Source organism: Gryllotalpicola kribbensis (assembly GCF_039538245.1).
Taxonomy (GTDB): domain Bacteria; phylum Actinomycetota; class Actinomycetes; order Actinomycetales; family Microbacteriaceae; genus Gryllotalpicola; species Gryllotalpicola kribbensis.
In genome coordinates this window covers 1-56,112 of the sequence record NZ_BAABBX010000003.1, presented here as the reverse complement: position 1 = coordinate 56,112, position 56,112 = coordinate 1, and the positions used below count along the sequence as shown (strand labels likewise).

Annotated in this window: 49 protein-coding genes, 1 tRNA gene and 1 pseudogene (1 of these 51 only partly in view); 24 read left to right on the top strand and 27 right to left on the bottom strand. The window is 70.5% G+C overall.

From position 1 onward, the window contains the following. The 3 genes and pseudogenes from ABD716_RS02375 to ABD716_RS02365 form a co-directional block, all read left to right on the top strand. Positions 1–125 carry the 3' end of a CGNR zinc finger domain-containing protein gene (locus ABD716_RS02375; RefSeq protein ID WP_344773410.1) on the top strand. 604 nt of this gene lie to the left of the window's left edge, so only the last 125 of its 729 coding nucleotides appear in the window; its start codon lies beyond the left edge, outside the window; its stop codon occupies positions 123–125. Positions 126–264: 139 nt separating this feature from the next. Beyond that, on the top strand, positions 265–1,968 hold the full coding sequence (locus ABD716_RS02370) for an asparaginase domain-containing protein (protein ID WP_344773408.1): 1,704 nt from the start codon (positions 265–267) through the stop codon (positions 1,966–1,968). A 15-nt stretch (positions 1,969–1,983) separates the two neighbouring features. Next, a pseudogene (locus ABD716_RS02365) lies at positions 1,984–3,228 on the top strand (DHA2 family efflux MFS transporter permease subunit); the annotation flags it as partial. A gap of 182 nt (positions 3,229–3,410) precedes the next feature. Here ABD716_RS02365 and malQ read toward each other — a convergent pair. Beyond that, on the bottom strand, positions 3,411–5,549 hold the full coding sequence (gene malQ / locus ABD716_RS02360; RefSeq protein ID WP_344773406.1) for a 4-alpha-glucanotransferase: 2,139 nt from the start codon (positions 5,547–5,549) through the stop codon (positions 3,411–3,413). Beyond that, positions 5,546–7,867, bottom strand: a complete 2,322-nt coding sequence (gene metE / locus ABD716_RS02355; RefSeq protein ID WP_344773404.1) for a 5-methyltetrahydropteroyltriglutamate--homocysteine S-methyltransferase — start codon at positions 7,865–7,867, stop codon at positions 5,546–5,548. The genes malQ and metE overlap by 4 nt, the downstream gene beginning before the upstream one ends. A gap of 72 nt (positions 7,868–7,939) precedes the next feature. Here metE and ABD716_RS02350 point away from each other — a divergent pair, with 72 nt between their 5' ends. From ABD716_RS02350 to ABD716_RS02340, 3 genes are all read left to right on the top strand, one after another. Further along, positions 7,940–10,018, top strand: coding sequence for a 5-methyltetrahydropteroyltriglutamate--homocysteine S-methyltransferase (locus tag ABD716_RS02350; protein WP_344773402.1), 2,079 nt, complete (start codon positions 7,940–7,942; stop codon positions 10,016–10,018). A 72-nt stretch (positions 10,019–10,090) separates the two neighbouring features. Beyond that, positions 10,091–10,786: an endonuclease/exonuclease/phosphatase family protein gene (locus tag ABD716_RS02345; RefSeq protein ID WP_344773400.1), complete on the top strand. Its 696-nt coding sequence runs from the start codon at positions 10,091–10,093 to the stop codon at positions 10,784–10,786. 53 nt (positions 10,787–10,839) lie between these two features. Continuing rightward, on the top strand, positions 10,840–11,916 hold the full coding sequence (locus ABD716_RS02340) for an AI-2E family transporter (RefSeq protein ID WP_344773398.1): 1,077 nt from the start codon (positions 10,840–10,842) through the stop codon (positions 11,914–11,916). A gap of 19 nt (positions 11,917–11,935) precedes the next feature. On the opposite strand, the gene ABD716_RS02335 is transcribed toward ABD716_RS02340, so the two are convergent. From ABD716_RS02335 to ABD716_RS02325, 3 genes are all read right to left on the bottom strand, one after another. Next, positions 11,936–12,502, bottom strand: coding sequence for a Dps family protein (locus ABD716_RS02335; protein WP_344773396.1), 567 nt, complete (start codon positions 12,500–12,502; stop codon positions 11,936–11,938). An 84-nt stretch (positions 12,503–12,586) separates the two neighbouring features. Further along, positions 12,587–12,874, bottom strand: a complete 288-nt coding sequence (locus ABD716_RS02330; protein WP_344773394.1) for a hypothetical protein — start codon at positions 12,872–12,874, stop codon at positions 12,587–12,589. Between the two features lie 116 nt (positions 12,875–12,990). After that, positions 12,991–13,066 (bottom strand) — tRNA-Lys (locus tag ABD716_RS02325). 103 nt (positions 13,067–13,169) lie between these two features. Between ABD716_RS02325 and ABD716_RS02320 the strand changes: the two genes are divergently transcribed. The 3 genes from ABD716_RS02320 to ABD716_RS02310 are packed head-to-tail and all read left to right on the top strand — an operon-like array spanning position 13,170 to position 16,409. Next, entirely contained in the window at positions 13,170–13,955 is a 786-nt protein-coding gene (locus tag ABD716_RS02320) for a DUF72 domain-containing protein (RefSeq protein ID WP_344773392.1), read from the top strand. Beyond that, a complete protein-coding gene (locus tag ABD716_RS02315; protein WP_344773390.1) occupies positions 13,952–14,728 on the top strand; it encodes an inositol monophosphatase family protein in 777 nt (258 codons plus the stop codon). Before ABD716_RS02320 ends, ABD716_RS02315 begins: the two co-directional genes overlap by 4 nt. A gap of 46 nt (positions 14,729–14,774) precedes the next feature. Beyond that, entirely contained in the window at positions 14,775–16,409 is a 1,635-nt protein-coding gene (locus ABD716_RS02310; protein WP_344773388.1) for an APC family permease, read from the top strand. Here the strand turns inward: ABD716_RS02310 and ABD716_RS02305 are convergent, their stop codons facing one another. Genes ABD716_RS02305 through ABD716_RS02290 form a run of 4 tightly spaced genes read right to left on the bottom strand, consistent with a single transcriptional unit; the run spans position 16,410 to position 20,498 of the window. Beyond that, a complete protein-coding gene (locus ABD716_RS02305) occupies positions 16,410–17,240 on the bottom strand; it encodes an ABC transporter permease (RefSeq protein ID WP_344773386.1) in 831 nt (276 codons plus the stop codon). Further along, the gene (locus tag ABD716_RS02300) at positions 17,237–18,115 is read right to left on the bottom strand and encodes an ABC transporter permease (RefSeq protein ID WP_344773383.1); all 879 of its coding nucleotides are present in this window, start codon (positions 18,113–18,115) and stop codon (positions 17,237–17,239) included. Before ABD716_RS02300 ends, ABD716_RS02305 begins: the two co-directional genes overlap by 4 nt. Continuing rightward, the gene (locus ABD716_RS02295) at positions 18,112–19,365 is read right to left on the bottom strand and encodes a polyamine ABC transporter substrate-binding protein (protein ID WP_344773381.1); all 1,254 of its coding nucleotides are present in this window, start codon (positions 19,363–19,365) and stop codon (positions 18,112–18,114) included. Before ABD716_RS02295 ends, ABD716_RS02300 begins: the two co-directional genes overlap by 4 nt. Further along, positions 19,362–20,498 (bottom strand): ABC transporter ATP-binding protein, encoded by a 1,137-nt coding sequence (locus ABD716_RS02290; protein WP_344773378.1) that lies wholly within the window; start codon positions 20,496–20,498, stop codon positions 19,362–19,364. The genes ABD716_RS02295 and ABD716_RS02290 overlap by 4 nt, the downstream gene beginning before the upstream one ends. A 90-nt stretch (positions 20,499–20,588) precedes the next feature. On the opposite strand from ABD716_RS02290, the gene ABD716_RS02285 reads away from it, so the two are divergent. Then, positions 20,589–22,016, top strand: coding sequence for an NAD(P)/FAD-dependent oxidoreductase (locus tag ABD716_RS02285; protein ID WP_344773376.1), 1,428 nt, complete (start codon positions 20,589–20,591; stop codon positions 22,014–22,016). Between the two features lie 9 nt (positions 22,017–22,025). Here the strand turns inward: ABD716_RS02285 and panD are convergent, their stop codons facing one another. Further along, the gene (gene panD / locus ABD716_RS02280) at positions 22,026–22,439 is read right to left on the bottom strand and encodes an aspartate 1-decarboxylase (RefSeq protein WP_344773374.1); all 414 of its coding nucleotides are present in this window, start codon (positions 22,437–22,439) and stop codon (positions 22,026–22,028) included. Between the two features lie 11 nt (positions 22,440–22,450). Next, positions 22,451–23,371 (bottom strand): LLM class F420-dependent oxidoreductase, encoded by a 921-nt coding sequence (locus ABD716_RS02275; RefSeq protein ID WP_344773372.1) that lies wholly within the window; start codon positions 23,369–23,371, stop codon positions 22,451–22,453. Between the two features lie 55 nt (positions 23,372–23,426). Between ABD716_RS02275 and ABD716_RS02270 the strand changes: the two genes are divergently transcribed. Next, positions 23,427–24,044: an antibiotic biosynthesis monooxygenase gene (locus ABD716_RS02270; RefSeq protein ID WP_344773370.1), complete on the top strand. Its 618-nt coding sequence runs from the start codon at positions 23,427–23,429 to the stop codon at positions 24,042–24,044. Here ABD716_RS02270 and ABD716_RS02265 read toward each other — a convergent pair. Further along, complete coding sequence (locus tag ABD716_RS02265; protein WP_344773368.1) at positions 23,996–24,535, bottom strand: cysteine hydrolase family protein; 540 nt, start codon at positions 24,533–24,535, stop codon at positions 23,996–23,998. The genes ABD716_RS02270 and ABD716_RS02265 overlap by 49 nt on opposite strands. Continuing rightward, positions 24,535–25,953 carry a purine-cytosine permease family protein gene (locus tag ABD716_RS02260; protein ID WP_344773366.1) on the bottom strand — a complete coding sequence of 473 codons (1,419 nt, stop codon included), beginning with the start codon at positions 25,951–25,953 and terminating at the stop codon, positions 24,535–24,537. The genes ABD716_RS02265 and ABD716_RS02260 overlap by 1 nt, the downstream gene beginning before the upstream one ends. Positions 25,954–25,972: 19 nt before the next feature. On the opposite strand from ABD716_RS02260, the gene ABD716_RS02255 reads away from it, so the two are divergent. Then, positions 25,973–26,461: an FBP domain-containing protein gene (locus ABD716_RS02255; protein ID WP_344773364.1), complete on the top strand. Its 489-nt coding sequence runs from the start codon at positions 25,973–25,975 to the stop codon at positions 26,459–26,461. Between the two features lie 6 nt (positions 26,462–26,467). On the opposite strand, the gene aceB is transcribed toward ABD716_RS02255, so the two are convergent. After that, the gene (aceB, locus tag ABD716_RS02250; protein ID WP_344773363.1) at positions 26,468–28,102 is read right to left on the bottom strand and encodes a malate synthase A; all 1,635 of its coding nucleotides are present in this window, start codon (positions 28,100–28,102) and stop codon (positions 26,468–26,470) included. 25 nt (positions 28,103–28,127) lie between these two features. Then, a complete protein-coding gene (aceA, locus tag ABD716_RS02245) occupies positions 28,128–29,459 on the bottom strand; it encodes an isocitrate lyase (protein ID WP_344773361.1) in 1,332 nt (443 codons plus the stop codon). 135 nt (positions 29,460–29,594) lie between these two features. Here aceA and ABD716_RS02240 point away from each other — a divergent pair, with 135 nt between their 5' ends. Further along, entirely contained in the window at positions 29,595–31,070 is a 1,476-nt protein-coding gene (locus tag ABD716_RS02240; protein WP_344773359.1) for a helix-turn-helix domain-containing protein, read from the top strand. Here the strand turns inward: ABD716_RS02240 and ABD716_RS02235 are convergent. After that, positions 31,057–31,395: a DUF7882 family protein gene (locus tag ABD716_RS02235; protein WP_344773358.1), complete on the bottom strand. Its 339-nt coding sequence runs from the start codon at positions 31,393–31,395 to the stop codon at positions 31,057–31,059. The two genes, ABD716_RS02240 and ABD716_RS02235, sit on opposite strands and share 14 nt — an antisense overlap. Positions 31,396–31,440: 45 nt before the next feature. Further along, on the bottom strand, positions 31,441–32,274 hold the full coding sequence (locus tag ABD716_RS02230) for an alpha/beta fold hydrolase (protein ID WP_344773357.1): 834 nt from the start codon (positions 32,272–32,274) through the stop codon (positions 31,441–31,443). Between the two features lie 81 nt (positions 32,275–32,355). Here ABD716_RS02230 and ABD716_RS02225 point away from each other — a divergent pair, with 81 nt between their 5' ends. Next, positions 32,356–33,468 (top strand): glycosyltransferase, encoded by a 1,113-nt coding sequence (locus ABD716_RS02225; protein ID WP_344773355.1) that lies wholly within the window; start codon positions 32,356–32,358, stop codon positions 33,466–33,468. Positions 33,469–33,477: 9 nt separating this feature from the next. Next, a complete protein-coding gene (locus ABD716_RS02220) occupies positions 33,478–35,016 on the top strand; it encodes a molybdopterin-dependent oxidoreductase (protein ID WP_344773353.1) in 1,539 nt (512 codons plus the stop codon). On the opposite strand, the gene ABD716_RS02215 is transcribed toward ABD716_RS02220, so the two are convergent. From ABD716_RS02215 to ABD716_RS02205, 3 genes are read right to left on the bottom strand one after another with little or no spacing between them, the layout of a single operon-like run. Beyond that, positions 35,003–36,181, bottom strand: coding sequence for an SLC13 family permease (locus ABD716_RS02215; RefSeq protein WP_344773351.1), 1,179 nt, complete (start codon positions 36,179–36,181; stop codon positions 35,003–35,005). The two genes, ABD716_RS02220 and ABD716_RS02215, sit on opposite strands and share 14 nt — an antisense overlap. 21 nt (positions 36,182–36,202) lie before the next feature. Beyond that, positions 36,203–38,224 carry a vWA domain-containing protein gene (locus tag ABD716_RS02210; RefSeq protein ID WP_344773349.1) on the bottom strand — a complete coding sequence of 674 codons (2,022 nt, stop codon included), beginning with the start codon at positions 38,222–38,224 and terminating at the stop codon, positions 36,203–36,205. Then, the gene (locus ABD716_RS02205; RefSeq protein ID WP_344773347.1) at positions 38,217–39,629 is read right to left on the bottom strand and encodes a magnesium chelatase ATPase subunit I; all 1,413 of its coding nucleotides are present in this window, start codon (positions 39,627–39,629) and stop codon (positions 38,217–38,219) included. The genes ABD716_RS02210 and ABD716_RS02205 overlap by 8 nt, the downstream gene beginning before the upstream one ends. A gap of 106 nt (positions 39,630–39,735) precedes the next feature. On the opposite strand from ABD716_RS02205, the gene ABD716_RS02200 reads away from it, so the two are divergent. After that, entirely contained in the window at positions 39,736–39,996 is a 261-nt protein-coding gene (locus ABD716_RS02200; RefSeq protein WP_344773345.1) for a DUF6458 family protein, read from the top strand. Between the two features lie 88 nt (positions 39,997–40,084). On the opposite strand, the gene katG is transcribed toward ABD716_RS02200, so the two are convergent. Both katG and ABD716_RS02190 read right to left on the bottom strand, forming a co-directional pair. Continuing rightward, entirely contained in the window at positions 40,085–42,349 is a 2,265-nt protein-coding gene (katG, locus tag ABD716_RS02195; protein ID WP_344773343.1) for a catalase/peroxidase HPI, read from the bottom strand. Between the two features lie 30 nt (positions 42,350–42,379). Next, complete coding sequence (locus tag ABD716_RS02190; protein WP_344773444.1) at positions 42,380–42,781, bottom strand: Fur family transcriptional regulator; 402 nt, start codon at positions 42,779–42,781, stop codon at positions 42,380–42,382. A 110-nt stretch (positions 42,782–42,891) separates the two neighbouring features. Between ABD716_RS02190 and ABD716_RS02185 the strand changes: the two genes are divergently transcribed. The 5 genes from ABD716_RS02185 to ABD716_RS02165 are packed head-to-tail and all read left to right on the top strand — an operon-like array spanning position 42,892 to position 48,789. Continuing rightward, entirely contained in the window at positions 42,892–43,806 is a 915-nt protein-coding gene (locus ABD716_RS02185; protein WP_344773341.1) for a PfkB family carbohydrate kinase, read from the top strand. Continuing rightward, a complete protein-coding gene (locus tag ABD716_RS02180; RefSeq protein WP_344773339.1) occupies positions 43,803–46,136 on the top strand; it encodes a glycoside hydrolase family 65 protein in 2,334 nt (777 codons plus the stop codon). Before ABD716_RS02185 ends, ABD716_RS02180 begins: the two co-directional genes overlap by 4 nt. 48 nt (positions 46,137–46,184) lie before the next feature. Continuing rightward, positions 46,185–47,180 carry an SDR family NAD(P)-dependent oxidoreductase gene (locus ABD716_RS02175; protein ID WP_344773337.1) on the top strand — a complete coding sequence of 332 codons (996 nt, stop codon included), beginning with the start codon at positions 46,185–46,187 and terminating at the stop codon, positions 47,178–47,180. Then, positions 47,177–48,325: a zinc-dependent alcohol dehydrogenase gene (locus ABD716_RS02170; RefSeq protein WP_344773335.1), complete on the top strand. Its 1,149-nt coding sequence runs from the start codon at positions 47,177–47,179 to the stop codon at positions 48,323–48,325. Before ABD716_RS02175 ends, ABD716_RS02170 begins: the two co-directional genes overlap by 4 nt. Before the next feature lie 8 nt (positions 48,326–48,333). Beyond that, positions 48,334–48,789, top strand: coding sequence for a hypothetical protein (locus ABD716_RS02165; RefSeq protein ID WP_344773333.1), 456 nt, complete (start codon positions 48,334–48,336; stop codon positions 48,787–48,789). On the opposite strand, the gene ABD716_RS02160 is transcribed toward ABD716_RS02165, so the two are convergent. After that, a complete protein-coding gene (locus ABD716_RS02160; RefSeq protein WP_344773331.1) occupies positions 48,761–49,282 on the bottom strand; it encodes a metallophosphoesterase family protein in 522 nt (173 codons plus the stop codon). The genes ABD716_RS02165 and ABD716_RS02160 overlap by 29 nt on opposite strands. A gap of 17 nt (positions 49,283–49,299) precedes the next feature. Next, positions 49,300–50,181: a manganese catalase gene (locus ABD716_RS02155; protein ID WP_344773329.1), complete on the bottom strand. Its 882-nt coding sequence runs from the start codon at positions 50,179–50,181 to the stop codon at positions 49,300–49,302. Between the two features lie 153 nt (positions 50,182–50,334). On the opposite strand from ABD716_RS02155, the gene ABD716_RS02150 reads away from it, so the two are divergent. The 3 genes from ABD716_RS02150 to ABD716_RS02140 all read left to right on the top strand — a co-directional run bounded on the left by ABD716_RS02150 (position 50,335) and on the right by ABD716_RS02140 (position 52,948). Continuing rightward, complete coding sequence (locus tag ABD716_RS02150) at positions 50,335–50,895, top strand: type 1 glutamine amidotransferase domain-containing protein (RefSeq protein WP_344773327.1); 561 nt, start codon at positions 50,335–50,337, stop codon at positions 50,893–50,895. 18 nt (positions 50,896–50,913) lie between these two features. Then, positions 50,914–51,309: a hypothetical protein gene (locus ABD716_RS02145; RefSeq protein WP_344773325.1), complete on the top strand. Its 396-nt coding sequence runs from the start codon at positions 50,914–50,916 to the stop codon at positions 51,307–51,309. A gap of 118 nt (positions 51,310–51,427) precedes the next feature. Then, entirely contained in the window at positions 51,428–52,948 is a 1,521-nt protein-coding gene (locus tag ABD716_RS02140; protein WP_344773323.1) for a L,D-transpeptidase family protein, read from the top strand. Positions 52,949–52,968: 20 nt separating this feature from the next. Here ABD716_RS02140 and ABD716_RS02135 read toward each other — a convergent pair whose 3' ends face one another. The 3 genes from ABD716_RS02135 to ABD716_RS02125 all read right to left on the bottom strand — a co-directional run. Next, positions 52,969–54,918: an efflux RND transporter periplasmic adaptor subunit gene (locus tag ABD716_RS02135; protein ID WP_344773321.1), complete on the bottom strand. Its 1,950-nt coding sequence runs from the start codon at positions 54,916–54,918 to the stop codon at positions 52,969–52,971. Beyond that, positions 54,911–55,801 carry a DUF5666 domain-containing protein gene (locus ABD716_RS02130; RefSeq protein ID WP_344773319.1) on the bottom strand — a complete coding sequence of 297 codons (891 nt, stop codon included), beginning with the start codon at positions 55,799–55,801 and terminating at the stop codon, positions 54,911–54,913. The genes ABD716_RS02135 and ABD716_RS02130 overlap by 8 nt, the downstream gene beginning before the upstream one ends. Before the next feature lie 31 nt (positions 55,802–55,832). Then, on the bottom strand, positions 55,833–56,112 hold a 280-nt coding region (locus ABD716_RS02125), incomplete at its 5' end, for an ABC transporter permease (RefSeq protein WP_344773317.1).

The window sequence follows — 56,112 nt, the reverse complement described above, 5'->3', positions numbered from 1 at the left end:
ACCGCGTCTTCTTCGACGACACCCGCAGCGGCACCCGGCGATTCTGCAGTCCGCGCTGTCAGAACCGAGACAAGGTGCGCGCCTACCGCCTGCGCCAGGCGATTGCGAACGCGAACGCCAATTGACGGCGCCCGCCGCGAACATGTAACCGTCAACGGCTCTGACACAAGTTACGGCCGGGCAATCGAGAAGAGATTCCGATGAAACCGGCTGCAACCAGCGTGGTCCTCGTCCACTCCAACGAGACACGCAAGGGAGCACTCCGTGACCGAATCGAAGCGCGTCAGGATCGCCCATCTGAGCGGCCCGACGGCGACCATCCAGAACACGCCGCCTCTGGTCACGTCCAACAAGGCTCGGGCACGACACGGTCTCCCTCTCCTGACGGACGAGACAGGGGTTCCACTCAAGTTCGACGCGCTCCGTGCGCAGCGGCTGGCGGCGCCGGCCACGGTCTATGTCGAGCAGTTCTCCGCCCACCCGTTGGAGAAGGATGCCGCGGAGCTCTACGGCGCCCCCGATGGGTACATCGGACCCGACGGCGTCTTCCGCGAGAGCCCGATGACCGAAGCCGATCGCGCTGTGTACGCGATCACACTCGACCCCGCAGACGGCCTCTATCCGCTGCCGTACATGGCGGTGCAGGCGGACGGGTCGCCGTGGGAGGAGGAGATGGCAGTCGCCCTCGGCCCTGCCGCCGCGGCGCGGCAGGGTTTCTTCCCTGACGGCTCCCGCAGCTTCGAGGAGATCGACCGGCTCGGTATCGGCGACGACGGGACAGCGAGCCCGATCTCCTCACGCGCCGACGTCGACTTCTATCGCGTGGCCCCGCCGGCCGGCTACACCAAGGGCCTGCCCGCACAGGAGCGCACCGACGTCGGGACGGGAGACGTCGCGCCCGAGCAGCGCGGCATCCACTTCAACGGCTACAAGCCCGCTCACCTGTCGACGGTGCCCCCGCGCCCGGCGCTCGCGAAGATCACGAACGACGCACAGGCGATCGCGTCGAGCGGCGAGTACGACGGCCTCATCTGGACGCAGGGCAGCCCGCAGATCGAGGAGACCGCCTACTGGTTCAGCCTGCTCATCGACACGACCGTGCCGATCTGCGGCAACGCCGCGCAGCGCCCGCAGGGCATGATCAGCAACGACGGGCCGAAGAACATCGTCGACTCCGTCGCGTTCATCCAGTCGCGCGCGTGGGCGGACGCCGAGGGCCGGAACCGCTGTGGCGTCGTCGTGATCGAAGAGCAGCAGTACTTCGCCGCCCGAGAGGTGTACAAGAGCGACGCGCGCCCGGGCAACTACCGCGCGACGGGCGGCCACGGCGGCATCCTGGGCCAGACGAGCCACACCGGGGCGATCTCGCTCACCTACCTGCCGGCTTACAAGCACACGTACCTCTCCGAGCTGAACACCACGCGGCTGCCGTCAGAGGTGCAGGCCGTCACGCGGACGACGGCCGGGCTCGAGCTCGTGACCGTCGCGATCAAGGACGCGGACGGGAGGATCACCGAGGATGCCATTCCGTCGGTCTCGATCGTGAAAGAGGGCGGCTACTTCGACGAGGAGTACGGAACCGGCCCCGATGAGCTGCCCATCGTGCAGGCCGTGATCGACCAGAAGCTGGGGCTCGGTCGTCTGGCCGGCATCGTGATCGAGGGTCTCGTGCCCTACGGGCGCCTCCCTTCCAAGGCCTCTGAGGCTCTGCTGCAACGTGCCGTCTTCAGCGGCATCCCTGTTGCGCGGGTCGGGCGCGGCACGCCCGAAGGATTCGCCGACGAGACTCCCTTCACCATCGCGGGCTCGAACCTGACGTCGATCAAGGCGCGCCTCCTGCTGATGGCCAGCCTCATGAAGTTCGGATCCCTGCCGGTTGCCGCGGACCCCGCTGCACCCACTGCTGATGAGAAGGCCGCGACCATCGCCGCGGTGAAGCGGTTCCAGGACGTCTTCCTCACTCACTGAGGGCCGGAGGCACTCATGAGTGAGACCGCGCCTGGCGCCCGCTATCGGCACAGCTACCTGATCCTCGGCATCTGCTGCATGAGCCTGCTCGTCGTGTCGATGGACTCGATGGCGGTGAATGTTGCCTTGCCCTCGATCCGCCGAGACTTCGGGTCTTCGGTGGCCGGGCTGCAATGGACCATCGACGCATACACCCTGGTGCTCGCCAGCTTCCTGATCCTGTCGGGCTCGACGGCCGATCGCATCGGGCGCCGCAGCACTTTCCAGCTCGGTCTCGCGATCTTCACGGCGGGCTCGTTGCTCTGCAGCGTCGCGCCCGGCGTCGGCTGGCTGATCGCCTTCCGCATCATGCAGGCGCTTGGCGGCTCCATGCTGAACCCCGTCGCGATGTCGATCATCACGGCCACCTTCACGGATCCCGCTCGACGCGCCCGCGCCGTCGGCGTCTGGTCCGCGGTCGTCGGCGTCTCCATGGCGATCGGGCCGTTGGTGGGTGGTGCGCTCACCGACTCGGTGGGGTGGCGCGGGATCTTCTGGATAAACATCCCGATCGGAGTCGCGGCGATCGTCTTGACCTTCCTGTTCGTTCCGGAGTCGCGCTCCGGTCGGCGGCGCCGACTCGATCCCCTCGGCCAGGTGCTTGTCGCCGTCATGCTCGGTGGCCTCATCGCCGGGCTCATCGAGGGTCCTCAGCTGGGCTGGACCAGCCCGGTCACGGTCGCCCTCTTCCTGCTGTTCGTCGTCGCGATCACGGGCTTCATCGTCTGGGAGCGCCGTCGCGCCGAGCCACTCATCGACCTGCGGTTCTTCCACAGCATCCCGTTCTCGTCTGCGGTGCTGACCGCGCTCGCCGGCTACGCCTCGAACGGCGCCTTCCTCTTCCTGATCACGCTCTACCTTCAGGAGGTCAGACACCTGAGTGCGTTCGAGGCCGGGCTGCACACGCTGCCGATGGCGATCGCCCAGATCGTCTGCTCGAACATCTCCGGCAGGCTGGTCGGAACGCGGGGCACGCGGCTGCCTCTCATGCTCAGCTCGAGCGCGCTCGGCCTCGCCGCGATCATGCTGACCCGCCTGTCGCCCGCGACCCCGATGCTCCTCATCCTTTCCGTCTTCCTGGTCTACGGCATCGGCCAGGGGCTGCTCAACGCGCCGATCACGACGACGGCGGTGTCGGGGATGCCCCCGTCGCAATCCGGCTCCGCCGCGGGCGTGACCTCGACGGCACGCCAGGTGGGGACATCGCTCGGAGTCGCCGTCGCAGGCACCCTGACCGGGCTCGGCGCCGGCTCGCAGATTGGATCAGACTTCACCCTTCAGACGCATCGGATGTGGTGGACGATGCTCGCGCTGATGGCCATAATCTTCGCGCTGTCGTGGTTCGCCGACTCAGCGGTCGGGCGACGCAGCAGGGAGCGGATCGCGCATCTGCTCGACGAAGGTCAGCGGCCGGCGAGCGCAGCGATCAGCGCCGCGGCACGCGGGGACGTGAACACCTTCTCGAGCGGCACGGGCTTGCCGGAGGCATCCGTCAGCGGCACGCGCCAGTTGGGGTACTCGTCGACCGAGCCGGGCTGATTCTGCGTGCGCCGGTCGCCGACGGCATCCGCCAGCGAGAGGCAGCGCAGGCGCGCCGGGGTCTGCGCCAGGAACTCGTGCAGCGCGAGCACCACGTCGTCTTCGTTCGGCGTGCCGGATTCCTGCGAGGCCAGCAGCCCACGGCCCCGCAGCGTCTCGAGCCACAGCTCGCGCTCGGCACGGCTCTCGGCGAGCTCGTCATCGACCGAGCGGGTGAGGAGCCCGAGCCTCTCGCGCAGCAGCACGTGGTCGCCGGCGAGATAGCTGAGCGACGGCGGCAGGTCGTGCGTCGTCACCGAGCCGAGGCAGAGCTCGCGCCAGCGCTCGGGGGCGAGCGGCCGCCCGTCGCCGAAGTAGTCGCGCTCGAACCACAGGATCGAGGTGCCGAGCACGCCGCGGCTCGCCAGGTAGTCCCTGGCCGACTGCTCCACGACGCCGACATCCTCGCCGACGACGACCGCGCCCGCGCGGTGGGCCTCGAGGCACAGGATGCCGACGAGCGCCTCGTGGTCGTAGTGCACATAGGTGCCCTCCGTCGCGGGCCGCCCCTCGGGCACCCACCACAGCCGGAACAGGCCGGCGACGTGGTCGATGCGCACGCCGCCCGAGTGGGCCAGCACCCCGGCGACGATCTCGCGGAACGGCTCGTAGCCGGCTTCGGCGAGCGCGTCGGGTCGCCAGGGCGGCTGCGACCAACTCTGGCCGGTCTGGCTGTAGGCATCCGGCGGCGCCCCGACGGACATCCCCCGGGCATACACGCTCTGCAGGCGCCAGGCATCGACTCCCCCCGGGTCGACGCCCACGGCGAGGTCGTGCATGACGCCGAGCGCCATGCCGTGGCGGCGCGTGGTCGCCTGCGCCCCATCCAGCTGCTCGCCGACGAGCCACTGCAGCCAGCGGTGGAAGTCGACCCGCCACTCGTGCTCGGCGGCGAAGTCGGCGACGGCCTGCCCGTCGGGGTCCTGCAGCTCGGCGGGCCACTGCCGCCAGTCGCCTCCGTGCCGCTCGGCGATGGTGCACCAGCGGGCGTAGTCTTCGAGGCTGCGCCCGCCCTGCCGCACGAACCAGCGGTACGAGGCGTCACGGCCCGGGGTCCGCTCCACCGCGTGCACGGCCTCGAGCGCGGCGCGCTTGAGACGCCAGCCCGCGTCGCGCTCGACCGTGTCGGACTTCTTCGTCGTCTTCGCGAGCTGGGCGCGTTGCTCCTCGAGCTGCTTGCGCACGCCCCGCTTGAGCCCGAGCCACTCGGGGACGCGCTCGGGGCGCAGGTAGAGGGGATTCGTGAACAGACGAGTCACCGGCAGATACGGGGACGGCGCCATCGGCTCGGTGGGCGCGACCGCGTGCAGCGGGTTCACGAGCACGAAGTCGGCGCCGTGCTCGGTCGCGGCCCACACGCTGAGGTCGGTGAGGTCGGTCAGATCGCCGGTCGCCCACGAGCCCGCCGAGTGCACGCTGTAGAGCTGCGTCGCAAGCCCCCAGCCCGGCGATGCAGCGAGGTGGCCGGGCAACTCGAGGCGCGCCGGCGCGACCGCAAGTCTCGCCTCGGCGGTGCGGTCACCCGACGCCGCCCGCAGCGCGTGGTAGCCGAGCGGCAGATCGGCGGGAAGCTCGAAGCTCGCCTCGCCGACCTGCTGCCCGTCGATCAGCTGCGGGGCGTTCCAGTTGTCGAGCTGGCGCAGCTCGCGCCGCCCGCCGCGGCCTTCGAGCTCGACCCACACCTCGACGCCCGCGCCATGCGGAACGTGCACGGCGATCTGCGCGGTGTCGCCTTCCTTCACGACGACGGCCGGCGGAAGCATCCGCCGCCACGGCGCCAGCCGCCTGGACTCGAGAGCCGCGCGCACGTCGGCGAGGTCGGCGCCGAGCGCGGTCAGGATCGCGCGCAGCGTGCCAGCCGAGACGTCGACGTGGCGCCCTTGCCAGTCGTCGTAGTCGGTGCGGACCCCGTACGCGGCGGCGAGCTCTCGAAGGTCGGTGTCGGCAGGCGCGGCGTCAGTCACACCGCGATCTTGTCAGCACCCTCCCGAACGGCGCGAGTGGCTTGAACCATGTTCCGCAAGCTCGTAACGGTCTCGTCATATCCGCGGGTCTTGAGGCCGCAATCGGGGTTCACCCACAGCTGGTGCTCGCCGGTCACGGCGGCGGCCGCCGTGCGCAGCAGCTCGGTCAGCTCCGCGACGCTCGGAACCCGCGGCGAGTGGATGTCGTAGACCCCGGGGCCCACCCCGTGATCGAAGCCGGAGCGCCGGATGTCGTGCACGACCTCCATGCGGCTGCGCGCCGCCTCGATCGAGGTCACATCGGCGTCGAGCGCCCGGATCGCGTCGATCACGACGCCGAACTCCGAGTAGCACAGGTGCGTGTGGATCTGCGTTGCGGTGTGCGCGCCGCCGGTTGCGAGGCGGAACGACGACACCGACCAGTCGAGGTAGGCGGGCTGCGCGGCGCGCTTGAGCGGCAGCAGCTCGCGCAGCGCGGGCTCGTCGACCTGCACGATGCGGATGCCCGCCTGCTCGAGGTCCGCGATCTCGTCGCGCAGGGCGAGGGCGACCTGGTTCGCGGTGTCGGCCAGCGGCTGGTCATCGCGGACGAATGACCAGGCGAGGATCGTGACCGGCCCCGTCAGCATGCCCTTCATCGGCTTGGAGGTCAGGCTCTGGGCGTAGCGCGACCACTCGACGGTCATGGGCGCCGGGCGCGAGACATCGCCCCAGAGGATCGACGGGCGCGTGCACCGGCTTCCGTAGGACTGCACCCACCCGTTGACCGTGACGGCGAACCCGTCGAGCGACTCCGCGAAGTACTGCACCATGTCGTTGCGCTCGGGTTCGCCGTGCACGAGCACGTCGAGGCCCAGTTCCTCCTGCAGCGACACGACGCGGCTGATCTCGGCGCGCATGGCACTCGTGTAGCCCGCCTCGTCGAGCTCGCCCTTGGCGAGCGCGGCGCGCGCCCTGCGGATCTCGCCGGTCTGCGGGAACGAGCCGATCGTGGTCGTCGGCAGCTCCGGCAGCCCGAGCGCCGTCTGCTGCGCCGCAAACCTCTCCTCGTAGGGCGCGCGGGCGAAGTCGGCCGGCGTCAGCGCCGCGAGGCGGTCGCGCACGGCGGGCACGCGCACGCCCGGCGCGGTGAAGCGATCGGAGAGGGCGGCGGATGCCTGTGCCAGCGCGCCGTCGATGGCGGACGCCCCCTCGACGAGTCCCTTCGCAAGGGTCGCCACCTGCCCGACCTTCTGATCGGCGAACGCGAGCCACGACGCGAGTCGGCCGTCGAGCTGCGGCTCGTCGTCGACGTCGTGGGGAACGTGCAGCAGCGAGGTCGACGTCGAGACCGCGACGCGCGGGCTCAGCTCGCGCAGCAGGCCGAGCTTCGCGAAGGCCGCCGCGAGGTCGCCGCGCCAGATGTTGTGGCCGTCGATGACGCCGCCGACGAGGGTCTTGGTCTTCAGTGCGTCCTTCGTGCAGTCGAACAGCTCGGCTCCCGCGGAACCCGGGATCGCCCCGCGCACGAGGTCGAGGCCGATCGCCTCGACGGCGGTGGCGGCGAGCGTCGCCAGCGTGCCGTCGAGCGCGGCGTAGGGCGCCGCGACGAACAGCTGGGGGCGCGCCTCGAGGCGGCCGAGCATGCCGTAGGCGGCTGCCGCGGCGGCCCGCAGCTCGTCGGCGCTCTCGGGCAGGCTCTCGCTGACGAGAGCGGGCTCATCGAGCTGGACCCACTCGGCCCCTGCCGCCGCGAGCTTCTCGAGCAGCTCGGCGTAGACGGGCAGCAGCTCGGCGAGGCGCGCGAGCGGGCGGAAGCCCTCGGGGGCCGCGTCGCTCGGCTTGGCGAGCGCGAGCAGGGTGACCGGCCCGACGATAACCGGCCGGGTGAGGAATCCCTGACTCACCGCCTCCTCGAACTGGGCGACGATGCGGGTGCTCGCCAGGCGGAACTCGGTCTCGGGGCCGATCTCGGGGACGAGGTAGTGGTAGTTCGAGTCGAACCACTTGGTCATCTCGAGCGCGGGGCGCGTCGCGTCGCCGCGCGCGGCCGCGAAGTAGTCGGTGAGGTCGGCGGCGGGCACCGCGCCGACGGCGACCGCGGCATCGAGCACGTGGTCGTAGAAGCTGAACGACTCGGGGATCGACGCGTCGGTGCGGCCGAGCCCGAGCTCGGCGAGGCGCTCGCGCGTGGCGCGGCGCAGCGCGGCGCCGCGGCTCTCGAGCTCGGGGGCGTCGATCTCGCCGCGCCAGAACGCCTCGACCGCGCGCTTCAGCTCGCGGCGCCGGCCGATGCGGGGGTAGCCGAGGATCGTCCCGGTGGGGAAGGGAGTGCTCATGGTGCCAGCCTGCGTAGACGCGACAGGCAAGACCAGACCCCAATATCTTCCGGCGACCATTAGATTGACCTAATGGAACTGGCTCAACTGCGCGCCCTGCGCGAGCTGCGCGACCGCGGCAGCATCGCGGCGGTGGCGGCCGCCTTCCGCGTCACGCCCTCCGCCGTCTCGCAGCAGCTGGCCGGGCTGCAGCGCTCGGTCGGTGTGCCGCTGACCAAGCTCGAGGGCCGGCGCACGGTGCTGACCGCCGCGGGTGCGGCGCTCGCCGACGCCGCCGTGGCTGTGGAATCCGCCCTCATCGACGCCGCCAACTCGATCACCGAGTTCCATGACGACACAGCGGCGCCGGTGTCGATCAGTGCCTTCCACTCGGCCGCGATCGCGCTCTTCCCTGGGCTCATGAACGCCTCTATCGCCGGCCGCCCCCAGCTCGTGCTGCGCGACCAGGACCTCAGGCAGGCCGAGTACCCCGCGCTCGTCGCCGACGTCGACCTCGTGATCGCGCAGCGCCTCGTGGGCAGCGAGGAGTGGCCCGCACAGCTCGCGGTGGTGCCGCTGCTCGTCGAGCCCCTCGACGTCGCCTTCCGCACGGGCCACCGCCTCGACACGGGCGACGCCGGAGGCCCCGATTCGGCTGCACCCGTCTCGGCCGCCGAGCTGCGCGGCGCCCAGTGGATCGCCGCCCACGATGACTTCCCCCTCGCCGCCGCCGTTCAGGCCATCGGCGCGGCGAGCGGCACGGAACCCGCGATCGCCCACCGGGTGGGCGACTTCGCCGTCACGGCCGCGATGCTCGCGGCATCCGACTGCATCGCCCTGCTGCCGCGCCACACGGGCGCCGCCTACCGCGGGCAGGGCCTCAGCACGCGGCCGCTCGCGGGCGGTGTGGCGGCCTCGCGCCGCATCGATGCGCTCGCCCGCCCCGACACCCTGCATCGGCGCGGCGTGCGCGCGGTGCTCGAGGCGCTGCGCACACAGGCCGCCGCGCTGGCGCCCGCCGAGCGCCCCGCGAGGCGGCGGCGCGGAAGTGCGGCCGCCGCTGCGCCGTTCCGCGCAGAGGTCGTCGGCAGCTTCCTGCGCCCGGCTTCCCTGCGCCGCGCACACGCCCGGCGCGCCGCGGGCGCCCTCGACGACGCCGGCGTGCGCGCCGCCGAGGACGCCGCCATCGTCGACGTGATCGCGAAGCAGGCGGACGCCGGGTTGAAGCTCGCGACCGACGGCGAGTTCCGCCGGGGCTCCTGGCAGTACGACTTCTTCGCCGGCCTCGACGGCGTCACGGTCACGGGGGCGGAAGGCGGCGTCGAGCTCGGCGGCGTGCGCACGACGAACCGGCAGCTCTTCGTCGACGGCCGCCTCGGCTTCCCGCGCGAACACCCCATGCTCGAGCACTTCCGCTTCCTGCGCGACCACGCCCCCGCGGGCGTGACGCCCAAGATGACGATCCCCTCCCCCGCCGTGCTGCACTTCCGGCTCGACCGCGAGGGGCTCGCCGGCGGCGCCTATGTCGATCACGACGAGCTGTTCGACGACCTTGCGCGCACCTACCGCGACGCGGTGCGCGCGTTCTATGACGCGGGATGCCGGTACCTGCAGTTCGACGACACGACGTGGACCTACCTCTGCTCGCGCGCAGAGCGCGAGAAGGCCGCGGCCAGAGGCATCCGCATCGACGGTCTCGCCGAGCGCTACGCGGCCCTCATCAACGACGCGCTCGCCGGTCGGCCGAAGGACCTCGTCGTGACGACGCACGTGTGCGGCGGCAACTTCCGCTCGGCGTGGATCTCGACCGGCGACTACGAGCCGGTGGCCGAGCAGCTGCTCGCGGGCACGGACTACGACGGCTATTTCCTCGAGTACGACAGCGAGCGCGCGGGGGGCTTCGAGCCGCTGCGGCACGTGCCTGCGGCGTCGGGGGGTCGGCCGAAGCAGGTGGTGCTCGGCCTGCTCACCTCCAAAGACGGCGCGCTCGAGAGCCCCGAGGTCGTCAAGGCGCGCATCGACGAGGCGGCGCGGCACGTGCCGCTCGATCAGCTCGCCCTCAGCACGCAGTGCGGCTTCGCGTCGACGCAGGACGGGCACGCGCTCACCGAGGCGCAGCAGTGGGCGAAGGTGCGCGAGGTCGTCCGGGTCGCCGCCGATGTGTGGCGTTAACACTCGGTGACATACGGGGCGTGCCCGGCGCAATCCCGGGCGGCTGACGGCTGGGCCACGTAATCTGGCGGCGTGCGAGTGATCAGCTACAACCTCCGTGAGAACCACGCAGCGGGCGAACTGGTGCCTCTCGTCGAGAGCCACGACCCCGACGTGCTGTGCCTGCAGGAATGCGGCAGCACGGGGCTGCCCGAGCGCATCGGCGACCTGAAGCTGGCCGGCGCGACGCTGCGCAACCGCCTGGGGCTCGCGCTCTATTACCGCGAGCACCGCTTCACGATGGTCGCGACCGAGAACTTCGCGCTGAAGAAGTCGCTGCACGATCACCTGCTGGCGCCGGCCGACGAGCGGGTGGTCGGAACCCGCCTCGAAGACACCGAAGAGGACCGCGAGGTCGTCATCGCCTCGTTCCACGCCTCGCCGCTGACGGCCGTGAACTCGCTGCGACGCGCTCAGATCGACGCCGCTCACACGAAGCTGCGCGAGCTCGGCCCCGGGCTGCCGGCGCTCATGGTCGGCGACTTCAACTACCCCTGGTTCCACAAGAACCTGCGCGCCCGCATGGTGCAGTCGGGGTACGAGCTCTCACGCAGCGACGAGACCACCTACGCCCGCTACAAGTACTTCCGCGGGCACTTCGACTTCGCCACCTCGACGGGGCTCGAGATCAGCGGCGTGAAGACGCTGCCGGCCGGCATCTCCGACCACAAGCCGATCCTCGTCTCTGCCACGTACCGCAACGAAGACCAGGACCGGCTCACGGCCTGACGGGCCATCGACATGCCGCCCCCGCCCTCATACTCTGAGCGCGGGAGGTGACGATGCCGCAGCAGCCCGGCCCGCGCACGCTCTGGGCGAACCTCAGCAACCCCTTCGCCGTGGGGTTCACGCTCACGCTCGGCGGACTCGCCGCGCTCGTGCTCGGGCTTGCGATCTCGAGCCTGTCGCAGATCCTCGCCTATATCGCGATCGCGCTGTTCGCCGCACTCGGGCTCGACCCCGTCGTGGGCAGACTCGAGCGCACGGGCCTGGCGCGCGCGTGGGGAATCGTCATCGTCTTCGCGGGCTTCGCGGTGCTGCTCGCAGCGGCCCTGTGGCTGATCGTTCCCGCGACGCTCTCGCAAGAGAACGCCTTCCTCCATGATCTTCCCGCCAGGGTCGGCGACTTCCGCCGCAGCGATGTCTACGACTGGCTGACCCAGGCGTTCGGCAGCGGGGTCGACTCGGCCCTCACCGAGGCCGAGGGCGTCTTGACCGACCCCGCCCGCCTCGCCGACCTGGGCGGGGGCCTCGTGCATCTCGCGGTGACGGTGGGCACCGCCCTCTCGGGCTTCGTCGTCGTGCTGGTGCTGAGCCTCTACTTCCTGGCATCCCTGCCGGCCATGAAGACGGCGTTCACGCGCCTCATGCCCGCGCGCACCCGCGCGACCGCCTCCGGCATGGTCGCGCAGATCGCGGATGCGATCGGCAGCTATCTCGGCGGCATGGTCGTGCTGGCGTTCTTCAACGCGGTGATCGTGTTCCTGCTGTTCCTGATCCTGCGGCTGCCGTTTCCCGTGCTGATGGCGGTCGTCGCGTTCGGCGTCACCCTGGTGCCCCTCGTCGGGTCCGTCATCTTCTGGGTGCTCGGAACGGCGGTCGGGCTCTTCGGCGGCCCCGTGCAGGCCGTGGTGTTCGCGGCCGTCTACCTCGTATATATGCAGGTCGAGGCATACGTGCTCACGCCGCGCGTGATGAGCCGCGCCGTCGCGGTTCCCGGCGCCCTCGTCGTGATCGGAGCGCTGGTCGGCGGCACCCTGCTCGGCATCCTGGGCGCGCTCGTCGCCATCCCGGTCACGGCGTCGGTGCTGCTCATCGTGAAGCAGCTCGTGATCCCGCGCCAGGATGCGAAGGTCTAGCGGATGCCGCCGACGGCGGCTACACCGACGGGGTGCGATTCTCGGCGCTGACCATCCAGGCGTACTGCTCGAGGGTCGAGATGATCTCGTGCAGGATGTCGGCCGTCGTCGGGTCCTCTTCGTCGACCTCGTCGTGCACGTCGCGCATCGTGCCGACCACGGCCTCGAGTCGCACGGTGATCAGATCGACGGTGTCACTCGTCGCCACCTCGCCATTGGGGTACGGGGGCAGCGAGGTGGTCTCGCTGACGAACGCGCTGCGCCCGTCGACCGCCGCGTGCAGCGCGCGCAGGCGCTCGGCGACGACATCGCTGAACTCGCGAGCGGACTCGGTGATCTCGTCGAGCTGCAGGTGCAGGTCGCGGAAGTTCTTGCCGACGACGTTCCAGTGCGCCTGCTTCGCCTGCAGCGACAGCTCGATCAGGTCGACCAGCACCCGCTGCAGGTCGCCGGTCAGCCGCTCCGACGCGACGAAGCCGTTCTCCGCGTTCTCCTTCTTCGAGCGCGCGGCCCCCTCGCGCGGGGTCGGCTTCTTGGCCCCCGTCGCCCTGGTGGTGCTCCTCGTGCTCGCGGTCGCCCGTGCCATCTCTCCTGCCTCTCCTCGACGGATACGTGTCAGCAGAACCGTTCCCCGGTCCGCCGCGCGCGACACTCCCCCGGCGCGCGCGGCTCAGCAGGCCAGGTCGATGCCGCCCCACTCGACCGCGGGCTCCCGCCCGTCGCCTTCCGCCGGCGTGCCGGGCGCCGCGTGGCGCTCGAGGGCGACCGGCACCGCGGCGGTCACGAGCGCGTCCACCTCGCCCTCGCCGCGCAGCGGCACCGTGACGACATCCGCGCCCTTCCGGGCGGCCTTCACGATCTCCTCTTCGAGCTTCCCGACGCTCACTCCGTCGCGAAGCTCGAAGCTCAGCTCGCCGAGCCTCAGCGTCACGTTCTCCGTAGCGTTCTCTTCGCTCATGCCTGCCGAGTACCCGACGGCTCGCGGCGAGAACCCGAGCCGCCGGCGGGTTGACAATGCCGGGGAGCACGAGGCAGGAATGAGAAAAGGCCCGGAGCCGAAGCCCCGGGCCTTCCTGGTGCGCCCCCAGGGACTTGAACCCTGAACCCACTGATTAAGAGTCAGTTGCTCTGCCGATTGAGCTAGAGGCGCATTGTGTCTCGACACTGTGTGTGTCTGAACACTGTGTGGCCCGCGAAAAGCGGGAACCGCACGAGTGACAACCTTAGCAAACGAGAAAGGCGGTCCCAAAATCGTGGCCACTCTGCGCGATCGCGAGACCGGCGGCCGGCTGTTCATCGGCACCTCGGGGTGGCGCTACAAGGCCTGGCGCGGCGACTTCTACCCGAAAGGCCTCGCGCAGCGCCGCGAGCTCGAGTACCTGTCTCGGCAGTTCGGCTCGGTCGAGCTCAACGGCTCGTTCTACTCGCTGCAGAAACCCGAGTCCTACGACCGCTGGCGCGATGAGACGCCCCACGGCTTCCGCTTCGCGGTCAAGGGCGGCCGCTACATCACCCACATGGTCGGCCCCGACAAACTGCAGGCCGGGCTCGACCGCTTCTTCGACTCGGGCGTCACCCGCCTTGCCGACCGGCTCGGCCCGATCCTGTGGCAGTTCCCGAGCCGCCGCCGCTTCGAGCCCGAGCACCTCGAGACCTTCTGCGCCGCACTCCCCCGCACGCACGGCGGCACGCGGCTGCAGCATGCGCTCGAGCCGCGGCACGAGAGCTTCCGCGACCCGCGGTGCGCCGAGATCCTGCGCAAGCACCGGGTCGCGCTGGTCGCGTCCGACGGCGCGGGGCAGTGGCCGATATTCACGGATGCCACGGCCGGCCTCGTCTACGTGAGACTCCACGGGCCCCGCGAGCTCTATCACGGCGGCTACTCTCCGGCAGAGCTCGAGCACTGGGCATCCGTCATTCGCGAACTCACGACCACGGGTCGGGCGAGCCCGCGCGATGCCTACGTCTACTTCGACAACGACGCCGACGGCCGCGCGCCCTTCGACGCCCTCGCGCTCGCCGATACGCTGGCAGGATGACCGCCGACCTCGATTTCGCACACCGCCTGGCCGACGCGGCCGACGCCATCTCGACCGCCCGCTTCCGCGCCAACGACCTGCGGGTGGCGACCAAGGCCGACCGCACCCACGTGACGGATGCCGATCAGGCGGTCGAGCGCGCGATCCGCGAGCTCATCACGGCCGAGCGCCCGGGCGACGCGATCTTCGGCGAGGAGTACGGGGTCGAGGGCGAGTCGAACCGGCAGTGGATCATCGACCCCATCGACGGCACCGCCAACTACCTGCGCGGCGTGCCGGTGTGGGGCACGCTCATCGCGCTCGCCGTCGACGGCGAGGTCGTCGCGGGCGTCGCGAGCATGCCCGCACTGCGCCAGCGCTGGTGGGCGGCGAAGGGCGAGGGGGCGTGGAAGCGCACCGGCCGCCACGGCGGGCCCGAGCAGCTGCACGTCTCTGCGACGCGTGCGCTCGACGAGGCATCCATCAGCTTTCAATCGATCGCCCAGTGGGACGAGGCGGGGTACCTCGAGAAGCTGGTCGCGCTGACGCGCGCCGTGTGGCGCGACCGCGCCTACGGCGACCTGTGGTCGTACACGCTGCTCGCCGAGGGGCTCATCGACGTGGTCGGCGAGTTCGGGGTGAAGGCCTACGACCTCGCACCGCTGTCACTGATCGTGGAGGAGGCCGGCGGCCGGTTCACCTCGGTGACGGGCGAGCCCGGGCCGTGGCACGGCTCGTCGCTCGCGAGCAACGGCCTGCTGCACGACGAGCTGCTGCGCCGAATCGCGCTCTGACCTGCACCCGCGCATTCCGAGCGGGCGGCCCGGGTACCGCGACCGCATGGAGAACCCCACCGCGGTGCAGGAATCCACCCGCACGGAAGACAGCCACCTCAAGCAGCGCCTCGGCTACTGGTCGCTCGTCGCGACCGGCATCGGCAGCGTCATCGGCTCGGGGTGGCTGTTCTCGGCGATGTATGCCGCACAGACCGCCGGCCCGGCATCCCTCATCGCCTGGGTGATCGGCGGCGCCGTGATGCTCGCCGTCGCGCTGGTGTTCGCCGAGCTGGGCATGGTGCACCCCGAGTCGGGCGGCCTCGTGCGCTACCCGCTGTACTCCAACGGCCGCTTCGCCGCCAGCATCGTCGGCTGGAGCATGTGGGTCACCTATGTCGCGAACCCGCCCACGGAAGCGGCGGGCGTCGTGCAGTACGCCAGCTCCTACATCCCCGGCCTGTTCCGGCACAGCCAGCTCACGTTCCTCGGCATCGTGATCGCGGTCGCCCTCATGGCCGTGTTCGTCGTCATCAACTACTTCGGCGTGCAGTTCTTCGCGCGAAGCAACAACGTCGTGACGGCCGTCAAGATCTTCATCCCGCTGCTGACGATCGCGATGCTGATCGCGAGCGGCTTCACCGGCAACGGCGGCGCGGGCGGCCCGAGCAACTTCGACCGAGGCGGCGGCTTCGCCCCCTACGGCATCGGCGCCGCTCTCGGCACGATCGCCACGGCGGGCATGGTCTTCGCCTACACCGGCTTCCGCAACATCGTCGAGCTCTCGGGTGAGGTGAAGAACCCGCGCCGGAACATCCCCGCCTCGCTCGTCACCACGATCCTCGCCGCGATCGTGCTCTACCTGCTGCTGCAGACCGCGTTCATCTTCGGCGTGCCGCAGCACCTGCTCGGCCACGGCTGGAGCGGCATCGACTTCGACTCGCCGTTCGCGCAGCTGGCCATGCTGCTCGGAATGACGTGGCTCTACTGGATCCTCATCGCCGACTCGATGATCTCGCCCTCCGGCGCCGCGATCGTGTTCACCGCGTCGAACGCGCGCAACGTGTTCGGGCTGTCGAAGAACCGCTTCTTCCCCGGCTGGCTGTCGAAGGTGCACGAGGGCTCAGGGGTGCCGCGCCGCGCACTCCTCCTGAACTTCGTCGTCGGCATCCTGTTCCTGCTGCCGCTGCCCAGCTGGCACCAGATCATCGGCGTCACCGGCACCCTGATCGCGTTCACGTTCTCGATCGGCTCGGTCTCGCTCGTCGCCTTCCGGCGCGCGAAGATCGCAGACGCGGCCGACCGCCTGCCCGGAATGACCGTGATCGCCCCGTTCGCGTTCATCGTGAGCGCGCTCGTCATCTACTGGGTGCCGTGGTCCGAGCTGTTGCTCACGATGCCGATCGTCGGCGTCGGCCTGATCTGGTACGCGGTCAACTATGTGATCCAGAAGCACGGCGTGGGCGAGGTCGTCGGCGGCCTGTGGCTCGTCGTGTACCTCATCGTCGTCTACGCGATGTCGTATGTCGGCGACTACGGCGGCCTCGGGCTGATCCCCGCGCCGTGGGACTCCGTCGTCCTCGCGGTGCTCGCCGCAGGCCTCTACCTGTGGGGAACGCAGTCGGGCGCGCGCTACATGCAGGGCAAGCCCGAGCTCGTCGAAGAGCTGCGCGAGCACCAGCTGAGCCGCCTGCAGCGGTGATCAGAGCTTGGTGCGCCGGTTGAGTGCCCCGTTGAGCACGGCGAGCAGCAGGCCCACCGTGAAGATGATCGTGCCCATGCAGAGCACCTGCGGCGGCAGCCCCGTCTTCACGCCGTAGACGAAGAGCGGGAAGGTCGTCGCCGAGCCCGCGACGAACGACGTGATCACGTAGTCGTCGATCGACATCGCGAGCGCGAGCATGAAGGATGCCACGATGCCCGGCATCATCAGCGGCAGGGTCACCCGGAAGAACGCCGACACGGGCGGCGCGCCGAGGTCCGCGGCCGCCTGCTCGAGCGCCGTGCCCATGCCCGACAGGCGCGCGCGCAACGTCACCACGACGTAGGCGATGTTGAAGGTGACGTGCACGAGCAGGATCGTCGTGACGCCCGTGTTCAGGCCGATCGACAGGAAGAACGACAGGGCCGCGGCGCCCACGACGATCGAGGGCGCGGCGATGTCGACGAAGAGGATGCCGGTCAGCACGCGCCGGCCCCAGAAGCGGTGCCGCTCGAGCGCGAGCGCGAGCGGCGTGCCGATCACGACCGAGATCGCGCCCGACGCGATCGCGATGACGATCGACAGCACGAAGGCCTGCCACAGCCCCGACAGGTCGGCGAGGTGGGCGTAGTAGTCGAGCGTGAAGCCGTGCCAGACGTAGGTGATGCGGTGGTTCGGGGCGACGTTGAAGCTGTAGACCACCATGACCGCGATCGGCACGAGCGTGATCGCGATGACGAGCCAGTAGATGATGGGCAGCACCGGCCGGCGGCGCGCGCGCGGCTGCCGCAGCCCGAGCTCGCCCGGGACCGTGCGGTCGAGCGTCGTCATACGAGGTCCTCGATGTTGTCGGTGCCGAACACGCGGGCATACGCGAACAAGATGATGCCGAGCGCGATCATCATCACGGTCGACAGGGCGGCCGCGACGTTGTACTCCTGCTGCGTGAGGAACACGTTCTGGATCGCCTGCCCGAGCGTGTAGGTGTTCTGGCCGCCGAGCAGCGACGAGTTGACGGGGTCGCCGACCGTGTCGATGAAGACGAGCAGGATGCCGGCGAAGATGCCGGACCGCGACAGGGGCAGCGTCGTCTTGAAGAACACGGCGCGCTGGTTGCCGTAGAGGTCCGAAGCCGCCTCGAACAGACGGGGGTCGATGCGCTCGAGGGCCACATAGATGGGCAGCACCATGAAGGCGAGGTCGTTGTAGGCCATGCCGCCGATGACGGCCCCGGGGGTGCCGAGCACGTGGAAGTCGGCGCCGATCAGGTGCAGATTGCGCAGGAACGACAGCACCGGCCCCTGACCGCCGAGCAGGAACACCCACATGTTGGTGCGGATGATGAACGACACGAAGAACGACAGCATCACGAGCAGCAGCAGGGGATTCTTCCACCTGGCGCTCACGCGGAAGGCAAGGAAGTACGCCACCGGGTACGCGACGACGATCGTGATGAAGGTCGCGGTCGCCCCGAACAGCAGCGAGCGGCCGAGGAACAGCAGGTAGTTAACGCTCGACCCCGAGAAGATCTCGCCGTAGACGCCCCAGTTCCAGGTGAGCTGGTAGCCCTGGTCGGGGTTGCCCGTCATCAGCGAGACGAGCAGCTGGCTGATCAGCGGAATCAGGAACAGCACGATCAGCCAGAGCGAGCCCACCCCGCTGAGCAGGTACGGCGTGGCGTAGCGCGAGAAGCGCCGGTTCGTCATGACTGCACGATCGGGTTGAACACGTCCTGCCACTTCTCGTAGTCGGCGCGGTCCTTGAACACGTAGTACTCGTGCGACTTGGCGAGCACCGCGTCCGACGGGAACACCAGGGGGCTGTTCGCGACGTCGGGGTCCTTGAGCGTGGTGAGGATGTACTCCTTCGCCTCCGGCACGGGGCAGACGTAGTTGACGTAGTCCTCGACGGTGCCGGCCACCGACGGCTGGTAGTAGTAGTCCATCCAGGTCAGTGCGTCGACGGGGTGCTCGGCCGTGATCGGGATGCACATGTTGTCGTGCCACATGATCTGACCCTCGCTCGGCGTCACGAACTTGATCTCCTCGTGGCCGCCGGCCTGCACCTGGTAGATGTCGCCCGACCAGGCCTGGCTGATCCAGATGTCGCCGTTCTGCAGGGCGTCGGTGTAGCCCTGGTCGTAGAACTTGGCGATGTTCGGCTTGAGCTGCTCAAGCCAGTCCTTCGCCTTGCCCCAGTCGTCCTGGGTGGCGTTGGCGGGGTCGGCTCCGACCGCGAGCAGAGCGGCATTGCCGAGCTCGGTCGTGTCGGAGAACATGCCGATCTTGCCCTTGAACTTGGGGTCGATCAGGTCCTTGAAGCTCGTGATGGGGCCGCCGGTGAGTTTCGAGTTGTAGGCGAGGCCGGTGAAGCCGGTCTGCCACACCATCGTGTGCGCCGCACCGGGGTCGTACGTCGGCGAGAGCACGGAGCGGTCGGCGTACTTCTTGAAATTGGGGATCTTGGTCTGGTCGAGCTGCACGAGCCAGCCGTTGCTGAGCAGCTCGGTGAGCTCCCACCCGTTCGTGATGACGATGAGGTCGTAGCCGATCGACTGATCGCCCTTCAGCAGCGGCGAGATCTTCGAATAGAACGAGTCGTTCGCCTGGATGACCTCTTTGTAGTTGACCTTGATGCCGGTCTTCGCCGTGAAGTCGGTGAGCGACTGGCTCTTCCCGCTGTCGTCCTGGTCGATGTAGAGGGGCCAGTTCGCGAAGTTCAGCGTGCCGGTCTTCTTGTGGTCTGCCCAGTACTTCGTCCAGTCCGTGGTGGCGCCCGAGGACGTCGAGGCCTTCTGCGTGCCCTGGATGCCGCAGGCCGCGAGCAGCGACGCGACGGCCGCGGCCCCCGCGGTGGCGCCCGCGCCGCGCAGCACGGCGCGACGGCTGAGCCGGGACTCGGTCAGGCCGCGCAGCAGTGCGGGGGTGACGGCGGGGTCGAACGAGCCGCGGGTCATGCGGCCACCTCCTTGGATTCGGGTTCGGCTTCGGGCGCCGGGCTGGGGTCGGTGGGGGGAAGGAAGAAGCTCTGCGAGGCATCCCACGACACATCGACCTCGTCGCCGGGCCGGATCGTCGTCTCGCCGCCCGCGTTCTGCTTGTAGGCCTGCAGCAGGGTGCCCCAGGCGGTGACGAGCCGCGCCTCGGTGCTCGCGCCGAGGAAGGTCACCTCGGTGACGGTCGCCGTGGTGCGGTTCGGGCCGGACGGCCGGGTTCCGAGCGGGTCGATGCGGATCTTCTCGGGGCGGATGCCCACGCGCCAGCCCGCGCCGGAGGGGGTTCCGCCCGCGTCGGCGACGACGGCGCCCCCGTCAGGTAGCCGAGCGCCCGAGGCATCCGCCTCGACCGGGATGACGTTGCAGGTGCCCAGGAACTCCGCGACGAACTGCGTCACGGGTCGGTCATAGACGCGCTGCGGGCTGCCGAGGTCCTCGACGTGGCCGGCGTTCATGACGGCGAGGCGGTCGGCCATCGACATGGCCTCGGACTGGTCGTGCGTGACGTAGAGGAAGGTGATGCCGACCTCGCGCTGGATGCGCTTCAGCTCGAGCTGCATGCTCTTGCGGATCTTGGCGTCGAGGGCGCCCATCGGCTCGTCGAGCAGCAGCACCTTGGGGTGGTTGACGAGCGCGCGGGCGAGGGCGACGCGCTGCTGCTGGCCGCCCGAGAGCTGCGAGGGCCGGCGCGAGCCGAAACCCGAGAGCCCGACGAGGTCGAGGTACTCGTGTGCGCGCTTCTCGGCCTCGGCCTTCGCCACCGCCTTGCGGCGCAGGCCGAAGGTCACGTTGTCGATGACGGAGAGGTGCGGGAAGAGGGCGTAGCTCTGGAAGACCGTGTTCACGTCGCGCTTGTGCGGCGGCAGGCTCGTGACGTCTTTGCCGGCGAGCCTGATGCGGCCGGTGGTCGGCAGCTCGAAGCCGCCCACCATGCGCAGGGTCGTGGTCTTGCCGCAGCCCGAGGGGCCGAGCAGGGCGAAGAACTCGCCTGCCGCGAGCTCGAGATCGATGCGCTCGACGGCGACCGCGTCGCCGAAGCGGCGACTCACGCCGTCGAGGGAGATGGCGGCCTGGGGGGCGTCGGGTGTCGTCATGGTGACGGCATCCTAATCATGCGTTTGTTACGGTTCCAATACATCGAGCTGAGCTTGACAACGAAATCGTGACAAATAGGGTCGGGTGGCATGCGGAATCCATTGTTCGGCCGGGGCAATGACATCGTCTTCGAACGTCAGGCCCCAGAGCCGACGGTGATCTCGCACGCACTCGAGAACACGGAGCACCGGGTGTTCTGGCTCGACGACGCGGGTGATGGCACAGCGTACCCGACGCTGACTGCGTGGCTGTCGGCCGACCTCGCGGTCGTGGGCGGCGGCTACCTCGGCCTGTGGTCGGCCATCAAGGCGAAGCAGCGCAACCCTGCGGCGCGCGTCGTTCTGCTCGAGGGGCAGACCGTCGGCTGGGCCGCCTCCGGCCGCAACGGCGGGTTCTGCGAGCCGAGCCTCACGCACGGCGAGGTGAACGGCGAGAACCGCTGGCCGAAAGAGCTCGACGCACTCACCCGTCTCGGGTTCGAGAACCTCGACGCGATCGCGCGCTCGGTCGCCGAGCTCGGCCTCGACTGCGAGTGGGAGCGCACCGGCTCGATCGACGTCGCGGTCGAAGAGCACCAGCTCGCGTGGCTGGAGCCGGAGGTCGAGGGATTCCTCGACCGGGCAGCCGTGCGCGCGGAAGTCGACTCGCCCACCTACCTCGGCGGCCGCCTGCACAGGGACACCGCGCTCGTGCACCCCGCGAAGCTCGCGAAGGAACTCGCCCGAGCCGCGGCAGCGCTCGGAGTCGAGGTGTTCGAGAACTCCCACGTCGATGCGCTGCGGGACGAGAACGGGGCGATCGTGCTGACCACCGCTCGCGCCGGGGTGCGAGCCGGCCAGGTGGTGCTCGCGACCAACGCCTTCCCCGCTCTGCTCAAGCGCTACCGCCTCTACACCGTGCCGGTGTACGACTACGTGCTCATGACCGAGCCGCTGTCGGCCCAGCAGCTCGCCTCGATCGGCTGGCGGGGGCGGCAGGGCATGGCGGATCTCGCGAACCAGTTCCACTACTACCGGCTGACCGCCGACGACCGCATCCTGTTCGGCGGCTACGACGCGGTGTATCACTTCGGTCGCGAGGTGCGTGCGTCCTACGAGGAGCGCGACGAGACCTTCCGCACCCTCGCCTCGCACTTCTTCACGACGTTCCCGCAGCTCGAGGGTCTGCGGTTCTCGCACCGCTGGGCGGGGGCGATCGACACGTCGAGCCAGTTCTGCGCGTTCTTCGGCCTCGATCTCGGCGGCCGGGTCGCGACGGCGGCCGGCTTCACCGGCCTCGGCGTCGGCGCGACCCACTTCGCCGCCGAGGTGCTGCTCGACCGGCTCGCCGGGCTCGAGACCGAGCGCACCGAGCTCGAGATGGTGCGGCGCAAGCCGTTACCGTTCCCGCCCGAGCCGTTCGCGGCAGCCGGCATCGCGGCGACCCGCTGGGCCATGAACCGCGCCGACCACCACGAGGGGCGCCGCAACCTGCTGCTCAAGACCCTCGACGCGGTGGGACTCGGGTTCGACAGCTGACGGCGCCGCTCAGCGCTGCGCGAAGGGCGGCGCGAGCACGCCCTCGCCGAGCGCCGCCGCCGGGTCGTCCCCCACGGCGATGATGCGATTGTCGGCGTCGACGTGCACGATGCGCGGCTCGAAGGCCAGCGCCTCCTCCGTCGTCATCTGGCCGTAGGCGATGAGAATGACGACGTCGCCGGGGTGCACGAGGTGCGCGGCCGCCCCGTTGATGCCGACGACTCCGCTGCCCCGCTGCCCCGAGATCGTGTAGGTCTCGAGCCGCGCGCCGTTCGTGACGTCGACCACCGAGACCTGCTCGCCCGGCAGGATTCCTGCTGCGTCGAGCAGGTCTGCGTCCACGGTGATCGACCCGACGTAGTGGAGGTCCGCATGCGTGACCGTCGCGCGATGGATCTTGGCCGCCAGCATCGTTCTCAACACGACGGTCAAGGCTACGCGAAGTGCGGCATGACCTCCGCGGCGACGAGGTCGAGCTGGTCGAGCTCTGCGATGTCCCACAGCTGCAGGTAGACGCGGCTGATGCCGAACTCGCTGAGTCGGCCGATCGCGTCGACGAGCTGCTGCGGGCTGCCGTACCAGCCGGATTCGGCGAGCTCCTGAGGGTCGCGGCCGATGCGCTGCGCGAGGGCGGATGCCTCGGCTTCGGTCTGCCCAACAGCGAGGGTGCGCGCGACCGAGTACACGAGCGACTCGGGGTCGCGGCCCGCCGCCTCGGCCGTGGCGCGCACCCGCTCGACGTTGGTCTTGAGCGCAGCATCCGCCGTGAAGTTGGTGTTGTACTCGCTCGCGTACCTGACGGCGAGCTCGGGCGTGCGCTTGGCGCCGCTGCCGCCGATGATGATCGGCACGGGGCTCTGCACCGGTTTCGGCAGTGCCGGCGAATCGACGATCGTGTAGTGCTCGCCCGAGAACGAGTAGCTCTCGCCGACGGGGGTGTTCCACAGGCCCGTGATCACCTCGAGCTGCTCGGCGAACGGCCCGAACTTCTTCGCGGGGAACGGCACGCCGTAGGCCTCGTGCTCGCGCTGGAACCAGCCCGCGCCGAGACCGAGCTCGACGCGGCCGCCGGACATCTCGTCGACCTGCGCCACCTGCACCGCGAGCAGCCCCGGGTGGCGGAACGTCGCTGAGGTCACGAGCGTGCCGAGGCGGATCTTCGAGGTCTCGCGGGCGAGCGCGCCGAGGGTGACCCACGAGTCGGTCGGACCGGGAAGACCGTCGCCCGCCATCGCGAGGAAGTGGTCGCTGCGGAAGAGCGCGTCATAGCCGAGCGCCTCGGCCTTCTGCGCCACGTTGAGCTGGGTTTCGTAGGAGGCGCCCTGCTGGGGCTCGATGAAGATCCGGAAGTCCACGTTCAGAGCCTATGCGCGACCCGATCTCGAAACATAGGCCGCCTAGCCTCGAAGCATGTCTCCACAAGAGCGCACCGCAAGCCCTGACGACCTACCCATCACCGTCAGCATCACCCGCCTCGTCAAGCCCGAGAACATCCCAGAGGCGACGCGCTGGGTGCAGGCCGGCGTCAACCTCGCCAACCGCTACGACGGCTTCCTCGGCTCGGGCTGGGTGCGCGGCACCGCCGACGGCGAGGACTGGCACATGCTCTACCGCTTCGCCGACCGTGCGCGTCTCGACGCCTGGGAGAACTCGGCCGAGCGCGCCGAGTGGCTCGAGCGGGGCCGCGACCTCGTCGTGCACCAGCGCACCGAGCGCCGCACCGGCATCGAGGGGTGGTTCGACGCACCTCATGCCGGCGAAGCGCAGACTCCCCCGCCGTGGAAGCAGACGATCGCCATCTGGTGCGGCTTCTTCCCGGTGAACACGGCCTTCACCTACGTGATCTCGTGGCTGTGGCCGAGCTTCGGGCTGCTGCCGATCTGGCTGCGCTGCCTGATCTCGACGGCGATCCTCTGCCCGATCATGGTGCCGTTCGTGCTGCCGCTGGTCACCGGCTGGCTGAAGCCATGGCTGACCGCTCAGCCGAGAAGGCCGTCCACGGTCGCGAGCTCGATCAGGGGCGCGTAGAGCGCCATCGCGTCGAGCGCACGCTGGTGGTCTGCGGCGGACGCCCCCGCGCAGGCATCCGTCGGCACGATCACGTGCACGCCGTCGTCGGCCGCGGGCAGCGCGGTCGAGATGACACAGCAATCGGTCGAGACGCCCGTGAGCACGATCTCGCTCGCGCCGTGCAGCGCGGCCTTGAGCTCGAGGCCCCATTTCCCGAATGTCTCGCACGTGACGACCGGATGCCTGCCCGGCGCGATCTCGGGCGTGAAGGCGTAGAGCGGGTCTTCGCGCGGCACCAGCGCGAAGGGCCACTGCTCGAAGTAGTCGACCCAGGCGCCGCGCGGCTGCGCCGGTGCGACGTAGCGCGTGAAGACCACGCGCTCGCCGAACGCGGGCATGAGGCGACGGATGCCCGCACTCGCGGTCGCGTAGTCGGGTGACGCCCACGGCGAGCCCTGCGCGAAGACGTTCTGCATGTCGACGACGACGAGCCAGGCATCCGCTCGCATCAGCGTCCCTCCTGCGTGGCGACCCGGCGCGGATTCGCGATGGTGCCCACGAACCCGATCACCAGAGCGGCGAGCACGCCGAGGTTGGCGCCGCCCCAGTTCGCCTTCGCGCCGCCGAGCAGGTAGCCCATCCAGGGGAAGGTGACGACGAGGCCCCAGCCGACCGCGGTGCCGACGACGACGAGCCCGATCGCGACCCAGTTCACGCGGCCGTAGCGGCCGCGGGGCTCGTAGAGCTCGTCCTGGGCGTAGTCGCGGCGGCGCAGCAGGATGTCCGCGAGCATCACGCCCGCCCACGCGGCGATCGGCACCCCGAGGGTGATCAGGAAGTTCTGGAACGGGCCGCTGAAGTCCTGGGCGAAGAAGACGATGTAGATCGCGCCGAGCGTCATGATCACGCCGTCGACGAGGGCGGCGGCGTAGCGGGGCATCCGCGCACCCACGGCCAGAAGTGCGAGACCTGAGGAGTAGATGTCGAGCGCGGCGCCGCCGATCAGGCCGAGCGCGGCCACGATGAGGAACGGGATCAGGAACCACGTCGGCGCGATCGTCGCGAGGCCGCCGACCGAGTAGGCGCCGACCGCCTCGTTGAGCTTGGGCGACGAGCCCGCCAGCAGCACGCCGAAGACGAGCAGCACGACGGGCGCGAGCGCACCGCCGAAGGTGGTCCAGAACACGATGCCGGGGCCGGATGCCTTCCGCGGCAGGTACCGCGAGTAGTCGGCGGCGGCGTTCACCCAGCCGAGGCCGAAGCCCGTCATCATGAACACGAAGCCGCCGATGACGGCCGCGGCCGAGCCGGCAGGCAGGGCGGCGACCGCGCCGAAGTCGATGTGCGGCAGCACGAGCACGAAGTAGACGACCGTGAGCACGCCGGTGATGACCGTGATCCAGACCTGCAGGCGCATGATCAGGTCGAAGCCGTAGACGCCGGCGGCGACGACGAGCAGCACGACGACGATCAGAGCGACGACCTGGGTGCCCGTGCCGCCACCCCAGCCGAGCAGCTTGAACACCTCACTGGTCGAGAACACCGCGGTCGCGACGAGGATGGTCTCCCACCCCACGGTGAGCACCCACGACAGCACGGCCGACAGGCGGTTGCCGTCGACGCCGAACGCAGCGCGCGAGAGCACCATCGTCGGCGCAGAGCCGCGCTTGCCTGCGAGCGAGATGAAGCCGCAGAACAGGAAGGAGACGACGATGCCGATGATGCCGACGACGGTCGCCTGCCAGAACGAGACGCCGAAGCCGAGCAGGAAGGCGCCGTAGCTGAGCCCCAGCACGGACACGTTGGCCCCGAACCACGGCCAGAACAGCGTCGCCGGGCGGCCCTTGCGCTCGGACTCGGGAATCGGGTTGAGCGCGTTGAGCTCGACGCCCAGGCCCGACGGTGCGGCGTCGGTGGAATTGGTCATGTGGTTAAGCTGGCACACCATGAGGCCTCTGACCGAGGAAGACATCCGCGGCGCGTTCGTGAACGCGACAGAAGACCAGCTCGAGCGGCTGCCCATGCCGGGGCTGCACGAGACCATCTGGGAGGACAGGGAGTTCCTCGGCTGGCGCGACGGGCAGGCCGCGCAGCTCGGCTACCTCGTGCACTGGGATGACACCGAAGAGCGGCCGGTCGGCATCGTGGTGCGCGCCGCGAGCGGGTCGATGCGCGCCGGCATCGCCGCCATGTGCTCGTTCTGCCACTCGCCGCAGCCGGCGACACAGGTGCGGCTGTTCTCGACGCCGCGCGCGGGCGAGGCCGGCCGCAACGGCAACACCCTCGGCACGTACATCTGCGAGGACCTGGCCTGCTCGCTGCTCATCCGCCGGCAGCCGCCGCACCTGAACCCGCCGCAGCTGATCGCCCGTCGTGGGGCCGAGCTGCTGCAGCGGGTCAGGAGCTTCACGGGCAACGTGATGAAGACCGCGTAGCCGCGACTACGCCGCGACCGGCACCGACGCCGTGCGGGCGTCCCCCGCGAGGTAGTCGGCGTATGCGCCGGTCGTGAGGAACAGCGGGAACTCGCTGCCCAGGGTGACGTCGGCGAACACGCGCGCCGCCTCCGCGTAGCGGTCGCCGTCGAAGGCGGGCAGCTCCGCGAGCACGTCGTCGAGCACGCTCTCGACGAGCTCGGCCGTCACGGGCGTTCCCTCGGCGGTGACGACGCCCTGCCGGATCCACTGCCACAGCTGCGAGCGGCTGATCTCGGCCGTCGCCGCATCCTCCATGAGGTTGTCGATCGCGGCCGCGCCGTTCCCGCGCAGCCAGCTCTCGATGTAGCGCAGCCCGACCGACACGTTGGTGCGCACCCCCTGGTCTGTGACCGTCGCCCCGGGAATCCGCAGATCGATCAATTGGGATGCCTCGACGTGCACGTCCTCGCGCAGGCGGTCGAGCTGGTTCGGCCTCTCCCCCAGCACCCGGTCGAACTGGGCGCGCGCCACCGGCACGAGGTCGGGGTGGGCGACCCACGAGCCGTCGAAGCCGTCGTCGGCCTCGCGCCCCTTGTCAGCCGAGACCTGCTCGAAGGCCCGCGCGTTCGCCTCGGGGTCCTTCCGGCTCGGAATGAAGGCGCTCATTCCCCCGATCGCGAAGGCGCCCCGCTTGTGGCAGGTCGCGACGAGCAGCTCGGTGTAGGCCCGCATGAACGGCACCGTCATGGTCACCTGCGCGCGGTCGGGCAGCACGAAGGCCGGCCCGCGGTCGCGGAAGTTCTTGATGACGCTGAAGATGTAGTCCCAGCGACCCGCATTGAGGCCCGCGCAGTGGTCGCGCAGCTCGTAGAGGATCTCCTCCAGCTCGAACGCCGCCGTGATGGTCTCGATCAGCACCGTCGCGCGGATCGTGCCGTGCTCGAGGCCGAGCGCGTTCTCTGTGAAGGTGAACACGTCGTCCCACAGCCGCGCCTCGAAGCGGTTCTCGATCTTCGGCAGGTACAGGTAGGGCCCCGTGCCGCGGGCGATCAGCTCGCGCGCGTTGTGGAACACGTAGAGGCCGAAGTCGACGAGCGACGCGGATGCCGGCGCGGCGGCGCCCGGGTGATCGACGAACCTGAGGTGGTTCTCTTTGAGGTGCCACCCGCGCGGGCGGAATACGATCGTCGGGGTCGTCTCGCCGAGCCGGTATTCCTTGCCCTCCGGCGTCGTGAAGTCGATCCGGCGGCGGATCGCGTCGAACAGGTTCGTCTGCACGGCGACGACGTTGGGCCAGGTGGGCGACGACGCGTCCTCGGCGTCGGCGAGCCACACCCTGGCGCCCGAGTTCAGCGCGTTGACCGTCATCTTGCGATCGGATGCCGGCCCGGTGATCTCGACGCGGCGGTCCTCAAGGCCGGGGCCCGCACCCGCGACGCGCCAGTCGGGGTCCTCGCGGACCCGGCGCGTCTCCGGCGGGAACTCGGGGTCGATGCCGCGGCCGATGTCGTCGACGCGGATGCGGCGTTCGCGGATCCGCTCGGAGCGGCGGCCCGCGAACACCTTGTGCAGCTGGGTGAGGAAGGCGAGCGCCTCCGGCGTCAGGATCTCGCCCTGTCGCTCGGCCTGCTCGCCGGTGAATTCGAGGTGGCTGGTCATGATCTTCTCCGTTCGATGACGGGGCTCAGTGGAACTGCTCGGACTCGGTGGAGCCCACGAGAGCGAGGGTCGAGGCGGTCGGGTTGAGCGCCGTCGCGATGCGGTCGAAGTAGCCGGTGCCCACTTCGGCCTGGTGCTTGGTGGCGGTGTAGCCGTTCTTCTCGGCCGCGAACTCCGCTTCCTGCAGCTCGACGTATGCCGACATCTGCCGGTCCCTGTAGCCGAGCGCGAGATCGAACATCGAGTGGTTGAGCGCGTGGAACCCGGCGAGGGTGATGAACTGGAACGCGTAGCCCATCGCCGACAGCTCGCGCTGGAACGCCGCGATCTGGTCGTCGCTGAGATGTGCGCGCCAGTTGAAGCTCGGCGAGCAGTTGTACGCCAGCTTCTGGTCGGGGTAGATGTCGTGGATCGCCTCGGCGAAGGTGCGCGCGAGCTCGAGGTCGGGCTTGCTCGACTCGACCCACAGCAGGTCGGCGTACGGCGCGTAGGCGAGCCCGCGCCCGATGACGGGGCGGATGCCGTTCTCGACCTCGTAGAAGCCCTCTGCCGTGCGGGCGCCCGTGAGGAACTCGCGGTCCCGCTCGTCGACGTCGCTCGTCAAGAGAGTCGCCGCGAGGGCATCCGTGCGCGCGATGATGACCGACGGCACGCCGGCCACATCGGCCGCCAGTCGCGCGGCGTTGAGCGTGCGGATGTGCTGCGAGGTCGGCACGAGCACCTTGCCGCCCATGTGGCCGCATTTCTTCTCGCTCGCGAGCTGGTCCTCCCAGTGGACGCCCGCGGCGCCCGCCTGGATCATCGCCTGCATGAGCTCGTAGGCGTTCAGCGGGCCGCCGAAGCCGGCCTCGGCGTCGGCGACGATCGGCACCGCCCACTCGCGGCTCGCCTCACCGGTCTCGCTGAACTCGATCTGCGCCGAGCGCAGCAGCGCGTTGTTGATGCGGCGCACGACCGCGGGCACCGAGTTGGCCGGGTAGAGGCTCTGGTCGGGGTAGGTCTGGCCGGCGAGGTTGGCGTCGGCGGCGACCTGCCACCCGGAGAGGTAGATGGCGTCGAGGCCGGCCTTCACCTGCTGCACCGCCTGGTTCCCGGTGAGGGCGCCGAGCGCCGCCACCCAGTACGACGGGTCCTCGCCGCTCTTCTCGATGAGCTGCCAGAGGCGCTGAGCCCCGCGCAGGGCGAGGGTGCTCTCCTCACGGACGGGGCCGCGCAACGCGATGACATCGTCGGCGGTGTAGTCGCGGGTGACGTTGGACCAGCGCGGGTCGGTCGCCCACTCGGCCTCAAGGTCGATCGCGGTCTGGGTCTGGTCGCCGGGGCGGATTCCGCTCGTCCCGAGCTCAGAGTTGAACATGTCGTCTCCTTCGACGTAGGTGTGCTGCCTGAGACGAGCTTCACCCGCGAGAAAACGCCCGTGAAGGCATCCGAATGCAGAAATTTCGCGTTTTTTCTGCGCAATAGAAGCTCCGCGGATGCCTCGCCGGCGCTCATGATGAGAGGCATGGACACGCTCACCATCGGTCGACGCATCCGCCAGCTCCGCGGCGAGCGCGGGCTCACGCTCGAATCGCTCGCTGCGGCCATCGACCGCGCCCCGAGTCAGCTCTCGGTCATCGAAAACGGCAAGCGCGAGCTCAAGCTCGGCGAGGTGAACCGATTGGCAGAGGCGTTAGGGGTCGAGGTCGACGCCCTGCTGTCGAGCGAGCCGCCCTCGAAGCGCGCCGGGCTCGAGATCGCGCTGGAGCGCGCGCAGCGCGGGCCGTTGTTCGCCTCACTGGGGCTCGCGCCGCTGCCGCTGCGCAAGACGCTCTCTGACGAGGCGATCGAGACGATCCTCGCGCTGCACGGTGAGCTCGAGCGGTTGCACACGGAGCGCGCGGCGACCCCGGAGGAGGCCCGGCGCGCCAACACCGAGCTCCGGCTCGAGCAGCGTGCGCGCAACAACTACTACGCCGACCTCGAGCGGGCGGCGCGCGAGCTGTTGGCGGCCATCGGGCACCGCGGCGGCCCGCTGTCGCAGCGCGCGACGGGCGAGCTGGCCGCGCATCTCGGCTTCACCCTGCACTACGTGCACGACCTGCCGTCGTCGACGCGCAGCGTGACCGACCGCGAGAACGGCCGCATCTATCTGCCGATCAAGCAGTCGGGCACCGACCCGCGCACCGCGCTGCTGCAGGCCCTCGCGGCGCATGTGCTCGGCCGCCCGGAGCCGCACGACTACGGCGAGCTGCTGCGGCAGCGCGTCGAGACGAACTACCTGGCCGGCGCGCTGCTCATTCCCGAGAGCAGCGCGGTCGAGTTCCTCGATGCGGCGAAGAAGGCGCGCGAGCTCTCGGTCGAGGACCTGCGAGACGCCTTCGCGGTCTCCTACGAGACGGCGGCGCACCGCTTCACGAACCTCGCGACCAGGCACCTCGGCATTCCGGTCCACTTCCTCAAGGTGCACTCCTCCGGCGCGATCTCGAAGGCGTACGAGAACGACGACGTGCTGTTCCCGACCGACGCGCTCGGGTCGGTCGAGGGCCAGCAGGTGTGCCGCTACTGGAGTGCCCGGCAGGTCTTCGAGCGCGACGATCGCCTGTCGCCGTACCACCAGTACACCGACAAGCCCGTCGGCTCGTACTGGTGCACCTCGAAGATCGAGTCGGCGGCGAATGGGGACTTCTCGGTCTCGGTCGGCACGAAGTTCGCGTACGCGAAGTGGTTCCGTGGCCGCGACACCCCGGTGCGGCTCAGCTCGGGCTGCCCCGACCCGGACTGCTGCCGCACGCCGGATGCCCGGCTCGCCGCGCGCTGGAAGGAGAACGCCTGGCCGAGCGCCCGCCTCAACTCGTCGCTGCTCGCCGCCATGCCGACGGGCACCTTCACCGGCGTCGACCGCGTCGCGGTGTACGAGTTCTTGGACAGGCACGCGCCGGAAGGCGCCGAGGCCGCGGTCGGCGACGGGGCTGCTACGGGCCGCTGACGCCGCCGGCGGCCTTGAGGTAGTCGGCGGCCTCGTGCTCGCTCATGACGACCATGCCGCGCACCCCGTGCGAGGAGCGCGTCAGCGCATCGATCCAGACGCGGTTGAGCTCGGGCGGCTTGCTGCCCGAGAAGCGGAACTCGAGCGGAATCGCGGGCGAGACCCAGAGGCTGATGCGGCCGGAACCGCGCTCGGGTGGCACCGTCACGTTGATCAAGAACGACTCCTGCAGCCGCAGCTTCGCGACGATCGCGATCTTGAGGTGGGCGAGGGCGCGGTCCTCGACTTCGTACTCCGCGCCGCTTCCGTAAACCAGGTACCCCACGTGGCCAGCATCCCACGGATCCCCGCCGGCGGTGTGAAGAGCTGGTTACAGGCCGTGTTCGACGAGCCAGTCGATCGCGAGCGGCAGGGCGCGCAGCGCAGAGACGTGGCCGTCTTCCGCGAGCCACCACGAGGTGGCATCGGGCAGAGTGCGCAGCAGGCGCGTCGCATGGCCTGCCGGGATGACGCGGTCCTGCTCGCCCTGCACGATCAGAACGTGGGCGCTGAGCCGTGCGAGGTCGGCGCCCCAGTCGAAGACGTACGCGCAGTCGTCGTCGATCTCGCCGCCGTCGGCCTGCGCTGCCCCGGCCTGCGCATCAGCGCCGAGCTCGGCCCAGTCGGCCCGGAGCGCCACCCAGTCGGCGTCGGTGAACACGCCGGGGTCGAACTCCGCGGTCTCGGCGAAGCGCGCCCGCGCCGAAAGCCCCTCTGTCGCCGCGCGGAGCGCGCGCGGGTCGGCCATGCCGGCGAACCAGTCAGGGTCGTTCGCGCGGTAGGGCGCGACCGCGGCGAAGGTCGCGACGCCCGCCGCCCGCTCCCCCGTGAGCGCCGCGAGCGCCAGCGCGTGCGGGCCCCCGCCCGAGGCGCCCACCGTGGCGAACCGCTCGATGCCGAGCTCGTCGAGCACGGCGACGACGTCGCGTGCGGCATCCGCCACGCTGCGGCCGACCAGGCGTGTCGACCCGCCGTAACCGGGACGCGCGACCGAGACGACGCGGACTCCGGCGCGCGCGGCCGCGGCGCGCACCGGCGCGATCACGCGGCCCGTGTGGGGCGTTCCCGAGTGCCAGACCAGAACGCGCTGCGGGCTTCCGCCCGTGTCGAAGAAGCTCACGCGGCGCCCGTCGGGCAGGGTGAGCGACTGTGCGACATCCGTCATCGTCGGCCCTCCGATCAGTCGTGTCTTGCGCCGCCTGTGCGCTTTCTCAGCGCCAGGCGGGATAACGTCGTCTGAGCAATCATGGACGTCACCATCATCGTGCCGACCTTCAACGAGTCGTTGAACGTCGAAGAACTTGTCACCCGTACCGAAGCCGCCGTCGGGCGGCGCGCGGTCGAGATCGTCTTCGTCGACGATTCCACCGACGACACGCCCCGGGTCATCGAGCAGGTGGCGTCCCGCCACTCGATCCCGGTCAGGCTGATCCACCGCGAGGTTCCCGTCGACGGCCTCGGCGGCGCGGTGCTCGAGGGCTTCCGCGTCGCCAGCGGGCGCTGGGCGGTCGTCATGGACGGCGACCTGCAGCACCCGCCCGAGATGCTGCCCGGGCTCATCGACACGGCGCTCGCAGGCGACGCCGAGGTCGTCGCGGGCTCGCGCTTCCTCGAGGGCGGCTCGGCCGAGGGCCTCTCCGACGGCCTGCGCGTCTTCCTCTCGCACTTCGGCAACGGCATCACGAAGCTGCTCTTCCCCCGCAAGCTGCGGAACTCGACCGACCCCATGTCGGGCTTCTTCGCCGTGCGGCTCGATGCCATCGACCTCTCGGTGCTGAAGCCCCGCGGGTTCAAGATCCTGCTCGAGATCCTGTGCAGGAAGCAGATGAAGCTCGCCGAGGTGCCCGCCATCCTCGCCCCGCGCGGCGGCGGCGAGTCGAAGGCCGACGTCAAGCAGGTGTGGCGCCTGACCCGCCAGATCGTCGAGCTGCGCATCGGGCGGATGCCGGGCTTCGCGCTCATCGGCTTCATCGGCGGCGTCGCGAACCTCGTGATCATGTGGGCGCTGCAGAAGGCCGGCTGGACCTATCTCGAGGCGGCGATCGCGGCGGCGGTGATCACGATCGTCGGGAACTTCATCGCCCAGGAGCACTTCCTGTACCACGACCTGCGGGCGGGCGCTCGAAAGCTGTGGTGGCGCTTCGGCCATTCGGCCGGGTTCAACGCGATCGAGTCGGCGGTGCGCACCTTCGTGCTCTGGGCCGCCGTCGAGCTGCTGCACCTGCACAATCACACCGTTCTGACGCAGGGCGTCCTGTTGCTGATCGGCTTCCTGCTGCGGTACACGTACCACGAGCGGGTCGTCTACAAGCAGCTCGTCGGCGAGGATTCGGACGAGGTTCAAAGCACGCGGGCTTAGCGTGATCGCGTGAGCAGCAGCGGCGGGCGACGGCAGTGGCGGCCCGCGTTGGCGGGAGTGGCCGCCGTGCTGCTCGGGCTCGGCGCCGGCGGCCTCGTCGCCGCGATCGCCGCCCGCGCCTTCAGCCCCCTGGTGGTCGTCGGCTCGGCCGTGATCGACCTGACGCCGGGCGCCATGAAAGAGGCCGTCATCAGGGTCTTCGGCCACGGTGACAAGGCGTTCCTGTTCGTCGTGCTGGCCGTTGTGATCGCGGTGCTGGCCGTGCTCGCGGGCGTGCTCGAGGTGCGCAGGCCATGGCTCGGCCGGGCGATCGTGCTGGCCGGAGCGGCGCTCGGCGTCGCCGCCGCGCTGTCGCGCGCCGACGCGACGCCGCTCGCTGCGCTGCCGGCCGCCGTCACGGGCGTCGTCGGCGCGTGGGCGCTTGCGTTCCTGGTGCGGCGGATGCCCCCTGCCGAACCCCTGCGCGCGCAGACGGCTCCTTCGCGCCGCAGCTTCCTGTCGTGGTCGGTGGGGGCAGCCGCCCTGGGCCTCGTCGCGACGCTTGGCGGCCAGCTCGCCACCCGCGCCGCGAGCGCGGCGGCGAATGCGCGCGCCGCGTTCCGGCTGCCGCGGCCTGCGGCATCCGCGCCGCCGGTGCCCGCCGCCGCGTCCCTCGACGTGCCCGGCATCACGCCCGTGATCACACCGAACGCGAAGTTCTATCGCACCGACGTCGAGCTCGTGATCCCCCAGCTCGACCCCGAGCAGTGGTCGCTGCGCGTTCACGGCATGGTCGAGCACCCGTTCACGCTCAGCTGGGCCGAGCTGAACGAGCTGCCGATGGAGGAGCACTACATCACGCTCGCCTGCGTCTCGAACGAGGTCGGCGGCCCCCTGATCAGCACGGCCAAGTGGCTCGGCTACCCCGTGCGGCTGCTGCTCGAGCGCGCCGGGGTCACGGGCGATGCCGACATGGTCTATTCCGAGAGCTTCGACGGCTACACGGCGGCGACGCCGCTCGACGCGATGACCGACCCCGATCGCGCGGCGCTGCTCGCGATCGGCATGAACGGCGAGCCGCTGCCCTTCGCACGCGGATTCCCGGCGCGGCTCGTGGTGCCGGGACTGTACGGCTACGTGTCGGCCACGAAGTGGGTCGTCGACCTCAAGGTGACGCGCTTCGCCGACGAGCAGGGCTACTGGGTGACGCAGGGGTGGGCCGAGAAGGCGCCGGTGAAGCAGTCCTCGCGCATCGACGTGCCGCGGCCGGGGCGCACCATTACCGCCGGGCATCAGTGGATCGCCGGGGTCGCGTGGCAGCAGCACGTCGGCATCTCGAAGGTCGAGGTGCAGGTCGACGACGGACCCTGGCACGAGGCAGAGCTCGCGCGCGCCGTCAATGCGGACACGTGGGTGCAGTGGCGCTGGGGGTGGAACGCCACACCGGGCGATCACCAGCTGCGGGTGCGCGCCACGAACGCCGACGGCGTGCAGCAGACCTCGGGCGTCTCAGACGTGCTGCCCGACGGCGCCACGGGGTGGCACACGACCGAGGTCACCGTGGCGTGACCGCGACGGCCCAGAGCGCGAGTACCCCGAGCACGACGGTGACGGGCGCGAGAACCGCGCCGTAGAGCACGAATCGCCCCCAGCGCACCCCGACGTCGAGCCGCTGCAGGCGCTCGTGCCACAGCAGGGTGGCGAGCGAGGCCCACGGGGTGACGAGGGGGCCTGCGTTCACCCCGATGAGCAGCGCGAGACCCGGCAGAAGGCCGTGGACGGCCGGCTCGACGGCCAGGTAGGCCGGCAGGTTGTTGGTGACGTTGGCTGCGACGCCGCCGATCGCGGCGACGCCGAGAAGCGCCGGCAGCCCATCGCCGGCCGGCACGAGGTGCACGAGCAGGGTGCGCAGCCCGGCGGAATCCAGCGCCGCGACCGCCAGGAACAGGCCGCACACCAGCACGACCGTCGGCCACGGCAGCAGCTGCACACTCAGCTCGTCGCGCCGCAGCACGGCGAAGGCGCCGATCAGCACGAGCGCGGCAGCGCAGGCGGGAATCCAGACGGCGATGCCCGAGACGAGGCCGCCGATCAGCAGCACCAGCACGACTCCCGAGATCAAGGTGAGGCGCGCGTCGGCCACCCGCACGGGGCCCGGCTCGTCATAGCGCCGCGACAGCTCGCGCCGGAACAGCACGGCCACGAACGCCAGCGGAGCCAGCACGCCGACGAGCTGCGCCGGCCACGCCGCCGCCGCGAACGCCGCCGGCCCGATGCCGCCGAGATGCTGCTCCGCCAGCAGGTTGGTGAGGTTCGAGACGGGTAGCAGCAGTGAGCCGGTGTTCGCGATCCACACCGTCGTGAGCGCAAAGGGCAGCGGGTTGAGCCCCACGCGCCGCGCGAGCACCACGACGATCGGGGTGAGCAGCACGGCGGTCGTGTCGAGAGACAGGAACACCGTGCTGACGACCGCGATCGCGGCCACGAGCAGCCAGAGCAGCCAGCCGCGGCCGCGCCCCCAGCGCGCGGCGAGCGCCGCTACCCAGTCGAACAGCCCCGCGGCCGCGGCGAGCTCGGCGACGACGGTGATCGCGATGACGAAGAGGAGGATCGGCCAGACGCGGATGCCGAGCGCCGCGGCATCCGTCAGGGGAAGCAGCCCCGTCGCCAGCGCGATCGCGCCGCAGGCGAGCAGCACCGCGCCGAACAGGGCGGTGCGCTGCGCTCGGGTCACACCATCGACGCTAGTGCGTTCTCAGTCGGCCCAGAGACCACCCCGGCCCCAGCTCGACCAGTCGCCGCCGCTCGGCGACTGCCACGCGCGAGAGCCGAGGTACGAGTCGACGACCGCGGCCCCGAGCTCGTCGTTCTCGGGCGCGACGACCTTGCCGTCGACCCGCGCCGCCATGCTGTCGACGAAGCGGGCCAGGCTCGGGTCGTCGCCGAGGCGGAAGAAGGTGATCTGGGCTCCGAGCCGCATCGAGTTCTCGAGCTCGCGCACCGTGTAGGCGATCGTCACCGGGTGGGGCGGGTACGAGAACCGCACCTCGCCGTCGGACTCGAGGTGCGAGGTCGGCTCGCCGTCGGTCACGATCAGCAGCACGGGCTGGGCGCTCGGGTGCTTGCGGAAGTGCCGATTCGCGAGCAGCAGCGCGTGGTGCAGGTTCGTGCCCTTCGCCCAGCTCGCCTCGAGAGCCGTGAGCTCCTCGATGTCCATCACCTCGGCGTGCCGGCCGAAGCCGATCAGCTGCAGCTCGTCGCCGCGGAACCTGCTCTTGATGAGGGTGTGCAGCGCGAGCGCGGTTCGCTTCATCGGCACCCACCGGCCGTCGATCTCCATCGAGAACGACGTGTCGGCGAGCAGGGCGACGGCGGCCTGGGTGCGCGCCTCGGTCTCGGCCACCTCGATGTCGTCGATGCCGATGAGCCGCGAACCGGGTGCGGGCGGCTCGCCCGCGCGCCGGCGGACGCCGTTGAGCACCGTGCGCGGAATGTCCCACGGCTCGGTGTCGCCGAACGCCCACGGGCGGGTCGCACCGGAGAGGTCGCCCGCCGCTCCGGCCTGGCGCAGCTCGCGCTGGCCCTGCCGCGCAGACATCCGCTTCGCGATGTCCTTGAGCAGGGTCTTGCCGAGCTGCCTCATCGCCTTCGGCGTCAGCTGCAGCCGACCCGCCGAGTCGCGCCGCAGGGTGCCGTCGCGCCGCAGCGCGCGCTCGAGCTCGCGCAGCGTGTGCGCGTCGACCGCGGCCTGGTCGCCGAGCTGCCTGGCGAGCTTGTCGAGATCGATGTCGTCCATGCGGGCGCCCTCGTACGACTGGGAGAGCTGTTCCGAGAGCTCGTCGAGATCGGCGAGGTCCTGCATGACACCCGCGCCCTCGCCGAGCCCCAGCGGCTGGTCGCCGTCGAACCGCTCGGAGCCCGACCAGTCCTCACCGGGGCGCAGCGCCTGCAGGCTCTGATCGAGCCGCGCGAGCTGCTGCATGAGCTGCGGCGAGCCGAAGGCCTGCGCCGAGAGCTCGAAGAGCTCCTGCCGCTGCTCCTCGGTCATCGAGTTGAGCATGCGCTGAGCCGCAGCCGACCGCGCCGCGAGCGCGTCGATGAGTTCATCGACGTTCTGCGGGTTCTCGGGGAAGAACGCCCCGTGCTTGGCCATGAAGTCGGCGAAGTCCGCCGCGGTGTCTTCGCCGCGCGCATGCTTCTCGAGCAGCTCGTTGAGGTCGTTCAGCATCTCGCCGACGGCCTCGCGGTCGGCATCCGTCACGTTCTCGAGCGCTTGTTTCATGCCGCCGAAGCGCTGATCGAGCAGCTCACGGCCGAGCAGGTTCTTGATCTGCTCGTAGTCGGCGCGCGCCTGGCTCGAGCGCCACTCGTAGTCGCGCAGCTCGTTGACGGCGGCCGAGGTCGACGCGGGCAGGTTCTCGAGCCGCGTCTCGGCGAACGAGCGCTCGATGTCGTCGAGGTCGACATCGCGGGCGAGCTGCTTGCGCTCTTCGAGCACCGCCCGGTCGAGCAGCTGCCTGATCTCGTTCAGCGTGCCGTCGAGCTTGTGGCGCTGCAGCAGCTCGCGACGCCGCTCGGACACGCGGCGCCCCAGGTCATCGAGCCCCGTGCGCCCCTCGCCGCCGCGGCGCAGGTATTCGCGCATCGCGCGCTCGGCCGAGTAGCCGGCCATCACCTGCTCGCCGATCTTGTCGAGCGCCTCGGCGATGTCGACCGGGGGCGCCAGAGGGTCGCCGCCGCTGTAGCGCTGGAAGCGGGCGCGGTGCGACTCAGCCATAGACCGTCTCACTTCCGTCGGTGTCCTTGCCGATCTTCCGGGCGAGGTACAGGCCCTCGAGCGCGAGCTCGATCACCGCCGCGCGCTCGCCCTCGCTTCCCGCGCCGAGTCGGCGGCCGACCTCGTCGTACAGCTCGGATTCCCCGAGCCGCGGCAGCCCCGCCAGGAAGTCGCGCGCCGTCACCGCCTCGCCCGTGACGACCATCGCCCCCGTCTCGATCGCGTCGACAAGCGGCCCGAAGTCGATGCCGCGGAAGTGCTCGCGCACCGTGTCTGCGGTCGCCGTGCGCAGCAGGTGGGTCAGCACGTCGCCCTCGCGCCCCTCTTCGCCGGTCTCGAACTCGATCTTGCCGCCCAGCACGTCGACGGCGGTCTGCAGATCGACGACACGGGCGGTGGCGTCGGTCTCGCCGTGTGCCGCTGCGCGATGCAGGGCGGATGCCGCGATCGTCTCGGCGCCCGCGATCGCGAACCGGGCGCTCACGCCGCTGCGCTGATCGACCGAGGTCGACTCGCGCAGCGCGCGGGTGAAGCGGGCGAGGATCTCGATGAGGTGGTCGGGCACGTCGGCGACCAGTTCGGCCTCTTGTCGGATGACGGCCATCTCAGCGTCGAGCCGACGCGGGTAGTGGGTGCGGATCTCGGCGCCGAAGCGGTCCTTCAGGGGCGTGATGATGCGGCCGCGGTTCGTGTAGTCCTCGGGGTTGGCCGAGGCGACGACGAGCACGTCGAGCGGAAGGCGCAGCACGTAGCCGCGGATCTGGATGTCGCGCTCCTCCATCACGTTGAGCATCGACACCTGGATGCGCTCGGCGAGGTCGGGCAGCTCGTTGATCGCCACGATGCCGCGATGGCTGCGGGGAATGAGACCGAAGTGGATCGTCTCGGGGTCGCCGAGCGAGCGCCCCTCGGCCACCTTCATCGGGTCGACGTCGCCGATCAGGTCGGCCACGCTCGTGTCGGGCGTGGCGAGCTTCTCGACGTAGCGCTCGCTGCGGTGCCGCCAGGCCACGGGCAGCGCGTCGCCGAGCTCGGCGGCGCGGCGCTGCGACTCGTGCGTGATGGGCTCGTACGGGTGCTCGCCGAGCTCGGAGCCCGCGATCACGGGCGTCCACTCGTCGAGCAGGCCGCCGATGGTGCGCAGCAGCCGCGTCTTGCCCTGCCCGCGCTCGCCCAGCAGAACGATGTCGTGGCCGGCGATGAGCGCGCGCTCGAGCTGCGGGATCACGGTGGCCTCGAAGCCGTGCAGGCCCGGCCACGGATTCTCGCCCGCGCGCAGTTTGGCCAGCAGATTGTCGCGCAGCTCGGTGCGCAGGGGTTTGCTCTGATGGCCGCTCGCACGGAGCTCGCCAAGGGTGGAAATGGTCGGTGCGGCCGTCGTTGCGGTCGGCGCTGCGTCCGTCATTTCTGCAGGCTAACCCCGGCCTGCGACATCCGTCAGGACTCGTAACGAACTGCTCATCTGCGAGCCCGCGCGCATGAATCCGATGGCGGGCGGGAACCGGCAGCGCATGAGTCTCGGAACAGGAATCGTCCTCTTCGTGATCGGCGCGATCCTCGCGTTCGCCGTGCACGTGCAGCTGGCCTGGGTGGACTTGACGATCGTCGGCTACATCCTGATGGTGGCGGGCGCCGTGGGGATCATCCTCGGCATCATCCTCATCGCCACGCGGCGCAATCGCACCGTCACGACGAGCCGCGGCTACACCGACCCCGCCACCGGCGAGCGCGTGCAGCGCAACACGGTCGACCGCGACGACCCGTTCGTCTAGAGCCCCCCGACAGAACTAGTTCCCGTTCCGGACATGCGCGCCCGCAGCCGCGGGCGCCGCCGTCCGGAACGGGAACTAGTTGTAAGTGCTACTTCTTGACGTCGAAGCGGTCGAGCTCCATGACCTTCTGCCACGCGGCGGCGAAGTCGCGCACGAACAGCTCGCCGGCGTCGTCGGTGGCATAGGCCTCGGCGACGGCGCGCAGCTCGGAGTTCGCGCCGAACAGCAGGTCGATGCGCGAGCCGATGATCGTCTTGCCCGACGCCGTGGTCCCGCGGTAGGCGTGGCCGCCCTCGTCGAGCGGCGTCCACGAGGTGCCGAGGTCGAGCAGCGTGACGAAGAAGTCGTTCGTCAGCTGACCGGGGCGATCGGTGAAGACGCCGATGTTCGAGCCGTCCCAGTTGGCCCCGATGGCGCGCAGGCCGCCGACGAGAACCGTCGCCTCGGGCGCCGACAGGGTGAGCAGGTTCGCCTTGTCGACGAAGACGTGCTCCTCGGGAAGCACGGACTGGACACCGAAGTAGTTGCGGAAGCCGTCCTGCTTGGGCTCGAGGTAGCGGAACGACTCGACGTCGGTCTGCTCCTGCGTCGCGTCGCCGCGACCCTGGGTGAACCCGACCTCGATCTCGTAGCCCGCGGAACGAGCCGCCTGCTCGACGCCCACATTGCCCGCGAGCACGATCAGGTCGGCGAGCGAAACGGGCGCGCTCGACGCGTTCTTGATCTCGCGCAGCTTGGCGAGCACCAGGGCGAGCTGCTCGGGGTTGTTCACCTGCCACGACTTCTGCGGCTCGAGGGCGATGCGCGCGCCGTTGGCGCCGCCGCGCTTGTCGCTGCCGCGGAACGTCGAGGCGGATGCCCACGCCGTCGTCACGAGCTGCTGCACCGTGAGGCCCGACTCGGCGATCGCGGTCTTGAGCGACGCGATGTCGGCGTCCGTGAGGATGCCCTCAGGCCGCTGCACGCGGTCCTGCCAGATGAGCTCCTCGCTGGGTACCTCGGGCCCGAGGTACCGGGCGATCGGCCCCATGTCGCGGTGGGTCAGCTTGAACCACGCGCGGGCGAAGGCATCGGCGAAGGCATCCTGGTCGTCCTTGAAGCGCCGCGAGATCTTGTCGTACTCGGGGTCGAAGCGCAGCGCCAGGTCGGAGGTCAGCATGCGCGGCTCGCGCTTGCCGTCGCCGAACGACTCGGGCACGAGGTCGGCGCCGCCGTTGTTCTTCGGCCGCCACTGGTGGGCGCCGGCCGGCGACTCCATCAGCTCCCACTCGTAGCCGTAGAGGATGTGGAAGAACTCGTTGTCCCAGCGGGTCGGGTGGTACGTCCAGGTGACCTCGAGGCCTGAGGTGATCGCGTCGATGCCGACGCCCGACTTGTAGTCGCTCTTCCAGCCGAGGCCCTGCTGCTCGAACGGCGCGGCCTCGGGGTTCGGGCCGGGCGCGTCGGCGGGCGCGTTGCCGTGGGTCTTGCCGAAGGTGTGGCCGCCGGCGATCAGCGCGACGGTCTCCTCGTCGTTCATCGCCATCCGCTTGAACGTCTCGCGGATGTCGCGAGCGGATGCCACCGGGTCGGGGTTCCCGTTCGGCCCTTCGGGGTTCACGTAGATCAGGCCCATCTGCACCGCGGCGAGCGGGTCCTCGAGCTCGCGGTCGCCGTGGTACCGCTGGTCGTCGAGCCACGTCGTCTCGGGGCCCCAGTAGACGTCGTCATCGGGCTCCCACGCGTCGACACGGCCGCCGGCGAAGCCGAAGGTCTTGAAGCCCATCTCCTCGAGGGCGACGTTGCCGGCGAGGATCATGAGGTCGGCCCACGACAGGCTCTTGCCGTACTTCTTCTTCACGGGCCACAGCAGGCGACGCGCCTTGTCGAGGCTCACGTTGTCGGGCCACGAGTTCAGCGGAGCGAAGCGCTGCTGCCCCGTACCGCCGCCGCCGCGGCCGTCCTGCACGCGGTAGGTGCCGGCGCTGTGCCACGCCATGCGGATGATCAGCGGGCCGTAGTTGCCGAAGTCGGCCGGCCACCAGGGCTGCGAGGTGGTGAGCACCTCGGCGATGTCGGCCTTGACCGCGGCGAGATCGAGCGTCTTGAACGCCTCGGCGTAGTCGAACTCCTCGCCGTAGGGGTTGAGGATCGGCTGGTTCTTGGCGAGCAGCTTGAGGTTCAGGCGGTCGGGCCACCAGCCGTGGTTCGCGGAGCCGCTGGTGGGGTGCGGCGCGCGCTGGCCGTGGGGCACCGGGCACTCGGCGCCGATGGACTCGCCGACACCGGCGGTTCCGGGCTCGTCGACGACCGGGGCCGTCGGCTGCTGTGCACCGTCGGTCGTGAAGACGCCGTGCTCGTGAGGGTCGGACATGGTGTTCCTTCCAGGAGTGGGTGGTTGTGGCTAGAGAGAAGTCGATGCGCAGTCGGGGCAGAGCCCCCAGTAGACGACCTCGGCCGTCTCGATGCGGAAGCCGTGCGCGTCGGAGGGCTCGAGGCAGGGCGACTCGCCCACGGCGCAGTCGACGTCCTGCACGGCTCCGCAGCTGCGGCACACGGCGTGGTGATGGTTGTCGCCGACGCGGGCCTCGTAGCGCGCGAGCGAGCCCTGCGGCTGGATGCGCCGCACGAGCCCCGCCTCGGTGAGCGTGTGCAGCGTGTCGTAGACCGCCTGGTGCGACACCTCGGGCAGCTCGGCGCGGGCCGCGGCGATCAGGGTGTCGGTGTCGGAGTGCGGGTTGCGGTGCACCGCGTCGAAGACGGCGAGCCGGGGGCGCGTCACTCTGAGGCCGGCATCGCGAAGCATCCGCTCGATGTCCACCGCGATCGTCACATGCCCAGCATTCCGGCTTTTCTTGATCGAGTCAAGAAAACGCCGGGCGTGCGAACGACGCGGAGTGCGGGTATCGCCCGATCATGGAGACACGTCACCCGGGCCACGTCGCCGTGCTCGGGCAGCTCGCGCGCGACCTCGTGCTGCAGGTGGACGCCGTGCCGGACGCCGGCGGCAGCTCCCCCGTGCGGCAGCGCCGCGAGCTGCTCGGCGGCAAGGGCGCGAACCATGCCCTCGGCTTGCGGCAGCTCGGCAACGCCGTCGAGCTGATCGCCGTGGCAGGGGACGATCCGGCCGGGGCGTCCGCCCTGCACGAGGCGGTCGAACAGGGCATCGGCGTGGCCTGCGCGGCACGGCGAGGCACGACCGCCCTGCTCGTCGACGTGGTCGACTCGGGCGGCGCGCGGCGTCTGCTCGAGCACGTGCCGGGCGACGCGCTGCTCACCGCGGACGACGTGCACCGCGCGTCCGCCGCGATCACGGCGGCCGACACCGTCTGCCTCCAGCTGCAGCAGCCTGCCGAGGCCCTGCTCGCGGCCGCCGAGATCGCGACCCGCGCGCAGGCGCGCATCGTGCTCGACGGCGCCATCGAGGGGGACGCGCGCGATGAGCTGCTCACCCGGGCGCAGGTCGTGCGCGCGGATGCCGCAGAGGCCGCGCTGCTGACCGGGCGCGAGATCGGCGACCTGGACGCGGCGCGGCGCGCGGCCGCGGAGCTGCTCAGGCGCGGCCCGGAGCTCGTCGCCATCGGCGTGCCAGGCGCAGGCGACCTCATCGCCTGGCACGGCGACGACGCCTTCCTGCGGTTCGCTGACAGCCGCGTCGTCGACGTGACCGGGGGCGGCGACGCCTTCCTCGCCGGGCTCGTCACCGGCGTTCGGCGCGGCTGGAGCCCGGAGCGCTCGGGGCGCCTCGCCGCCGCCGCGGCGAGCGCGACGGTGCAGCTTCTCGGCGGCCGGCCTGAGCTCGGCCGGCTTCGGCCTGACGGTGCACAGTGAGCTCGCGCGCGCCGCTCACCGTCGAGGACTGGGCCGTCGGCGTGTCGGGGCATGAGCCCGCCTGGGCTCCCCAGCTCGAGTCGCTGTTCGCACTGTCGAACGGATTCCTCGGGTGGCGCGGCACCCTCGACGAGAAGCCGTCGTCGCTCGGCGGCACCTGCCGCCTGAACGGATTCTTCGAGCGCTTCCCGCTCGCCTATGCGGAGCCGGCCTACGGCTACCCGAAGTTCGGGCAGGCGCTCGCCGGCGCTCCGGACGGAGCCGTGATCGCGCTCAGCATCGACGGGGAGCGGCTCGACCTGGGCGCAGGCACGGTGCACGCGCATGAGCAGCGGCTCGAGCTGCGCGACGGCACCCTGACGCGCGAGACGGTGTGGGAATCGCCAGCCGGGGCCCGCGTGCGCGTGCGCTCGACTCGCCTGGTCTCGCTCTGCGAGCGCGGCCTGGCCGCGGTGCGCTTCGAGGTCGAGGCCCTCGACGGCCGGCACGACGCCACGATCGTCTCGCTGCTCGAGGCCGCAGACACCCCTCAGCAGAACGAGGACGGCCTCGAGTCGATCGCCGCGCTCGTCCCGAGCTGGTCGGAAGCCGACGACGCGGGCGGCGCCGCATCTCACGCCACCGCGCACAGCGGCCTGGCCGTCGCTGCGGCGGTGCATCACGACGTCGGCGGAGGAGCTGAGATGCGGGCGCGAGCGGATGCCGCAGGCATCCGCACGACGATCACGGCGGCCCTGACGCCCGGCCGCGCTCTCACGGTGACCAAGCTCATCGGCTATGCGACCGGCGCGGACCACCAGACCACCGAACTCGTCGCGACGGCGCGCGCTCAGGTCGAGACGGCGCGCCGCCTCGGCTGGGCCGAGCTGCTGTCTCGGCAGCGAGCCGTGCTCGACGGGTTCTGGCGCACCGCCGACGTCGAGATCGACGGCGACCCGCGGCTGCAGCAGGCGATCCGCTTCGCGCTGTTCCACGTCTTCCAGTCGGTGGTGTTCGCCGACCCGTTCCCGCCGCCCGCCAAGGGACTCACGGGCTCCGGCTACCAAGGCCACACCTTCTGGGACCTCGACAGCTTCGTCGTGCCGGTGCTCGCCGTGCTGCGCCCCGAGGCCGCCGCGAGCGCACTGCGCTGGCGGCATCGCGGGCTGCCGCTCGCGCAGCAGCGAGCCCGGGAACTGGGCTTTCGCGGTGCCGCGTTCCCGTGGCGCACGATCGATGGGCACGAGAGCTCGGGTTACTGGCCGGCGAGCACGGCGGCGCTGCACCTGAACGCGGACATCGCCGATGCGGTGCTGCGCTATGTCTGGGCGACGGGCGACGAGGAATTCGCGGCACGCGAGGGCGTCGAGCTGCTCGTGCAGACCGCCCGGCTGTGGCAGTCTCTCGTGCGCACCGACGACGAGGGCGTCGCGCACCTCGACGGCGTCACCGGGCCCGACGAGTACTCCGCGCTCGGCGACGACAACCTCTACACGAACCTCATGGCGCAGCAGAACCTGCTCGCCGCCGCGCAGTTCGCGCGGCGTCACCGTGAGGCCGCCGCGCGCCTTGCCATCACCGCCGACGAGCTCGCGCGGTGGGAGGCGACCGCGCACGCGATCGCCCTGCCCTTCGACGAGCGGAAGCGGGTGCACGCGCAGTCCGCCGGATTCACAGGGAAGAAGCGCTGGCCGTTCGATGAGATGACGGCCGACGCGTACCCGCTCATGGAGCACCACCCCTACGTGCAGCTCTATCGGCACGAGGTGGCGAAGCAGGCAGATCTCGCCCTCGCGCTCGTGCGCCGCCCTGGCGTCTTCACGGCCGCGCAGCGCGAGCGCGACTTCGCCTACTACGAGGCGATCACGGTGAGGGATTCCTCGCTGTCGGCCGCGACGCAGGCCGTGCTCGCCGCGGAGCTCGGGCACGTGGACCTCGCCGCGGAGTACGTGCGCGAGGTCGCCCAGATGGACCTCGCCGACCTGCACGGCGACACGCAGGGCGGCATCCATCTGGCCGCCGCCGCCGGCCTGTGGACGGCACTCGCCGCCGGGTTCGGCGGGCTCCGGCTCGGGGAAGGCGCGCCCGCGTTCGCGCCCCGCCTTCCCGAGCGGATGCACCGGCTGCGCTTCCGCGCGCGCCTGTGCGGCCGGCTGCTGCTCGTCGACATCCGACCGGGGCAGGCGAGCTACCGAGTGCTGGAGGGCCCACCGCTCACCGTCACGCACTGCGGGCAGGCCCTGAGCGTGGGGCAGCAATCGGTGACGGCGCCGATTCCCCGGCTCCCCCGCCCCGGGCCGCCGCCGACCCAGCCGCGCCACCGGCCGCCTGGCCTCGACGCGCCCCGCTGAGCCCCTACGGGCTGCGTGCATCCCGTGCGAGCCGGGTACAGCCCCGCCATGGCTAGAGAGCAGGTCGTCGTGATCACGGGGGCATCGAGCGGGATCGGGCGCGACGCGGCGCTCCGCTTCGCCCGCAGACACGCGCGCCTCGTGCTGGTGAGCAGGCGCGGCCGGGTGCTCGACGACGTCGCCGCCGAGTGTCGGCGCAAGGGCGCCGCGGCCGCCGTCGCCGTGGCTGCGGACATCAGCGCCGAGGCAGAGCTGCAAGCGGTCGTCGACACCGCCTTCGCGCACTTCGGCCGGATCGACGTCTGGGTCAACAACGCGGGCGTCGACGGCTACGGCCCGCTCGATCGCATGACGCCGGACGAGATCCGCCGCATCTTCGAGGTCAACGCCATCGGCACCGCTCTCGGCACACGCGCCGCCCTGCGTGCCATGAAGCCGGCAGGTCGCGGCACGATCGTCAACGTCTCGTCCGTGCTCGGCGAGGTGCCGCAGCCGTATGCCGCGGTCTACAGCGCCACCAAGGCGTCGATCCGCGCCCTGTCGGCCGCCGTTCGGAGCGAGCTGGCGCTCGAGAAGCACCGGCACATCCATGTGAGCACCGTGATCCCAGCAACGACCGACACGCCGGCCTACCGGCACTCGGCCAACCGCTCGGACCATAGGCTGCGCGCGATGCCGCCCGTCTACCCGGTGGGCTCCGCGGGCAAGGCGATCCTCCGCGCGGCGGCGAAGCACCCGCGCGAGACGACGGCGAACCTGGCCGGCACGATGTTCATCCCGATGCACCGGCTCGCGCCGGGGCTCACCGAGGCCGAGCTCGCCCAGCTCACGCAGCGCACCCAGTTCACGCGCGGACGCGCCACGGGCACGAGCGGCAACCTCTTCGAGCCCTTCCCCGACGCGGACGCGAGCGTGGGCGGCGGCTGGCGGGGCGGCAGCCGTCAGGCGATGAGCCGTCTGATGCTGGTCGCCGCGGTGGCGGTTCCGCTCTGGTGGCTCTTCGCGAAGTCCGCGAAACAGGGGAAGAAGGGAGCCAGGCGATGAAGGCGATGGTGTATCGCGGGCCGTATCAGGTCGGCGTGGAAGAGAAGCCCGAGCCGGTGATCGAGCACCCGAACGACGCGATCGTGCGGGTCACGCTCGCCTCCATCTGCGGTTCCGACCTGCACTTGTATCACGGCATGATGCCCGACACCCGGGTGGGCACCACGTTCGGCCACGAGTTCATCGGCGAGGTCGTCGAGGTCGGGGCATCCGTTCAGAACCTCGCAGTCGGCGACCGCGTGATGGTGCCGTTCAACGTGTACTGCGGCTCCTGCTATTTCTGCGCCCGCGGGCTGTACTCGAACTGCCACAACGTCAACCCGAACGCCACAGCGGTCGGGGGCATCTACGGCTACTCGCACACCTGCGGCGGCTACGACGGCGGGCAAGCCGAGTACGTGCGCGTGCCGTTCGCCGATGTCGGCCCCAGCGTCATTCCGGACTGGCTCGACGACGCCGACGCCCTGCTGATGACGGATGCCCTCGCCACCGGCTACTTCGGCGCGCAGCTCGGCGACATCACGCCGGGCGACACCGTCGTCGTGCTCGGCGCGGGGCCCGTCGGGCTGTTCGCCGCGCGCTCGGCCTGGCTGATGGGCGCCGGGCGCGTGATCGTCGTCGACCGGCTCGACTACCGGCTCGAGAAGGCGCGCGCGTTCGCCTTCGCCGAGACCCGCAACTACGAGCACTATCGCGACATCATCGTCGAACTGAAGAACGCGACCGACGGGCTCGGCGCCGATGTCGTGATCGACGCGGTCGGTGCCGAGGCCGACGGCAACCGGCTGCAGCACGTCACGGCGACCAAGCTCAAGCTGCAGGGCGGGTCGCCCGTTGCGCTCAACTGGGCGATCGACGGCGTGCGCAAGGGTGGCACAGTGTCGGTGCTCGGCGCCTACGGGCCGATGTTCAGCGCCGTGAAGTTCGGCGACGCCATGAACAAGGGGCTCACGCTGCGCATGAACCAGTGCCCGGTGAAGCGGCAGTGGCCGAGGCTGCTCGAGCACATCAAGAGCGGATTCCTCACGCCGAGCGACATCGTCACGCACCGCATCCCGCTCGATGAGGTCGCCGACGGCTACCGCATGTTCTCCGGGAAAGAAGACGGCATCATCAAGGCACTGCTCGTGCCGTCGGGAAGCTAGGAGATCTCATGGACCCGTACACCGCAGGAACCGAGCGCCCGCCGTTCGACGCTGAGGCGTTGCGCTCGCGCATTCCCGGCTGGGGCGCGGACAGCGACCCGGCCGACCGCCCCTCCTCTCCGCGTGAGCGCTTCGACCCCGCGGCGAGCGGCGCGCACTGGGACGTGCCCGAGCGGCAGGCCGGAGGCGATGACCGCGAGCGCTCCATCGAGCACCGGCAGCTGACGCCGGTGTTCGGCACGACCTCTCCCCTGCGCGGCGTCTCGGGAGTCATCCGTCGCTTCGCCTATGACAACTTCAGCGAGGGCCGCGCGGCGCACTGGCTGCTGCTCATCGCCGGCGACCGCGTTGAGGCGATGGGCGCCCGCTTCGAGCGCGACCCCGTGCGCGCGGCAGCACCGTGGCTGATCGGCGCCGCGGCCGTGGGCGCGCTGGTCAGCCTGCGGCGCGGCCGGCGCGGTTGAGCAGTACGAGCTCGACGTCGCGCACAGCGCCGTCGTCGACCCTCATCCACTGGTAGCTGCAGTAGGGCTGACGGCGGCGGTCCGTGGGCGAGCCCGGGTTGAGCAGGCGCAGCCCGCCGGGCGTCGTCGTGTCCCACGGGATGTGGCTGTGCCCGAAGACGAGCACGTCGGCGTCGGGGAAGAGCTCGTCCATGCGGCGCTCGCGGCCGGCTGCCGCACCGGTCTCGTGGATCGCGGCGAAGCGCAGACCCTCGACCTCCCAGCGGGCGATCTCGGGCAGTCGCGCGCGCAGCTCGGCGCCGTCGTTGTTGCCGTACACGCCGTGCAGCACGCGGGCTCGGTCGCTCAGCTGATCGAGCAGTTCAGCCGAGACCCAGTCCCCCGCGTGCACCACGACGTCGGCGCGATCGACAGCGTCCCACACCTCGGCCGGCAGCTCGCGGGCCCGTTTCGGAACGTGGGTGTCGGCGAGCATCAGCAGCGAGGTGGTCACGTGTCGATCTTGACGCGTCACTCCATGTCGAGCTTGTCCTGCGCGACCGCGGCGACCTCCTCGACGGTGTTGGGCAGGTCGGTGGTGCCGAAGTAGCGTGCGTCGGGCCGGGTCGGCGGCGGCATCGGAACGCCCTGCTCGGGCGCCTCACGATAGCTGAACTCGCCCTTCCCATCGGGCGATGCGCCGGAGGCCCAGCGCCCGTCGCCGGCACTCGCCCCGTCGGAGAAATTGATGTACTCGTACGCCACCGCCTGGTCCTGCTGACCTTCGGGGAACTTGTTCGGCACCGGAAGGCCCTCCAGCCCCTCGTCGCGCAGCTCGGCGGCCGCCGCGATCCACATGTTCTGATGCATCGTGTCGCGGGCGATCAGGAAGCTCAGCAGATCGCGCACGCCCGCGTCGTCGGTCATGTGGTACAGGCGTGCCACCTGGACGCGCCCCTGCATCTCGGCGTTCGCATTCGCGGTGAAGTCCGCGAGCAGATTGCCGCTCGCGGTCAGGTACGAACCCGACCACGGATTCCCCATGCTGTCGACCGCACGGGCGCCCGCGCCGGCGACGATCGCCTGCTGGATGTCGGTGCCGCCGACGACCGCGGCCACCGTAGGGTCGTCCTGCACGGCATCGTTCGTGATCCCGAGCGGGGCCTTCTCGAGCAGCTGCGCGATCATCGTCGCCAGCATCTCGACATGGCCGAGCTCCTCTGCGCCGATCCCGAACACGAGATCCCGCCACTTGCCCGGAATGTGCATGTTCCATGCCTGGAACTGGTACTGCAGCGCCGCCGTGATCTCGCCGTACTGGCCGCCCAGCACCTCCTGCAGCTTGCGGGCATACACGGCGTCCGGCTTCGTCGGGCTGGCCGCATGCTGCAGCTCTTGCTTGTGAAAGAACATCGTCTCTTCCCCTCGTTCATCGGAGCAGGCGACGCTACGGAGCGCGTTTCGCCGCGGGCAGGGGCTTGGCGCGGGCGAGATCCCGCGTACTCTGTGCGCGCACTCGCCGACGGCTTCGGATTGCGCCCACCGCCTGCCGGGTATGGCCCAGGCATGGCTCAGTTGAATGGAAAGAAGATCGCATTCCTGATGACCGACGGCGTCGAGCAGGTGGAGTACACCGGCCCGCGGCAGGCGGTCGAAGAAGCGGGCGCGACGGCGGTGCTCATCTCACCGAAGCCCGACACCGTGCAGGGCTTCAATCACGTCGACAAGGGCGACGAGTTCTCGGTCGAGGTGCCGATCGGCCAGGCATCCCCCGACGACTACGACGCCCTCGTGCTGCCGGGCGGCGTCGTGAACGCCGACGCGCTGCGCACCGATCAGGCGTCCGTCGAGTTCGCCAAGGCGTTCTTCGCGGCGCACAAGCCGGTCGCGGCTATCTGCCATGCACCGTGGACCCTCATCGAGGCGGGCGTCGTCGACGGCCGCACGCTGACCTCGTGGCCGAGCCTTCAGACCGACCTGCGCAACGCCGGTGCCACCTGGGTCGACGAGGAGGTGCACGTCGACAAGGGCTTCGTCACGAGCCGCAAGCCCGACGACATCCCGGCGTTCTCGGCCAAGCTGATCGAAGAGGTCGCGGAAGGCGCGCACGAGGGCCAGCACGTGTGACGATCTAGCATCGGATTCATGATCGAGGGCGCGGATGCCGCGGGCGAGACGATCGCCGGAATCCGCGCCCTCGCCCTGTCTCACGCTGCCGCGCTCGCGGGCTCCGGCGACGTGGTGCGCGCCGAGCAGCCGGCTCGCCGCTCCGTCGTCGCGCTCGCGGTCGCCGAGCGGCGCGAACTGCAGGCCGCGGCGCTGCGCGGCGGGTTCCCGGCCGGCGAGACCGTGAACTTCAACGCCGTGCCGGTCGACGTCGACCGGCTGCAGCGCACCGGCGAATCCGGCCCGCTCGTCATGCGCGAGGGCGTGGCGTTCGTGCGCTGGAGCGCCACCCAGCCCGAGGCCCTTGCAGAGCTCTCGGGATATCTCATGGACCGGGCCGAGCTGCTCGCGCACCCGCCGAGCGGCGCCGGGTAGCGGTTTCGTTGCAGCTTCGTGTCCGAAGATGACAGCAGAGATGCGGCTACCTCGTCGTAGCCTCTTGTGAGCGTATGTCGATTAACGTGGCAGCAACGCCGACAGGGGGAAAGACAGCATGACCGAGAACGTGACCGGTGCCGAGAACGCGGCCGTGGGCGCAACCGCCCGGACTGCGACGCTCGACGCCTCGGCCACCGCCGGCTCCCAGCCGACCTGGATCTCGGTCGAGCACCCGCCGCGCAAGAAGCACCTCGGCCTCTGGTTCGGCATCCCCGGCGGGTTCGTCGCCGCGGCCGCCGTGGCCGCCTCCCTCCTCCTCATCGCCCCCGGCGTGACCGTCGCCGGCGCCTCGGTCGGCCTCACCACCCCGGGCGGCGCTCGCCAGGCCATCGAAGACCGCCTCGCCGACCTCACGATCCACATCGGCGATGCGACGCTCACCGCCGCTCAGCTCGGCGCGACCGTCGACGCGACGTCGCTCGCCGCCGATGCGCACAGCGAGCACCCCCTGTGGAACGTCACGGCGTGGAATCCGCAGCCCTCCGCCGGCAAGGTCACGATCGACCCGGCCGTGGCCCTTCCGGCGCTGAGGCAGGCGGCGCCGCAGCTCTTCTCCGATGCGACCGACGCCGGCGTCGTGTTCGACACCAAGTCCGGGAAGTTCACCGCCACCGCGGCCGAGCCCGGCCGCGGCGTCGACGTCGCGGCGCTCGCGACCAGCCTGACCGACGCACTCGGCTCCCCCACAGGCACCGCCCTCGGGCTCGGCGCAGCACCCGCCACGGCGTCCTCGGTGACGCTGCACCCGAAGCAGACCGAGGTCGACGCCGCCGCCACGACCGCGAAGGCCCAGGCGTTCGCCGACAAGCTCAACGCCCAGGCCGACTCGGCCGGGTTCTATCTGCAGGGCACGCGTGCCGCAGCGGTGTCGCTCGCCACCGTCGCCTCGTGGATGGAGATCAAGGCCGACCCGACGACGGGCGAGTTCTCGGTCACGCCGAAGCAGGCGGCCATCAACGCGGCCGTGGCCGACCTGCCCGCAAAGGTCAACAAGTCGGCGCAGAACGCCACGGTCGTCACCAACTCGGCCGGCAAGACGCTGCGCGTCGTCCAGCAGGGCCACGACGGCTTTGGCATCAGCTCGACCGACGGCGTCGCCGCGCAGATCGCAACAGACCTCACGAACTCGAACCTCAAGTTCTCGCTCCAGGGCGAGGTGCAGAAGTACACGACGACCACCGTCTTCCGCCGCCTCGAGGTCGACAAGAGCGCCGGCATGACCTACCTGTACGAGGGCCCGAAGGCCGGGCAGGAGAAGCTGATCGCGACCTACCCGATCGCGATCGGAAAGCCCGGTCACGACACCCGCGACGGCCACTACACCGTCTACACCCAGCTGCCCACGCAGGACATGGGCAACTGCGACGGGAAGCACCCGCAGTTCGACTACTGCACGAAGAACGTGCCGTGGATCTCGTACTTCGACGGAGACCAGGGCTTCCACGGCACCTACTGGCACAACAACTTCGGCCCCGGCGCGCGCATGAGCCACGGCTGCGTGAACATGCGCATCGCCGACGCCCTGACCGTCTACAAGTTCGCGCAGGTCGGCACCGAGGTGTGGGTGCACGAGTAGGCCGACGGCGCCGGAGCGGCTCACTGCCCGGGCGGCCCACTGTCCGGGCCACCGGCGCCACCCGACCCGCCAGACGGGCCGAAGCCGCCGCTCGTGCTGCCGCCGAGGCGGCTGCTGCTCGAGCTCGAGGTGCTGTCGCTGCTCGTCGTGGAGGACAGATCGGCCAACTCGACCTGATCGCCTGCGGCGAGCCCCGAGGTGATCTGGGTGCGGTCGGACCCGACTGCGCCGACCTCGACACTCGTGGTGACGAGCTTGCCGTTCTTCACGACGTAGACGGTGTACTTATCACCCGAGGCGACGTGCACCGCCGAGCTCGGAACGCTCAGCACGTCCTTCGCGGTCGTGATGCTGACGTCGAGGTTCGCCGAGGCACCGTTGAGCAGCGCAGCATCCGTGTCGTCGAGCTTGATCTTCACGTCGTAGCTCGGCGTGCTTGAGTCACTCGCAGTGTTGAGGACACCGATCGAGCTGACGGCGCCCGTGAGCTTTGCGCTCACACCTGAGACGGTGGCGGATGCCTGCTGCCCCACTTTCAGCGCCCCGATGCCCGTCACCCCGACGCTCGTGTCGACGACCCAGCCGTTGTCGCCGACGACCGTGATCGTCTCAGTGCTGGAGCTCGCGGTGACGCTCTCGCCCGCGCTCAGTGACACGGATGCGACCGTTCCGCCGATCGGCGTCGTGAGCGTGGCCATGGTGAGGTTCTCCTGCGCGACGGCGAGCTGCGCCTTCGCGCTGGTGACCGCGGCCTCGTCGGCGACGATCTGCTCGGCGGATGCCGCGGTCGAGGCCTGGCCGGTGCCGGTGGCTGCGCCAGAGCCCGAGCCCGTCGTCGAGCTTCCCGAGCCGGCGGAGCCGGAACCCGACGCTGCCCCCGAGTCAGAGCCGCCGGTCGTCGGCGCCTGGCTGCTGCCGGAACCTGCGCTGCCGGAGCTGCTCGAGCCGCCGGAGCCGGCGCTGCCGCTCGACGGCTCCGCCGCGGAGCTCGCGGCGTCCTGCAGCGCCGTCACGGCGGTGGTGAGCGCCGTCTCGTCGGAGGTGAGCTGCGAGCCGAGGCCCTTCAGGTTCGTGAGCGTCGTGCCGAGGTCGGAGATTCCGGTGGCGACGTCGGTGCCGGCCGACAACCCGTCGGCCGGCGTTCCGCCGCCCGTGAGCGCGGTCGCAACCGCCGCCTGGCAGCTCGCGAGGTCGTTCTGCGCCTGTGTGAGGTCGTCGGCGGAGTCGGCCGTGTCTTCGGCGAAGGCGGCGCACGCACTGGTCGAGGCATCCGTGTCGAGCAGCGCGTTCAGCGTCGTCTGGACGGCACTGATCTCGGTCTGCGTGTTGGTGACGGCACCCGTCAGCTCGTCGTAGTCCGCGATCAGCGCCTTCTGCGCCGCCTGGACCGCCGCGATCTGCGTGGCGAGCGACGTCGAGCTCGACGAGGTGCTCGCCGCGGTCGTCACAGAGGCGGTCGTGACGATCTTCTCGGCGCTCGACGCGGACGATTCTGACGAGGCGGTCGCCGCGGCCGAGTTGCTCGACGAAGACGAGGTGCTCGACGAAGACGAGGTGCTCGACGTCGAGGTCTGCGAGTCCTCGTCGGATTCCAGCGTCTGCTCCGCCGTGGTGACCGCCTGCTCGGCGCTCGTGATCGCGTCCTCGAGCGAGTCCGTGTCGAGCGTCGCGAGGGTCGCGCCCGCTTTCACGGTCTGGCCGACCTTCACCTTCACCGCCGAGACGGTGCCTGCGACCTGGAAGGACTGCTCGGTCTCGGACGCCGAGGCGACGGTGCCGCTCAGTGTCGAGGTCTGCACGACATCGGCCTTCGCGGCCGTCGCCGTGCGGTAGCCGGGGCCGCTGCCGGCGAGTTGCGCATAGGCGGTTCCGCCCGCGGCCACAGCGAGCACGACGCCGACGGCCGTGCCGATGACGATGCGCTTGCGGCGCCGAGCGCGACGCCGGCGAAGTTCCCGGGACTCAGCCATTCGTGCTGCCTCCGTCCGAGCTGTCGTTGCCGCTGCCACCGGGGCCGCCCTGGCCGCCAGGGCCACCGGCACCGCCGAAGCCCGAGGCGCAACTGCCGTCCGAGTCCGGCGCGCTCACGGTGATCGACGTCGCGCTGACCGTGCCCGAGTCGTCCGCCTTGCCCTGCACGGCAGCGCACTGGCCGACGACGAGCGCGGAGCTCGAGGTGGTCTGCTGCTTGGTGTAGGTGGTGGACGAGGTGACGGTGACCTTCTTGGTCGAGGTCTTCTTCGTCTGCGGGTTCGTCACCCTGACGGTGATCGTGTCGCCGCTGACCGCGGTGACCTCGCCGCTGGTCGGTGCCGTGAAGTTCCCGGATGGGCCCGAGCCCTTCGCCGCTGAGGGCATGCCGCTCGGCATATCGCTCGGGCGGGACGCGGAGCCCGAGCCGCCACCGCTCGGTGCACCGCCGCCGCCGAACCCAGTGGTGCAGCTGCCGTCGACCGCGGCGGTGATGCTGACCGAGGTGATGCCCGCTGCCGAGCTCGACGATGAAGAACTCGAACTCGACGTGCTGGGCATCGACGAGGCCGTGATGCACGAGCCGACCGTGACGTCGGAGAGCGAGGCGGTAGCGTTCGTGAGGATGCTGGTGCTCGAGCTGTAGCTCACCGCCGTCTGCGAGGAGCTGTCCTGCACCTGGAGTGTCGTTCCGTCGATCGCGGCTATCTCGCCCGAGACACCCCCGCGCTGCCCGCCGGACCCTCCCTGCTGGGCGGTGGAGCCGGAGTCGGACTTCGACGAGGTTCCGGAGGAGGTCGAGTTGGAGCTGCAGCCCGCGAGCGTCAGCACGGCAGCCGCGGCGAGCGCGGCGCCGATGGCAAAGGGGGTTTTCCGGGTCATGTTCTTCTCCTTGATTCCGTACGTGTTCGACTTATTCGGTGCGCAGCGCGTCGATCGGGGCGAGCCGGGCGGCGCGGGTGGCGGGGTAGACGCCGAAGACCAGGCCGATGCCGATCGCGACGACGAGAGAGAGTCCGACCGCGGCGCCGCTGATGACGATCGTCGAGCCGATGGCGGCGGGCAGGGTGAGAGCGGCGAGGACGCCGAGGCCGGCCCCGACGATGCCGCCGGTGAGTCCGAGGATGGCGGCCTCGACGAGGAACTGGTTCCTGATCGCCCCGGGCGGCGCGCCGAGCGCCTTCCGCAGGCCG

What these genes read in the sequence shown, in the direction of transcription:
- metE (WP_344773404.1), bottom strand. Translation starts at nt 7,867, where the DNA reads ATGAGCACTCCCTTCCCCACCGGGACGATCCTCGGCTACCCCCGCATC.
- ABD716_RS02350 (WP_344773402.1), top strand. Translation starts at nt 7,940, where the DNA reads ATGGAACTGGCTCAACTGCGCGCCCTGCGCGAGCTGCGCGACCGCGGC.
- ABD716_RS02340 (WP_344773398.1), top strand. Translation starts at nt 10,840, where the DNA reads ATGCCGCAGCAGCCCGGCCCGCGCACGCTCTGGGCGAACCTCAGCAAC.
- ABD716_RS02335 (WP_344773396.1), bottom strand. Translation starts at nt 12,502, where the DNA reads ATGGCACGGGCGACCGCGAGCACGAGGAGCACCACCAGGGCGACGGGG.
- ABD716_RS02330 (WP_344773394.1), bottom strand. Translation starts at nt 12,874, where the DNA reads ATGAGCGAAGAGAACGCTACGGAGAACGTGACGCTGAGGCTCGGCGAG.
- ABD716_RS02315 (WP_344773390.1), top strand. Translation starts at nt 13,952, where the DNA reads ATGACCGCCGACCTCGATTTCGCACACCGCCTGGCCGACGCGGCCGAC.
- ABD716_RS02310 (WP_344773388.1), top strand. Translation starts at nt 14,775, where the DNA reads ATGGAGAACCCCACCGCGGTGCAGGAATCCACCCGCACGGAAGACAGC.
- ABD716_RS02305 (WP_344773386.1), bottom strand. Translation starts at nt 17,240, where the DNA reads ATGACGACGCTCGACCGCACGGTCCCGGGCGAGCTCGGGCTGCGGCAG.
- ABD716_RS02300 (WP_344773383.1), bottom strand. Translation starts at nt 18,115, where the DNA reads ATGACGAACCGGCGCTTCTCGCGCTACGCCACGCCGTACCTGCTCAGC.
- ABD716_RS02295 (WP_344773381.1), bottom strand. Translation starts at nt 19,365, where the DNA reads ATGACCCGCGGCTCGTTCGACCCCGCCGTCACCCCCGCACTGCTGCGC.
- ABD716_RS02290 (WP_344773378.1), bottom strand. Translation starts at nt 20,498, where the DNA reads ATGACGACACCCGACGCCCCCCAGGCCGCCATCTCCCTCGACGGCGTG.
- ABD716_RS02285 (WP_344773376.1), top strand. Translation starts at nt 20,589, where the DNA reads ATGCGGAATCCATTGTTCGGCCGGGGCAATGACATCGTCTTCGAACGT.
- ABD716_RS02270 (WP_344773370.1), top strand. Translation starts at nt 23,427, where the DNA reads ATGTCTCCACAAGAGCGCACCGCAAGCCCTGACGACCTACCCATCACC.
- ABD716_RS02265 (WP_344773368.1), bottom strand. Translation starts at nt 24,535, where the DNA reads ATGCGAGCGGATGCCTGGCTCGTCGTCGTCGACATGCAGAACGTCTTC.
- ABD716_RS02260 (WP_344773366.1), bottom strand. Translation starts at nt 25,953, where the DNA reads ATGACCAATTCCACCGACGCCGCACCGTCGGGCCTGGGCGTCGAGCTC.
- ABD716_RS02255 (WP_344773364.1), top strand. Translation starts at nt 25,973, where the DNA reads ATGAGGCCTCTGACCGAGGAAGACATCCGCGGCGCGTTCGTGAACGCG.
- aceB (WP_344773363.1), bottom strand. Translation starts at nt 28,102, where the DNA reads ATGACCAGCCACCTCGAATTCACCGGCGAGCAGGCCGAGCGACAGGGC.
- aceA (WP_344773361.1), bottom strand. Translation starts at nt 29,459, where the DNA reads ATGTTCAACTCTGAGCTCGGGACGAGCGGAATCCGCCCCGGCGACCAG.
- ABD716_RS02240 (WP_344773359.1), top strand. Translation starts at nt 29,595, where the DNA reads ATGATGAGAGGCATGGACACGCTCACCATCGGTCGACGCATCCGCCAG.
- ABD716_RS02230 (WP_344773357.1), bottom strand. Translation starts at nt 32,274, where the DNA reads ATGACGGATGTCGCACAGTCGCTCACCCTGCCCGACGGGCGCCGCGTG.
- ABD716_RS02225 (WP_344773355.1), top strand. Translation starts at nt 32,356, where the DNA reads ATGGACGTCACCATCATCGTGCCGACCTTCAACGAGTCGTTGAACGTC.
- ABD716_RS02210 (WP_344773349.1), bottom strand. Translation starts at nt 38,224, where the DNA reads ATGGCTGAGTCGCACCGCGCCCGCTTCCAGCGCTACAGCGGCGGCGAC.
- ABD716_RS02205 (WP_344773347.1), bottom strand. Translation starts at nt 39,629, where the DNA reads ATGACGGACGCAGCGCCGACCGCAACGACGGCCGCACCGACCATTTCC.
- ABD716_RS02200 (WP_344773345.1), top strand. Translation starts at nt 39,736, where the DNA reads ATGAGTCTCGGAACAGGAATCGTCCTCTTCGTGATCGGCGCGATCCTC.
- katG (WP_344773343.1), bottom strand. Translation starts at nt 42,349, where the DNA reads ATGTCCGACCCTCACGAGCACGGCGTCTTCACGACCGACGGTGCACAG.
- ABD716_RS02190 (WP_344773444.1), bottom strand. Translation starts at nt 42,781, where the DNA reads ATGCTTCGCGATGCCGGCCTCAGAGTGACGCGCCCCCGGCTCGCCGTC.
- ABD716_RS02185 (WP_344773341.1), top strand. Translation starts at nt 42,892, where the DNA reads ATGGAGACACGTCACCCGGGCCACGTCGCCGTGCTCGGGCAGCTCGCG.
- ABD716_RS02175 (WP_344773337.1), top strand. Translation starts at nt 46,185, where the DNA reads ATGGCTAGAGAGCAGGTCGTCGTGATCACGGGGGCATCGAGCGGGATC.
- ABD716_RS02170 (WP_344773335.1), top strand. Translation starts at nt 47,177, where the DNA reads ATGAAGGCGATGGTGTATCGCGGGCCGTATCAGGTCGGCGTGGAAGAG.
- ABD716_RS02165 (WP_344773333.1), top strand. Translation starts at nt 48,334, where the DNA reads ATGGACCCGTACACCGCAGGAACCGAGCGCCCGCCGTTCGACGCTGAG.
- ABD716_RS02155 (WP_344773329.1), bottom strand. Translation starts at nt 50,181, where the DNA reads ATGTTCTTTCACAAGCAAGAGCTGCAGCATGCGGCCAGCCCGACGAAG.
- ABD716_RS02150 (WP_344773327.1), top strand. Translation starts at nt 50,335, where the DNA reads ATGGCTCAGTTGAATGGAAAGAAGATCGCATTCCTGATGACCGACGGC.
- ABD716_RS02145 (WP_344773325.1), top strand. Translation starts at nt 50,914, where the DNA reads ATGATCGAGGGCGCGGATGCCGCGGGCGAGACGATCGCCGGAATCCGC.
- ABD716_RS02140 (WP_344773323.1), top strand. Translation starts at nt 51,428, where the DNA reads ATGACCGAGAACGTGACCGGTGCCGAGAACGCGGCCGTGGGCGCAACC.
- ABD716_RS02135 (WP_344773321.1), bottom strand. Translation starts at nt 54,918, where the DNA reads ATGGCTGAGTCCCGGGAACTTCGCCGGCGTCGCGCTCGGCGCCGCAAG.
- ABD716_RS02130 (WP_344773319.1), bottom strand. Translation starts at nt 55,801, where the DNA reads ATGACCCGGAAAACCCCCTTTGCCATCGGCGCCGCGCTCGCCGCGGCT.